Below are 55784 nucleotides of genomic sequence, written 5' to 3' on the forward strand. Positions count from 1 at the left end.
CGAGTTCGGCAAGGTCGACGGCACCGCGTACGGCATCCCGTTCGTCTCCTCCGCGCGGGCGCTGTTCTACAACAAGGACCTGTTCCAGAAGGCCGGCATCGCCGAGCCGCCGAAGACGTGGGACGAGCTGAAGGCCGACGCCGAGAAGCTGAAGAAGGCGGGCGTCACGCAGCCCTTCGGCCTGCCGCTCGGCCAGGAGGAGGCCCAGGGCGAGTCGTTCCTGTGGATGCTGGGCAACGGCGGCGGCTACAAGGACGCCTCCGGCAAGTGGGCGATCAACTCGCCGCAGAACATCGAGACGTTCACGTACATGAAGGGCCTGGTCGACGCCGGTCTGACCACCCCCAACCCGGGCACCAAGGACCGTAAGACGGTCTGGGAGGACTTCGGCGCGGGCAAGGTCGGCATGGTCAACGGCGGCCCCATGTCCATCCCGATCTTCGACGCGGCCGGGCTGAAGAACTACGGCGTCGCGCCGATCCCCGGCAAGAGCGGCCCGCTCGACACCACGCTCGGCGTCATGGACTGGATCATGGCGTTCAACAAGAACGGCCACGCCGCCGAGATCAAGAAGTTCTTCGACTTCTTCTACACCGGCAGCGCCGCCCAGAAGATCTCGGACACGTACAAGCTGCTGCCCGTCACCAACGGCGGCATCCAGAAGCTGGCGGGCGACGAGAAGCTCAAGCCGTTCCTCGACGCGCTGCCCAACGCCAGCTTCTACCCCTTCCAGGACCCCAAGTGGGCCGAGGTGAACCCGGCGATCAAGCAGACGATCGGCGGGGCCGTCAAGGACGACCCGGCCAAGGTCCTCGGTGAGCTGCAGAAGACCGCCGAAGCGGCCGGCTGATCCGTCGGGGGCCCGTGCGGCCGGCGCTCTCAGCGGTGCCGGCCGCACCGTCTTGGAAGGTTGCTCATGAGAAGGTTGCGCGCCCTGGAGCCCCTCGCCTGGGTCGGGCCCGCCGTGGTGCTGATCGCGCTGGTCGTGCTCTGGCCCGTGATCGAGATGATCAGGTCGTCGTTCCTCAAGATCAGCCGGTTCGGGGTGGTCCAGGGGGGCAACGGCTTCGCGAACTACGAGAAGCTGTTCGGCGAGAAGGACTTCGCCGACATCATGGTCCGCAGCGTGATCTGGGTGGTCGCGGTCGTCGCGCTCACCGTGCTGATCTCGCTGGCCCTCGCCCAGCTGTTCAACCAGAACTTCCCGCTGCGTAAGGTGGCCCGGTGGGCGCTGATCGCGCCGTGGGCCGCGTCGGTGCTGATGACGGCGATCGTCTTCAAGTGGATGCTCGACCCCGAGGTCGGCGTGATCAACCAGATCCGGCTGAAGCTGGGGCTGATCGACGCGATGGGCGGGGCCTCGGCCGACCAGCTCGGCGACGCCTCCACCGCGATGCCGTGGCTGGTGTTCGTGGCCGTCTTCGTGTCGGTGCCGTTCACCACGTACGCGCTGCTGGCCGGGCTGGCGACGATCCCCGCCGACGTCTATGAGGCGGCCAGGATGGACGGAGCCAGCCGGCTGCGGACGTACTGGTCGATCACGCTGCCGCTGCTGCGGCCCGCGCTCACCGTGGCGGCGCTCATCAACGTCATGAACGTCTTCAACAGCTTCCCGATCATCTGGGCCATGACGCACGGCCAGCCCGGCTACTCCACGGCCACCTCGACGATCCTCATGTTCATCCTCAAGGGCTCGAACATCGGCGAGTCGGCGGCCATGTCCGTCGTCAACTTCGGCATGGTGATCGTCCTGACCGCGATCTTCCTCAAGGTCTCCCGCTGGAACAAGGAGGTGGCGTGATGGCGATCAAGACCCTGCCGTCGCAGGCCACCCGGCCGCGTCACCACGTCAGGCCGGCGCCGCGGCGCGGCATGCCGAAGCTCAAGACCGTGCTCGTGGCGGCCGCCGCGTACGTCGTCGCGTTCGTCTTCCTGTTCCCGTACGTGGTGATGCTGCTCACCTCGCTGCGCTCGCAGGAGTCGCTGCGCGAGGTGTCGTTCTGGCCGAAGGAGTGGGTGTGGTCGAACCTCGCCAACTTCTGGGCCGGTGGCCTGGCCGGCAACCTGTGGGTGACGCTCAAGGTCGCCGGCGGCTCGACCGTGCTGGTGCTCCTGGTGGCGCTGCCCGCCGCTTACTACACGGCCCGGCACAACTTCAGGGGGCGCACGGCCTTCCTGATCCTCGTGCTGATCACCCAGATGTTCCAGCCCACGGCCATGCTGGTCGGCATCTACCGCGAGTTCTTCCAGTTCGGGCTGGTGGACTCGATCTGGTCGCTGATCCTGGTGAACGGCGGGTTCAACCTGGCGTTCGCGGTGTGGATCCTGAACGCGTACTTCGCCTCGATCCCGCGTGAGCTGGAGGAGGCCGCGTTCATCGACGGGAACGGGCGCTTCGGGGCGCTGTTCAGGATCACGCTGCCGCTGGCCATGCCCGGCGTCATCACGGCGCTGATCTTCACGTTCATCGCCGCCTGGAACGAGTTCGTGGTCGCCCTGACCCTGACCACGACGCCGGAGAACCAGCCGCTCACGGTGGCGCTCAACTCGTTCATCGGTCAGTACCAGGTGGACTGGCAGAACCTGTTCGCCGGGTCGGTGATCGCCACCATCCCCGTGATCATCCTGTTCGCGCTGATCGAGCGGAAGGTGGTGGGCGGCCTGACGGCCGGCTCCATCAAGTGAGCGGCTTGGGGACCCGCGCCACGCAGAAGACCGTCTGGCCGAACGGTGGCCTGATGAACCGCTCGATGAAGCGGGTCGTCGGGACCACCGTACGGTCGTAGATCTTGACCAGGCGCGGGTCGGGGTAGCCGACGCCGCCCCGGCGCACGGCGGCCCACCAGGCGATGCCGCCCAGGAAGTTGATCGGCTTGAGCACCTCGACGTCCAGGCCCGCCCTGGCGACCGTCGCGCCGAGCGTCTTGGGCGTGTAGCGCTGGACGTGGCCCACCTTGCGGTCGAAGTCTCCGTAGAGCTGCATGTAGCCGGGCACCCAGATGATGATCCGCCCGCCGGGCAGCGTGACCCGGGCCAGCGAGCGCAGCGCCTCGGCGTCGTCCTCGATGTGCTCCAGGACGTTCATCATGACGACGGTGTCGACCTTGTCCTCGAGCGGGATGTCGGTCGGCAGCCCGAACTGCAGGACGCTGATGTCGTCGCGGCCCGCGAACCGCTTTTCCAGCTGCTCGACGCAGTAGGGGTCGAAGTCGCTCACGACCAGCCTGTCGAGCCGCGGCAGGAACTGCTCGGCGAAGTGGCCGAGGCCAGAGCCGATCTCCAGCATCGAACGGCCGACATGCGGGGCGACCATGTCGAACTCGTACTGCCGATAGTTCTTGGCCTCGTCCCCACCCAGGTGGTTCTCCAGGGCCTCGTCACCGGCCGCCGGTTGCACTACACGGTCATACCCAGAAGACATAGTCCCGTTCCTTCTCGGGGGCTCATGGATTGCCCGAGTCTAGTGCCCCGATCATCGGTGACGTTCACCCGATACGCGAAAGACCCTTCCCCGGGGCACGTCGGATGGGGTGGAATCTGACTCGCCATGAACGACGACGAGGCGATCGGGCGCTCGCTCGCCGGTGACCAAGCCGCCTATGAGGTGCTGGTCGCCCGCTACAGCGCGCTCGCCCACCGTACCGCTTTCATGCTGGGCGCGGGGGACGAGGCCGAGGACGTCGTGCAGGAGGCGTTCGTCAAGGCGTTCCGGCACCTGCCCGGCTTCCGCCGGGACTCGCCGTTCCGCCCGTGGCTGCTGCGGATCGTGGCCAACGAGACCCACAACCTGACCCGGTCGCGCGGCCGCCGCTCCGAGCTGGCTTTACGGCTGAGCGCCACCGCCTCCGCGGCCGCGCCCGACGACCCCGAGGGCGACGCGGTGGCCGGGGACCGGCGCTCGCGCCTGCTGGAGGCGGTACGCCGGCTGCCCGAGCGGGAACGCCAGGCCGTCGTCTGCCGGTACTTCTTACAGCTGACCGAGGCGGAGACGGCGCAGGTGCTCGACTGGCCCGTGGGCACCGTCAAGTCCAGCACGCATCGGGGGCTGGCCCGGCTGAGGGAGGAGGTGGGCAATGAACTCGCGTGAGCCTTTCGACGACCTGGAGGCCGAACTCCTGGCGCTCGGCGACCTCCTCGACGTCCCCTCCGGCCCGCCGCCCTCCGAGGTGGCCGCGGCCGTACGCGCCCGCCTGGAGGACGCTCACGGGGAGGCGCCCGATCCCGTCCCGGCGCACACTACGGCGCGGCGCCGCCGGCGCGCGCGGTGGAAGGTCGTCACGGCCGCCGTCCTCGTCGTCATCGCGATCACGGCCGCGACCCCCCAGGGGCGGGCGGCGGTGGTACGGATCCTGCGCTTCGCCGGGATCGAGCTCCGGATCGGCGACACGCCGCCCAGGGCCGTCACCAGCGTCACGCCCCTGCCGTACGAGCACGCCGTGGACCAGGACGGCCTGAAGGTCGAGGTGAAGTTCCAGGTCAGGACCCTGAAGGCGCTGGGGGCGCCCGAGCGCACCACGGTGTCCGACCGGGGCCGGGTGGTGTCGATGTTCTGGCCGGGCGGCGTCCGGCTCGACCAGTTCGACGGCGACCTGGACCCGGTGCTCTTCAAGAAGCTCGGCCCGCCCTGGCCCGACTACACCAAGGTCGGGACCCATCAGGCCTGGTGGATCCCGGGGGCGCACCCGCTCGGCTACCTCAGCCGCGCGGACGGCACCGAGATCCCCCTGCGCCAGGCGGGCCCCACGCTCATCTGGCAGCAGGACGCGCTGAACTACCGCCTGGAAGGCGTCAGGACCAAGGAAGAGGCCGTCCGCGTCGCCGCGTCACTCGGCTGAGCCCGTCAGCCACTCGTCCACGCCCGCGAGCAGCTCCTTGCGCACCGGCTCGGGGGCCGCGGAGGACCGTACGGACTGGCGGGCCAGCTCGGCCAGCTCCGCGTCGCTGAAGCCGTAGACGTCCCTGGCCAGCTCGTACTGGCTCAGCAGCCGCGCGCCGAACAGCAGCGGGTCGTCGGAGCCCAGGGCGATCGGCACGCCCGCGTCGAACAGCCGCCGCAGCGGCACGTCGGCGGCCCGCTCGGCCACCCCCAGCCCCACGTTGGAGGTGGGGCAGACCTCGCAACAGATCTGCCGGTCGGCCAGCCGCTGCATCAGCCGCTCGTCCTCCGCCGCCCGCACCCCGTGCCCGACCCGGTCCGCCTCCAGGTCGTCCACGCACTGCGCCACACTCCGCGGGCCCAGCAGCTCGCCCCCGTGCGGCACGGACAGCAGCCCGCCCCGCTTGGCGATCCTGAAGGCCCGCTCGAACTCCCTCGCCGCGCCGCGGCGCTCGTCGTTGGACAGCCCGAACCCCACCACGCCCTTGCCGGCGTACTGGGTGGCGAGCCTGGCCAGCGTGTTCGCGTCGAGCGGATGACGGGTCCTGTTGGCCGCCACGACCACCGCGATCCCGATCCCCGCGTGCTCGGCCGCCTGGCGCACCGCGTCCAGCGTCAGCTCCAGCGTCGCCGTCAGCCCGCCGAACCGCTGCGCGTACCCCGAGGGGTCCACCTGGATCTCCAGCCAGCGGGACCCGGCCGCCGCCTCGTCCTCGGCCGTCTCGCGCAGCAGCCGGTAGACGTGCTCGGGACGGGTCAGCACCGACCTGGCGATGTCGTACAGCCGCTGGAACCTGAACCACCCGCGCTCGTCGGTGGCCCGCAGCTTGGGCGGCCAGTCCTCCTCCAGCGCGTCCGGCAGGTGCAGCCCTTGCTCCCTGGCCAGCTCGATAAGCGTCGAATGCCGCATCGATCCGGTGAAATGCAGGTGGAGATGCGCCTTGGGCAGCGTGTTCAGGGGCCTTGCCATTTGCATATCTTGCCACTCAACCCCGCGACCGCTTCGCGCGTTGGGGAGGGCGAAAGGGGACCTTCGCTCATGACAGATGACGATGAGGCGGCCTTCGACGAGTTCCTGGCCGCCCGGAGCACCTCACTGCTGCGCACCGCGATCCTGGTCTGCGGAGCGACCGAGCACGACGCCGAGGACCTGGTGCAGCACGCGCTGGAGAAGGTCTACCGGCACTGGCCGCGGATCAGGCGCGACAATCCGGAGGCCTACGCCCGCAAGGTCGTCGTGAACGCGGCGATCAGCAAGGCGCGGCGGCGCAAGATCGTGCAGGAGATCACCTTCGCCCGGCCGCCGGAGACCGCCGCCGCCGCTCCCGACCTCGACCTGCGCCACGCGCTCATCAGGGAGCTGCGCAGGCTGCCGCCCAAGATGCGGGCCGTGCTCGTCCTGCGCTACTGGGAGGACCAGTCGGAAGGGGACACCGCGGCCCTGCTGGGCTGCTCGGTCGGGACCGTGAAGAGCCAGGCGGCGCGGGGGCTCGCCAGGGTCCGCGAAAACATGACTGTCGCAAAGGAAGTGACCAGATGACGATCGAGGACGACCTCGCGGACGCCATGGCGGCACACGTCGCCGACGTGCAGGCCCCGCCGGACCTGGGCAGGTCCGTACGGCGCCGCAACCGCTCCCGCGTGGTCCGCCTCCGGGTGGCGGGCGCGGCGCTCGTCACGGCGGCCGTGGCGGTGGCCGTGCCCGTGGCCCTCAACTCCGCAGAACCAGCCGGCGGGCAGGCCGCGACCGGTCAGGACCGGGCCGTGGTGCGGAACGACGTGACCGTGCCGGACGTGACCGGCAAGCCCGTCACCGAGGCAGTGCCCCTCCTGCGCGCGGCCGGGCTGCAGGCCGACGTGGCGGCGGCGGAGGTGCGGAACAACCGGGTGATCGCGCAGAAGCCCGCGGCCGGGGAGCAGGTCGCGCCCGGCAGCCAGGTCGAGCTCACCCTGGAGCCGCCGCCTGTCGAGCAGCCGCAGGACCTGGGCGATCTGGGCGACGGGCGGGAGTTCGGCGGCATCCGCCTGGACTACCTGCCGGAAGGGCTCGAATGGGGCAAGTGGTCGGGCAAGGACGGGTTCGGCAAGCACAGCTACACCACGAGCTGGGTCCAGCCCGGCAATGAGCAGGGGTACTACTCCGTACAGGTGATCGTGTTCGAGGGGCAGGCCGCCAAGGACGCCCTCACCCGCTTCCCCAAGGACGGCGCCGAGATCGTCGACGTCGGCGGCAGGAAGGCGCGCCTGGCGACGCTCGGCGAGGGCGGCGAGATCGTCTCGGACAGCTCGCAGGGCACGCTCACGATCGCCTGGAAGCTGCGCGACGGGCTCGTGGTCGAGGTCTGCCTCAGCCCCGACTACGTCAAGGACGTGGACGGCCCGGCCGAGGCCAGGAAGATCGCGGAAGGCATCCGCGCGACCGGCTGAACCCGTGGTACGGATGAGGCCGAACGGGGGATCAACCTTGCATGATCCCTGAGGGGCCTGCCGGCATCGGGCAGGGAGGCCGCGCGGCGCTCACGGCGCTGGCGTTCGCGGCGACATCTCTGATCATCTACGCGCTCTTCTCCTCGGGGTTCGGGCGCCCGCGTCCGGCCCCTGTGGAGGGCCCTGTCATGGTCGGGGCCTCCGTCGCCGGGCCCACCCTCGCGGTGGTCTCCGACGATCTCTGGCTCACCTACCTGCCCGCGGGGCTGGAGCGCAGCGGCGGGGGACCCGTCAGGCCGAAGGGGTCGTGGGCCAGGTTCGGCTCGGCCGAGCGGTTCGTGGAGGCCCAGGTCGAGCCCGCCGCCGACTGGGTGAGCTACACCAGGAAGGCCGCCCTGCTCGACGCCCGCCCCGTCACCGTACGCGGCAGGCCCGCGGTGGTCGGCAGGCATCCGAACGGCGGCCGGATGATCATGTGGATGGAGCGCGCGGGCACGGGGGCGTGGATCAGGGTCAGCGATTCCCTCGGTGGCGAACTGGTGGCAATTGCTGCCTCAGTCAAGGGTCCTGTAGGAGACTAGGAGCCTTTTCCGTGCGTTTCTTGGGGGGTCGATGCGGCGTCTGGCAGCGGTGCTCCTCATGTTCGCGCTGGGCGGGTGCGGCGCGGACGACGTGCCCGTGCCCGAGGCGATCGCCTCCCCGCCGCCGGTGGAGCAGGTCCCGCACAAGGGCGCCTCCCTGTCCTGCGGCCAGACCAGGGTGGGGCTGCCCGCCATGCCCGAGGGGCTGACCAGGGCGGGCTCGTTCGGCCGCCTGGGGTCGCTCACCCGCCCGCTGGAGGTCAAGGGCGTGATCTGGCGGCGCGAGGACGAGCAGATGTACGTCGGCGTCGTGTGCGGGGCGCGCAGCGCCGACGAGTTCGTCACGCTGGTCGCCAGGTCGTCGCTGACGGCGTACAAGGGCATGCCGGCGCTGCGCTGGAACACGCGCACCGGCGTGCGCAACTTCATGTGGCTGGAGCGGCCGGGCACCGCGGTCTACATCGCCGCGACGCCCGGCCTGGCCGACCTGATCAGGGACGTCGCCGCCGGCGTCGCCCTGGACCCCGCGCAGGATTAACGGGCACGTCGCTCTGGACCCGCGCAGGACTAGCGGGCCTCTGACAGCAGCTTGGCCACGCGGCTGACGCCCTCGACCAGGTCGTCGTCGCCCAGCGCGTACGACAGGCGGAAGTAGCCCGGCGTGCCGAACGCCTCGCCCGGCACCACCGCCACCTCGGCCTCCTCCAGGATCAGCTCGGCCAGCTCGCCGGACGACTGCGGCCGCCGGCCGCGCAGCTCCTTGCCGATCAGCTCCTTGACCGACGGGTACGCGTAGAACGCCCCCTTCGGTTCCGGGCAGAACACGCCCGGGATCTCGTTCAGCATCCGGACCATCGTCTGGCGGCGCCGGTCGAACGCCGCGCGCATCTCCGCCACCGCCGACAGGTCGCCGGACACGGCGGCCAGCGCGGCCATCTGGGAGACGTTGGCGACGTTGGAGGTGGCGTGGGACTGCAGGTTGGTGGCCGCCTTGACGACGTCGGAGGGGCCGATCAGCCAGCCCACGCGCCAGCCGGTCATCGCGTAGGTCTTGGCCACGCCGTTGAGGATCACGACCCGGTCGCCCAGCTCGGGCACGGCCGTGGCGATGCTGGTGAACTCGGCGCCGCCGTACACGAGGTGCTCGTAGATCTCGTCGGTGACGACCCACAGGCCGTGCTCGGCCGCCCAGCGGCCGATCGCCTCCGTCTGCTCGCGGGAGTAGACGGCGCCCGTCGGGTTGGACGGCGAGACGAACAGCAGGACCTTCGTCCGCTCGGTGCGCGCGGCCTCCAGCTGCTCGACGCTCGCCAGGTAGCCGGTGGACTCGTCGGTCACGACGTCGACCTGCACGCCGCCGGCCAGCTTGATCGCCTCGGGATAGGTGGTCCAGTAGGGCGCCACGACCAGGACCTCGTCGCCCGGGTCGAGCAGCGTCGCGAACGCCTCGTAGACCGCCTGCTTGCCGCCGTTGGTGACCAGCACCTGCGACGCCTCGACCGCGTAGCCGGAGTCGCGCCGGGTCTTGTCGGCGATGGCCTGCTTGAGCTCGGGCAGGCCGCCGGCCGGCGTGTACTTGTGGAAGCGCGGCTCGCGGGCGGCCTGGACCGCCGCCTCGATGATGTAGCCGGGCGTCGGGAAGTCGGGCTCGCCCGCGCCGAAGCCGATGACGGGCCGCCCGGCCGCCTTCATCGCCTTGGCCTTGGCGTCCACGGCGAGCGTGGCGGACTCGGAAATAGCGGAGATTCTCGCGGAGACACGGGGTCGGGTGGACATGGTTCCATGGTCCCATGTACGTGGTGACCTGGGCGATCGGGATTCGGTTCGACGTACCCGGCAATCACCCGTATGCTTTCGATCGGTCCTTCCGCACAGCATGTCGGCGAGCGGTTCGGTCCAGGCAGTGGGTCGATCAGGGTAGTCTGGTCTAGCGACATAGGGCACTGGCGCAATTGGTAGCGCACCGGTCTCCAAAACCGGCGGTTGGGGGTTCGAGTCCCTCGTGCCCTGCGAGTGCGGTCCGCGCAATAATGGGCGTGTAAGCGCGCCGCAAAACTGCGTTGGATACGACAGATTTCAGGTGAGGACTGTGGCGATCGACACGCGCGGCGAGACCGCAGACAAGCCGAGTGGCGAGAAGAAGACGCGCACTTCGCCTGCCCTTTTCTATCGGCAGGTCGTCAACGAGCTTCGCAAGGTCATCTGGCCGACACGCAAGGATCTCATCACCTACACCACGGTCGTTCTGGTATTCGTTCTGATCATGGTGGCGATCGTGTACGGGCTCGACAGCGCCCTGGGATGGGCAGTCCTCAAGGTCTTCGGCGGCAGCTGATCCGGACGCCGCCGGTGACGACTGACGGAGTCGCCAGTTCGATACGAGCCGAATCGCGAAAAGACGAAAGAGGAAGAGTCACCGTGTCCGAGTCTTCAGTTCCGGCCGGCGAGTCCCGCGAGGAGTGGGACGACGAGCTGGAAGAGGCCACTGAGGAGTCCTCCGAGGAGGAGCTCCAGGAGGAGGCCGAGGTCGCGGAGGGCGACGAGGCAGCCGAGGCTTCCGACGTCGAGGACGAGACGGTTCTTCCCGACGTCGATCCCGTCGAAGAGTTCAAGAGCTCGCTGCGCGGCCTTCCCGGTGAGTGGTACGTCATCCACTCCTACGCCGGTTACGAGAATCGCGTGAAGTCCAACATCGAGAGCCGCAACGTGTCGCTCAACATGGAGGACTACATCTACCAGGTCGAGGTGCCGACGCACACCGTCCAGGAGTTCAAGAGCGGCAAGAAGGTGCCGGTCAAGGAGCGCGTGCTGCCCGGCTACGTGCTGGTGCGCATGGAGCTGACCGACGAGTCCTGGGCCGCCGTGCGTAACACGCCCGGCGTGACCGGCTTCGTCGGCCTGTCCAACAAGCCGAGCCCGCTCAGCCTCGACGAGGTCGCCAAGCTGCTGGCGCCCGAGCCGACCGAGGAGACCAAGAAGGCCGCGGCCAAGACGAGCACCGGCCCCGCGGTCGAGTTCGAGATCGGCGAGTCGGTCACGGTCATGGACGGCCCGTTCGCCACGCTGCCGGCCTCGGTGAGCGAGATCAGCCCCGAGTCGCAGAAGCTCAAGGTGCTCGTCTCGATCTTCGGCCGCGAGACCCCGGTCGAGCTCTCGTTCAACCAGGTCTCGAAGATCTAGGACAATCACATACACTGAGACGTTCGGTCGGCCGCCTGATCATGAGGGCGGCCTCCGACGTGTCAGGGCTGCAATCCGCCGGCCCTGACAGGCATCGCAATCAGGACCCGGAGAAGGACAAATGCCTCCGAAGAAGAAAATCGCCGCTCTGGTGAAGGTCCAGCTCCCCGCTGGACAGGCCACCCCGGCGCCGCCGGTGGGTACCGCGCTCGGTCCCCACGGTGTCAACATCATGGACTTCGTCAAGCAGTACAACGCTGCGACGGAGGCCCAGCGGGGCAACATCATCCCCGTTGAGATCACCATTTTCGAAGACCGCAGCTTCACCTTCATCACGAAGACGCCGCCGGCGCCCGAGCTGATCAAGAAGGCCCTCGGTCTCGACAAGGGCAGCGCGGTCCCGCACCGCGACAAGGTCGGCAAGCTCAGCCGCGAGCAGCTGCGCAGCATCGCCGAGACGAAGATGCCCGACCTCAACGCCAACGACATCGAGGCGGCCGAGAAGATCATCGCCGGCACCGCCCGGTCGATGGGCATCACCGTCGCCGAGTAACACCTTTCCCAGACGTCGTGGGAGGGCCCTCGGGCCCGCGTACCACTAGGAGTTAGCAATGAAGCGCAGCAAGGCGCACAAAGACGCGGCGACCAAGGTCGACCGCGACAAGCTCTACACGCCCGTCGAGGCAGCGAAGCTGGCCAAGGAGACGTCGACCACCAAGTTCGACGCCACCGTCGAGGTCGCGCTGCGGCTGGGCGTCGACCCTCGCAAGGCCGACCAGATCGTGCGCGGCACGGTCAACCTCCCGCACGGCACCGGCAAGACCGCCCGGGTCCTGGTCTTCGCGACCGGTGACCGTGCCGAGGCAGCCCGCGAGGCGGGCGCCGACATCGTCGGCGCCGACGAGCTGATCGACGAGATCTCCAAGGGCAACCGGCTCAACGAGTTCGACGCCGTGGTGGCCACGCCCGACCTGATGGGCAAGGTGGGTCGCCTGGGCCGCGTGCTCGGCCCGCGCGGTCTCATGCCCAACCCCAAGACCGGCACGGTGACGCCCGACGTCGCCAAGGCCGTCACGGAGATCAAGGGCGGCAAGATCGAGTTCCGCACCGACCGCCAGGCCAACCTCCACTTCATCATCGGCAAGACGTCGTTCCCCGAGCGCCAGCTCATCGAGAACTACGCCGCCGCCCTTGACGAGGTGCTGCGTCTCAAGCCGTCGGCGGCCAAGGGGCGTTACCTGAAGAAGGTCACGTTCTCCACGACCATGGGCCCCGGCGTCCCGGTCGACCCGAACGTCACGCGCGGCCTCACGGCTGAGCTCGAGGCATAAGCGTCTCTCTGATCGAGCCTCGCCCGATTCCGGGCGGGGCTCTTTCTTTTTCCTACGGCCGACCGTGCTTTCTCACGGCCGGCAGCCTCCGTCCGGCGGTGGGACCGGGTCTCCTCGCTGTACGGGGGCCGTCTCCGGTCGGCGGTGGAACCGGGTCGCCTCGCCTGTACGGGGACGGGCGCCGGTCGGCGGGGGGATCGGGCGCTCGGGCCTGCGCGTCCTGCTGGAAGGCCGCCGGACCCTCACGGCCGCAACCATCGCCCGAGCGCAACCGTCGAGCGCCGTACGCGCTCCCGGGGCCCAGCACCCGCTCGGGGCCGCCTGCGCGCGAGGCTGAAGGCCGTCACGGCCCTCGCCATCGCGGATCGGCCGCCATTCGCCGCCGGAGCGCAACCGTGCGGGGGGACCGGGCGCTCGGGCCTGCGCGTCCTGCTGGAAGGCCGCCGGACCCTCACGGCCGCAACCATCGCCCGAGCGCAACCGTCGAGCGCCGTACGCGCTCCCGGGGCCCAGCACCCGCTCGGGAGCGCCTGCACGCGAGGCTGAAGGCCATCACAGCCCTCGCCATCGCGGTCATCGGCCGCCATTCGCCGCCGGAGCGCAACCGTGCGGTGGGACCGGGTGCTCGGGCCTGAGCGCTCTGCCGGAAGGCCCACCACGATCCTCACGACTGCAGCCACCGCCCGAGCGCGACGGAGAGTGCCGTGCGCGCCTCGTTACGGCGCCTGGCCCGGCGGCGGGGGATCGTTGTGCGGGATCCGAGGAGTCGCCCGGTTGGGGGCCTGGAGGTGGCGCGCCAGGACGTCGGAGCTGGGGTGAGTTGAGTTGTGCAGGGAATGTGTGAAGGGTGTGGGGGATAACCCTGGGTTTTCCCTTATTTATAGGGGGAAGTCGCTACGGCGATGCCACTTAAACGTAGGGTCAAGACATGCTGAAGCGCACGATAGGACTCACCGCGGCCGGTGCCGCGCTCGTTGTGGCGGCGGTCGCCGGTTGTGGATCGAACGCCCAGCCCATCCAGGTCAACCTGGCCGCCTCTGAGGTGCTCGCGCAGGCCGCGCAGAAGACCGCGGAGGTCAGCAGCTACACGGTCGACGCCGTGGTGAACGTCACGCACCCGCAGGAGGGCTCGGGCAAGGTGCAGGGGCGCATGCTCTACCAGAGCAAGCCCCAGCTCGCCGTGGACCTCACCCTGGACACCGTCGACATGGGCGGGAGGAGCCTGCCGGGCGGCGTGCGCGCCGTGCTGCAGGGCGACACCGTCTACGTCAAGGTGGAGGCGCTCAAGGACCTCATGGGCGCGACCAAGCCCTGGATCAAGGTCCCGCTCAGCGAGATGGGCGACTCCTCGCAGGTGAACGACTACCTGAGCAAGATCCAGCAGTTCGACCTGGGCACCGTGACCAAGCTCGTCACCGCCTCGCAGGACGTCAAGTCGGCCGGCAACGAGAGCGTCAACGGCACGGACACCACGCACTACAGCGGCACCTTCCCGGTGGACGCGGCCGTGCAGTTGCTGCCCGCCGACCAGCAGGAGCAGGCGCGTACGAACCTGGCCGAGCTCAAGGACGTCAAGTTCGACATCTGGGTGGCCTCCGACGGCCTGCCGCGCAAGCTCGCGCTGAACGGCTCCAAGGAAGGCGCCACGCTCGACGCCACCCTGCTCTTCAAGGGCTTCAACGAGCCGGTCACCATCGAGACCCCGCCCGCTGACCAGGTCGGAGAGCTCCCCAAGAGCACGACCAACTGAGAACGATTTGGAAACTCGGCGGCCAGGACGTACTCTGGTCGTTGCCGAAGACCGCCGGTCGTCGTCAGGTGCCTCAATGCCTGGCGACCGAAGGATCCACATCATGTGGACGGCCCGCGCAGGTGTGATGCGAGTTTCCCACATGGTGTGACCCATGTGTGTGAGCCCCGTGTGCGCCCTGCGCCCGGGGCTGTTCTCATTTTCAGGGGCCCTTCGCCGGTGGCACATCTGGAAGGAGGCCCATGGCGAGGGCGGATAAGGCGACAGCGGTTGCCGAGCTCAAGAGTGAGTTCGAAGGCAGCGCCGCCGCCGTTCTGACCGAGTACCGCGGTCTCACCGTCGCGCAGCTCAAGGAGCTGCGTAATTCTCTCGGTGAGAATGCGAAGTTCGCCGTGGCGAAGAACACCCTGACCAAGATCGCGGCCAACCAGGCCGGTGTCTCGGGTCTCGATGACCTGCTCGCCGGTCCGACCGCGATCGCCTTCGTCAACGGCGACGTTGTCGAGGCCGCCAAGGGTCTGCGTGACTTCGCCAAGGCCAATCCCCTTCTGGTGATCAAGGGCGGTGTCCTCGAGGGCAAGACGCTCGACGCCACCGAGATCACCAAGCTCGCCGACCTCGAGTCCCGCGAGGTCCTCCTCGCGAAGCTTGCTGGCGCGCTCAAGGCGAAGCAGAGCGCTGCCGCTGCTGTGTTCGCCGCGCTGCCCACGCAGATGGCTCAGCTGGCCGACGCCCTGCGCGCGAAGCGCGACGAGGCGGGCGAGTAGCACGGGGGTTGCCGCAACACCCGCGGTCCCGTTTCTAGTTTCAGCAAGTCCCGAACGTAAGGAAAAAGCATCATGGCGAAGCTCAGCACCGACGAGCTGCTCGACGCGTTCAAGGAGATGACCCTCCTCGAGCTGTCCGAGTTCGTGAAGCAGTTCGAAGAGGTCTTCGACGTCAAGGCCGCCGCCCCCGTCGCGGTTGCCGCCGCCCCCGCCGCCGCCGGTGGTGGCGAGGCCGCCGCCGTTGAGGAGCAGGACGAGTTCGACGTCATCCTCGAGGCTGCCGGCGACAAGAAGATCCAGGTCATCAAGGAGATCCGCGCCCTCACCTCCCTGGGCCTCAAGGAGGCCAAGGACCTGGTGGACGGCGCTCCCAAGCCCGTCTTCGACGGCAAGGTCAACAAGGAGCAGGCGGAGAAGGCCAAGGCTGCCCTCGAGGGCGCCGGCGCCACCGTGACCGTCAAGTAAGACGGTTTCTGTTCGCTGAAAAGGGGCGGGGACATCCTGGTGCCGGATGTCCGCCGCCCCTTTTTCGTGTCCTGAGCGGCCTCGCTCAGGAGATTCTCATGTCCGTCTCATCGCGCCGCGAAGCGGCTTGCCTAGCGTGCGAGCTGTGGTTACCGAAGCGAAGTCCCGTTGGGCGCTGACCGCCCTGCTCACAGGCACCGCGGTGCTCTACATCTGGGGCCTCGGCGCCTCCGGATGGGCAAATTCGTTCTATTCGGCGGCCGTTCAGGCGGGCAGTCAGAGCTGGACGGCGTTCTTCTTCGGGTCCTCCGACGCCGCGAACGCGATAACCGTCGACAAGACGCCCGCCTCCTTGTGGCCGATGGCGCTCAGCGTGCGGTTGTTCGGGCTCAATTCCTGGGCCATTCTCATTCCTCAGGCGCTCATGGGCGTGGGCACGGTGGCGCTGGTGTACGCGTCCGTGCGCAGGTTGGCCGGCGTCCGGGCCGGGCTGCTGGCCGGGGCCGTGATGGCGGTGACGCCGGTGGCCGTGTTGATGTTCAGGTTCAACAACCCCGACGCGCTGCTGGTGCTGCTGCTGACGGCCGCCGGGTACTGCGTGGTGCGGGCGCAGGAACGCGGGGTCACGCGGTGGCTGGTGCTGGCGGGGGCGGCGATCGGGTTCGCGTTCCTGGCGAAGATGTTGCAGGCGTTCCTGGTGCTGCCGGGGTTCGCACTGGTCTATCTCGTCACGGCACCGGTGCCGTTCTGGCGGCGGGTGTGGCAGCTGTCGCTGGCGGGCGCGGTCATGGTGGTCTCGGCCGGGTGGTGGGTGCTGGCGGTGGCGCTGGTGCCGGCCTCGCAGCGGCCGTACATCGGGGGTTCGCAGACCAACAGCGTGCTGGAGCTGGCGCTCGGCTACAACGGGATCGGGCGGCTCAACGGCGGTGACTACGGCGGGCTGGGCAACCTGAACCAGCAGGCCGGGTGGCTGCGGCTGTTCGACACCGAGGCGGGCGGGCAGATCTCCTGGCTGCTTCCGGCGGCGCTGGCGCTGCTGGCCGCCGTCACCTGGGTCACCTGGCGGGCGCCGCGGACCGATCCGCTCCGGGCCGCCCTCTGGGTCTGGGGGAGCTGGCTGATCGTGACCGGGCTGGTCTTCAGCCTGATGCAGGGCATCTTCCACGCGTACTACACCGTCGCCCTGGCTCCGGCGATCGCGGTGCTCGTGGGCATGGGGGCGGCTGTCCTGTGGGAGCGGCGGGCGTACCGGCTGCTGGCGTTGATCACGGCCGGTACGGCCGTGTGGTCGTACGTGCTGCTGTCGCGCAGCGCGGAGTGGAACTCCTGGCTGGGCGTGGTCGTGCTGGTGGCGGGGCTGGGGGCGGCCCTGGCGATGTTGTTCGCGCGCCGAGCGCTGGTCGTGGTGGCCGTCGCCGTGGTGGCGTGCCTGGCGTCCCTGGCGGGGCCGGCGGCGTACGCGGTGGACACGGCCGCGTCCGCGCACACCGGGGCCATCCCGACGGCGGGGCCCTCCACCGGCGGGTTCGGCCGGGGCTTCGGCGGGCCCGGCGGCGGCGGGTTCGGGGCCGGCGGGCCTGGGGGTGGCGGTCAGCAGTTCCGCCGGACGCCCGGGAACGGCTGGTCGCCCGGCCGTCAGGCGTTCCAGGCGCCGCCCGGTGGCCGGGGGATGGGGCGCGGCGGCATGGGCGGGCTGCTCAACGCGGGCACTCCGGCCGCCGAGCTGACCGCGCTGCTGAAGACCGGCGCCTCCGCGTACACGTGGGCGGCGGCGACGGTGGGCTCCAACAACGCGGCCGGCTACCAGCTCGCCAGCGGGCAGCCGGTGATGGCGGTGGGCGGCTTCAACGGCACCGACCCCGCGCCGACGCTCGAGCAGTTCAAGCGGTACGTCGCCGAGAAGAAGATCCATTACTTCGTCGGCACGGGGATGGGGATGGGCGGTCGCAGCACGGGCGGCAGCGACGACGCGGCCCGGATCGCGGCCTGGGTGCAGGAGACCTTCACCGCCACCACCGTCGGGGGGACGGCGGTCTTCGACCTCACCCGGCCGTGAGGGAGGCGGCGGCGCGGACCTGGGTGACGGCGCCGGTGTCCATGTAGTCCCGGGTGTGGATGATCCGGCCGTTCCTGATCCGGAGCACGAGGAGGCCAGGGACGGTGATCGACTGCCCGCCGACCGTGACGAACGTGTCCTGCTCCAGCAGCACGACCTCCGGGTCGGTCGCCTGGTGGAGCGAGACGCGCCGTACCTCGTCGGGCTTGAACGGCAGCGCGCCCCACATCGCCCGGTATCCGGCGCGGATCTCCTCCCTCCCCTTGAACGGCGCCAGCCCCCCGAACGGGAACTCGTGCAGCGCGTCCTCCGCGTAGAGGTCGGCCAGTTCGTCCGCGGACTTGTGGAGCATGGCCGCGTGGTAGGCGGTGACGATCTCTTCGACGGACATGGGTGATCCCTTCCAATTCACTCAACAGTCGTTGACTCAACGAGCGTAGAGCGAAGGAGCGAGGTCGGTCAACGCATGTAGAGTCGGGGCGTGGTCGAGAAGGGGCTTCCGCGGGCCGAACGGCGGCGCAGGAGCGAGGAGCGGATCCTGGGGTCCGCCAGGGCGCTGTTCGCCGAGGTGGGGTTCGAGCGGGCCACCATCAGGGCCATCGCCAGGCGGGCCGAAGTTGACCCCGCCCTCGTGATGCAGTACTTCGGCAGCAAGCAGGAGCTCTTCCAGCGGGCCGTGCAGGCGGCGCCGGTCGCGCACGGCGAGCTGAGCGCTGACGAGGTGGTCGAGCAGGTGCTCGGCACGCTCGGCCTGAAGCTGGGCGAGCTGCCGCAGAGCTCGCTGGCCATGATGCGCTCCATGCTCACGCACCCCGAGGCGGCCGTCTCGGCGCGCAAGGTGCTGGGCGCGCAGATCGACCGGCTGGCCCAGGTCGTGCCAGGCGAGGACGCGAGGCTGCGAGTGGCACTGATGATGATGATCATGCTCGGCGTGACCGTCGGGCATCAGCTGCTCGACCTCGACGAGCTGCGCGGGGTGCCGCAGGAGGAGATCGCCCGGCTGCTGCGGCCCGGCCTGCAGGCGCTCGCCGGCCCGGAGGGCTCATAACCGCGCCGTAACAAGTTATTGGAACGGGTTCCAATTCGGTCGGCCGCCGTTACGGTTGAGAGGCCCCTGAATACTGCCTGCGATCGGAAGGTGTCCAGTGGGAGTCGAAGTCGTGGTCGACGGGCTGACCAAGTCGTTCGGCCGGCAGGTCATCTGGGAGGACGTCTCGCTCACGCTCCCCGCGGGCGAGATCTCCGTCCTGCTCGGCCCTTCGGGCACCGGCAAGTCGGTCTTCCTCAAGACGCTGGTGGGCCTGCTGCGGCCCGATCGCGGGCACATCTGGATCGACGGCTATGACCTGGCCAACTGCAACGAGAACAAGCTCTACGAGCTGCGCCGGCTGTTCGGCGTGCTCTTCCAGGACGGGGCGCTGTTCGGCTCGCTCAACCTCTACGACAACATCGCCTTCCCGCTGCGCGAGCACACCAAGAAGACCGAGTCGCAGATCCGCCAGATCGTGATGGAGAAGGTGGAGCTGGTCGGCCTGGTCGGCGCGGAGTCCAAGCTGCCCGGGGAGATCTCCGGCGGCATGCGCAAGCGCGCGGGGCTGGCCAGGGCGCTGGTGCTGGATCCGGAGATCATCCTGTTCGACGAGCCCGACTCCGGCCTCGACCCCGTCCGCACCGCGCTGCTCAACCAGACCATCGTCGACCTCAACGCCGAGATCGAGGCGACGTTCCTGATCGTGACGCACGACATCAACACCGCCCGTACGGTCCCCGACAGCATCGGGATGCTGTTCAGGCGCGAATTGGTCATGTTCGGCCCGCGCGAGATGCTGCTGTCGAGCGACGAGCCGGTGGTCCGGCAGTTCCTCAACGCCAGGAGGCACGGGCCCATCGGCATGTCGGAGGAGAAGGACCTGTCCGAGCTGGAGGCCGAGGCCCAGATGGGGCTCGATCCCGGCGTGCTGCCGCCGATCCCGCCGCAGCTCATGCCGACCGGCAACAGGATCCGTCGCTCGCAGCAGCCGCCGGGGGCGTGGCTGGCGGCCAACGGCGTGATCCCGCCGCAGGGCTCGTTCGTGGACGAACGCGGGCGTAACTGGCTGGAGGAGTATCCCCGCCGCGTGAACGCCTACCTGCACGGCGTCCAGTAACTCCCTGGTGCTTCCTGCCGAATAGGGCGGCGCAGGCCCTCAGCGGGCAGCTGAGGGCCGTCTGAGGGCATATCGGGGAGATCCGGGTTCGTTGCCCGATTCGTGCCGCGTCCTCTACCGTCTCGGTTGTTTCGGGGGCTCCAGCGCGGAGCCGGGGGTTATGATCCGGCGACCGGCTGGGGAAGGGGTGAGCGACGTGGCAGGACTTGCCGCCCGGCCCGCCCGCATCCTGATCGCCGCGCTCAGCGGAGTGCTCGCGGTGCTGGTCGGCACGGGCGTGTGGATCGCCGCGCAGGCGCGCGAGGAGCAGGGCAGGGCAGGCGACAAGCAGTCGGCGCTCCTGGCGGCGGGGACCCACGCGAAGAACCTGATCTCGCTCGACTACAAGTCCGTCGACGCCGACATCAGGCGCATCCTCGACACCTCGACCGGGCCGGCCAGGGCGGAGTACGAGGCCAACGCGGCCAAGCTCAAGTCCACCACGGTCAGGAACAAGGTCGTCCAGCACGGCGTGCTGCGCGCGACGGGGCTGGCCTCCATGGCCGGCACCACGGCCAAGGTGCTGGTCGTGGCCGACGTGGAGATCCGCTGGGAGGGCTCCAAGAGCCCGCCGCAGGAGCGGTACTACCGGTGGTCGATGGAGCTGGCCAAGGTCGGCGGCGCCTGGCTGGTGTCCAAGGCGGTGCAGGTCTCGTGAGGCGGTGGGAAGCCAGGTGAGGACGGTCACGATCGTGCTGCTGGGGATCCTCGTGGTGGTGGCCGCAGTGCTGGTGCCCACGATGTGGTTCAACCTGCGCGACCTGCGGGCGGCCGACGCGGCCGGGGCGCAGGCCATGGCGGCGGCCAAGGAGGTGGCGCCCGACCTGCTCTCCTACGACTACCGGACGGTGGAGGAGGATCTGGCCCGGGCGGGGACGCACACGACCGGGCAGTTGACCGAGCACTACAAGCAGCTGACCACGTCCCTGGTGTCCAGGGCCAAGGCGCAGAAGATCGTGCAGACCGTGGCCGTGGCGGGGGCGGGAGTCGAGCGCGCGGAGCCTGATCGCGTCGAGGTTCTGCTGTTCGTGAACACGGGTATGGTCAAGAACGTTCCGGGTCAGGCCGCGCCGCAGCAACAGTTCACCCAGAACCGCGCCAGGTTCGTCATGGTCCGGCAAGGATCTCGCTGGCTGGTGGCGGACCTTTCGACCCTGCTGGGTACCGCCTGACCCTCGGGCGCGCCGCTTCGTTCAATTGTTACCAAAAATCAGGTTTAGCGAAGCCATTGGAGCGGGTAACTCAGTCACAGCTACACCGGTTGCCGGCATGGGTTCGGCCCCCGGTGTGACAGAGCGTTAACCGCCCCCGTTCGCGGGTATCGTCTTGGGGCCTGGCGGTAGGCGCCCGGTCACACAGGGGAGAAAACCCAGCGTCCGGGCCCCTAGTCGGCTAAAAGTCGGGCTTGTGGGCTTGACGTTTCCGCCTGAACGGGCGATGCTGCGACCAACGTGGAGCATGCAGCGAGAGCGAAGTGGACAGGCGTGTGCCGTTCGGCTACACTGCCCCTTTGCGCTGCCCTTTGACGACCCGCTCCGCTTGCTCACGTTGCGAGGTTGTCTGGCGTGCGTGTAGTCAGTCCGCCGCGAGCCCTCGGAAGGACATCTGTTGGCAGCCTCGCGCAACGCCTCCGCCGTACCCGCTGGTCCCCGTCGCGTGTCATTCGCGCGCATCCAGGAGCCCCTCGAAGTTCCTGACCTTCTTGCTCTGCAGACCGAGTCGTTCGACTGGCTGCTCGGAAACGAGAAGTGGAAGGCCCGGGTAGAGGCGGCTCGCCAGGCCGGGCGCAAGGACGTCCCGACTCAGTCGGGCCTCGAAGAGATCTTCGAAGAGATCAGTCCGATCGAGGACTTCTCGGGGACCATGTCCTTGTCGTTCCGCGACCACCGATTCGAGCCGCCGAAGTACTCAGTAGATGAGTGCAAAGACAAGGACATGACCTTCTCCGCCCCGATGTTCGTGACGGCGGAGTTCATCAATAACACCACCGGTGAGATCAAGAGCCAGACGGTGTTCATGGGCGATTTCCCGCTCATGACGCCGAAGGGCACGTTCATCATCAACGGCACCGAGCGTGTCGTGGTCTCGCAGCTGGTCCGTTCGCCCGGTGTCTACTTCGAACGCAATGTCGACAAGACGTCCGACAAGGACCTGTTCGGCTGCAAGGTCATCCCGTCGCGGGGTGCCTGGCTGGAGTTCGAGATCGACAAGCGCGACAGCGTCGGTGTGCGCATCGACCGCAAGCGCAAGCAGGCCGTCACGGTGCTGCTCAAGGCGCTGGGCTGGACCAGCGAGCAGATCCTCGAGAAGTTCGGCCAGTACGAGTCGATGCGGGCCACCCTGGAGAAGGACCACACGGCCGGCCAGGATGACGCGCTGCTGGACATCTACCGCAAGCTGCGGCCGGGTGAGCCGCCGACCAAGGAGTCGGCGCAGACCCTGCTGGAGAACCTCTATTTCAATCCCAAGCGGTACGACCTGGCCAAGGTCGGTCGTTACAAGATCAACAAGAAGCTCGGGGTCGACTCGGAGATCTCGCAGGGCACCCTGACCGAGGACGACATCGTCGCCACGATCGAGTACATCGTCCGCCTGCACGCGGGCGAGGAGTCGATGCCGGGCGCCAACGACCGCGAGGTCATCGTCGAGGTCGACGACATCGACCACTTCGGCAACCGTCGTCTGCGCAGTGTCGGCGAGCTCATCCAGAACCAGGTCCGCCTGGGCCTGGCCCGTATGGAGCGCGTCGTGCGCGAGCGCATGACCACGCAGGACGTCGAGGCGATCACGCCGCAGACCCTGATCAACATCCGCCCGGTCGTGGCGTCGATCAAGGAGTTCTTCGGCACCTCGCAGCTGTCGCAGTTCATGGACCAGACCAACCCGCTGGCCGGCCTGACGCACAAGCGGCGGCTGTCCGCGCTGGGTCCCGGTGGTCTGTCCCGTGAGCGGGCCGGCTTCGAGGTCCGTGACGTGCACCCGTCCCACTACGGCCGGATGTGCCCGATCGAGACCCCTGAAGGCCCGAACATCGGCCTCATCGGCTCGCTGGCCTCCTACGGCCGGATCAACGCCTTCGGCTTCGTCGAGACGCCTTACCGCAAGGTCGTCGACGGCAGGGTGACCGAGCAGATCGACTACCTCACCGCCGACGAGGAGGACCGCTACGTCAAGGCGCAGGCCAACACGGCGCTCAACCCCGACGGGTCGTTCGCCGAGTCCCGCGTCCTGGTCCGCACCAAGGGCGGTGAGACCGAGCTCGCCCGTGCCGAGGAGGTCGACTACATCGACGTGTCGCCGCGCCAGATGGTGTCGGTGGCCACCGCGATGATCCCCTTCCTCGAGCACGACGACGCCAACCGCGCGCTCATGGGCTCCAACATGCAGAGGCAGTCCGTGCCGCTGCTGAAGAGCGAGGCGCCGCTGGTCGGCACCGGCATGGAATACCGTGCCGCGACCGACGCCGGCGACGTCATCAGCGCCGACAAGGCCGGTGTGGTCGAGGAGGTCTCCGCCGACTACATCACCGTCATGAACGACGACGGCACCCGCACCACCTACCGTGTCGCCAAGTTCAAGCGCTCCAACCAGGGCACCTCGTTCAACCAGAAGCCCATCGTCGCCGAGGGCGACCGGGTCGAGGTCAACCAGGTCATCGCCGACGGCCCCTGCACCGACAAGGGCGAGATGGCGCTGGGCAAGAACCTCCTGGTGGCGTTCATGCCGTGGGAGGGCCACAACTACGAAGACGCGATCATCCTGTCCCAGCGACTGGTGCAGGACGACGTGCTGTCCTCGATCCACATCGAGGAGCACGAGGTCGACGCCCGCGACACCAAGCTGGGCCCCGAGGAGATCACCCGGGACATCCCGAACGTCTCCGAGGAGGTCCTGGCCGACCTCGACGAGCGCGGCATCATCCGCATCGGCGCCGAGGTCGTTCCCGGTGACATCCTCGTCGGCAAGGTCACGCCCAAGGGTGAGACCGAGCTGACGCCGGAGGAGCGGCTGCTGCGCGCGATCTTCGGTGAGAAGGCCCGCGAAGTGCGTGACACCTCGCTGAAGGTGCCGCACGGCGAGCAGGGCAAGGTCATCGGCGTGCGCGTGTTCTCCCGCGAGGAGGGCGACGAGCTGCCGCCGGGCGTCAACGAGCTGGTCCGCGTCTACGTGGCCCAGAAGCGCAAGATCACCGACGGCGACAAGCTGGCCGGCCGGCACGGCAACAAGGGCGTCATCTCCAAGATCCTGCCCGTCGAGGACATGCCGTTCCTGGAGGACGGCACGCCGGTCGACATCATCCTCAACCCGCTGGGCGTGCCCGGCCGGATGAACGTCGGCCAGGTGCTGGAGACCCACCTGGGGTGGATCGCCGCCCGCGGCTGGGACATCTCCGGCATCCAGGAGGCCTGGGCCGAGCGGCTGCGTGACAAGGGCTTCGAGAAGGTGGCCCCGCGCACCAACATGGCCACGCCGGTCTTCGACGGCGCCCACGAGGAGGAGATCGTCGGTCTCCTCGACAACACCATCGCCAACCGCGACGGTGACCGGATGGTGCAGGCGACGGGCAAGGCCCGGCTGTTCGACGGTCGTTCCGGTGAGCCGTTCCCGTATCCGATCTCGGTCGGCTACATCTACATTCTCAAGCTGCTGCACCTGGTCGACGACAAGATTCACGCGCGTTCGACGGGTCCGTACTCGATGATCACCCAGCAGCCGCTGGGTGGTAAGGCGCAGTTCGGTGGCCAGCGCTTCGGTGAGATGGAGGTGTGGGCGCTCGAGGCGTACGGCGCCGCCTACGCCCTGCAGGAGCTGCTGACCATCAAGTCCGACGACGTTCTCGGCCGGGTGAAGGTCTACGAGGCCATCGTCAAGGGCGAGAACATTCCCGAGCCGGGCATTCCGGAGTCCTTCAAGGTCCTCATCAAGGAAATGCAGTCGCTGTGCCTCAACGTCGAGGTGCTCTCCAGCGACGGCATGTCCATCGAGATGCGCGACACCGACGAGGACGTCTTCCGCGCGGCGGAAGAGCTCGGCATCGATCTGTCCCGGCGTGAGCCGAGCAGCGTGGAAGAAGTCTGAGGGGGAGATCGCACAAAATGCTGGACGTCAACTTCTTCGACGAGCTCAGGATCGGCCTCGCGACGGCCGACGACATCCGTCAGTGGTCGCACGGCGAGGTCAAGAAGCCCGAGACCATCAACTACCGCACCCTCAAGCCGGAAAAGGACGGGCTCTTCTGCGAGAAGATCTTCGGTCCGACCCGCGACTGGGAGTGCTACTGCGGCAAGTACAAGCGCGTCCGCTTCAAGGGCATCATCTGTGAGCGCTGTGGCGTCGAGGTGACTCGCGCCAAGGTGCGTCGTGAGCGGATGGGCCACATCGAGCTGGCCGCGCCGGTCACGCACATCTGGTACTTCAAGGGCGTCCCGTCGCGCCTCGGCTACCTGCTCGACCTGGCCCCGAAGGACCTGGAGAAGGTCATCTACTTCGCGGCCTACATGATCACGCATGTCGACACCGAGATGCGTGAGCGTGACCTGCCCTCGCTGGAGGCGAAGATCTCCGTCGAGCGGCAGCACATCGAGCAGCGCCGTGACGCCGACGTCGAGACCCGGCAGAAGAAGCTCGAGGCCGACCTGGCCGAGCTCGAGGCCGCCGGTGCCAAGGGTGACCAGCGCCGCAAGGTCCGCGAGGGCGCCGAGCGCGAGATGCGCCAGCTCCGCGACCGGGCCCAGCGCGAGCTGGACCGGCTCGAGGAGGTCTGGAGCCGCTTCAAGAACCTCAAGGTCCAGGACCTCGAGGGCGACGAGCTGCTCTACCGCGAGATGCGTGACCGCTTCGGCCGCTACTTCAAGGGCGGCATGGGCGCGCAGGCGATCCAGGACCGCCTGATCAGCTTCGACCTCGACGCCGAGGCCGAAAACCTGCGCGAGACCATCCGCAGCGGCAAGGGCCAGAAGAAGGCCCGCGCCCTCAAGCGGCTCAAGGTCGTGTCGGCGTTCCTCAACACCACCAACTCGCCGCGCGGCATGGTGCTCGACTGCATCCCGGTCATCCCGCCGGACCTGCGCCCGATGGTGCAGCTCGACGGTGGCCGGTTCGCGACCTCCGACCTCAACGACCTCTACCGCCGGGTCATCAACCGTAACAACCGCCTCAAGCGGCTTCTCGACCTCGGCGCGCCCGAGATCATCGTGAACAACGAGAAGCGGATGCTGCAGGAGGCCGTCGACGCGCTGTTCGACAACGGCCGTCGCGGTCGCCCGGTCACCGGTCCCGGCAACAGGCCGCTGAAGTCCCTGAGCGACATGCTCAAGGGTAAGCAGGGTCGTTTCCGTCAGAACCTGCTGGGCAAGCGAGTCGACTACTCCGGCCGTTCGGTCATCGTCGTCGGCCCGCAGCTCAAGCTGCACCAGTGCGGTCTGCCCAAGCAGATGGCGCTGGAGCTGTTCAAGCCGTTCGTGATGAAGCGGCTGGTCGACCTCAACCACGCCCAGAACATCAAGTCGGCCAAGCGCATGGTCGAGCGCGCCCGCCCCGTGGTGTGGGACGTGCTCGAGGAGGTCATCACCGAGCACCCGGTGCTGCTCAACCGCGCTCCGACGCTCCACCGCCTGGGCATCCAGGCGTTCGAGCCGCAGCTGGTCGAGGGCAAGGCCATCCAGATCCACCCGCTCGTCTGCACCGCGTTCAACGCGGACTTCGACGGCGACCAGATGGCCGTGCACCTGCCGCTGTCGGCTGAGGCCCAGGCCGAGGCACGCATCCTGATGCTCTCGACCAACAACATCCTCAAGCCGGCCGACGGCAAGCCCGTGACGATGCCCACCCAGGACATGGTCATCGGCCTCTACTGGCTGACCACCCACAAGGAAGGCGCGCTGGGCGAGGGCCGCGTGTTCGGCTCGATCGCCGAGGCGCAGATGGCCTTCGACCGCCGCGAGCTGGAGATTCAGGCGAAGATCCAGATCCGGCTGAAGGACATCCTGCCGCCGCGCGACTGGGTCGCGCCCGAGGGCTGGGAGCAGGGTGACCCGATCCGGCTGGAGACCACGTTCGGCCGGTGCCTGTTCAACCTGACGCTGCCCGACAGCTACCCGTTCGTCGACTTCCAGGTCGGCAAGAAGCAGCTGTCCACGATCGTGAACGAGCTGGCGGAGACCTACCCGAAGATCGAGGTCGCCGCTTCGCTCGACGCGCTCAAGGACGCCGGCTTCCGCTGGGCGACGCGCTCCGGTGTCACGATCTCGATCGAGGACGTCGTCGCGCCGCCGAACAAGACCGACATCATGGAAAACTACGAGCGCCGGGCCGACAAGGTCCAGCGGGAGTACGAGCGCGGTCTGATCACCGACGAGGAGCGCCGTCAGGAGCTCATCGAGATCTGGACGCACGCGACGGCCGACGTCGAGACCGACATGGTCAACGCCTTCCCGGCGACCAACCCGGTCTGGATGATGGTCAACTCCGGCGCCCGTGGTAACAAGATGCAGGTCCGGCAGATCGCCGGCATCCGCGGCCTGGTGTCCAACACCAAGGGTGAGACGATCCCGCGGCCGATCAAGGCCTCGTTCCGCGAGGGCCTGTCGGTGCTGGAGTACTTCATCTCCACCCACGGTCAGCGGAAGGGTCTGGCCGACACCGCCCTGCGTACCGCCGACTCGGGTTACCTGACCCGTCGTCTGGTGGACGTGGCGCAGGACGTCATCGTGCGCGAGATCGACTGCGGCACCGACCGCGCCGTCCCGCTGCACGTCGGCGAGCGCGACGCGTCGGGCAACCTGGTCAAGGCCGAGAACGCCGAGTCCAACGTGCACGGCCGCATCCTGGCCGAGGACGTCGAGGTCGACGGCAAGGTCATCGCGGCGGCGGGTGTCGACATCAACGACACTCACGTCACCGCGCTGGTCCAGGCCGGCATCGAGACCGTCCGCACCCGCAGCGCGCTCGTCTGCGAGGCCAAGATCGGTGTCTGCGCGACCTGCTACGGCCGCTCGCTGGCCACCGGCAAGCTCGTGGACGTCGGCGAGGCGGTCGGCATCATCGCCGCCCAGTCGATCGGCGAGCCGGGCACGCAGCTGACCATGCGTACGTTCCACACCGGTGGTGTGGCCGGCGCCGACATCACCCACGGTCTGCCCCGTGTCACGGAGCTGTTCGAGGCGCGCATCCCCAAGGGTGTCGCCCCGATCTCCGAGGCCGAGGGCCGGGTCCGCATCGACGAGACCGACAAGACCCGGAAGATCGTGATCACCCCCGACGACGGCTCGGAGGAGATCGCGTACCCGGTGTCGATGCGCTCGCGCCTGCTCGTGCAGGACGGCCAGCGCGTGACGGTCGGGCAGCAGCTCGTCGCCGGTGCGGTCAACCCCAACGAGGTGCTGCGCATCCTCGGCCCGCGGGCCGTGCAGCTGCACCTGGTGGCGGAGGTCCAGCAGGTCTACCGGTCGCAGGGTGTGTCCATCCACGACAAGCACATCGAGATCATCGTGCGGCAGATGCTCAAGCGCGTGAACGTGCTCGAGTCCGGTGACACCGACCTGCTGCCCGGCGAGCTCGTGGAGCGGCCGCGCTTCGAGCTGATGAACCGCGAGACGGTGGCGGAGGGCGGCTCGCCGGCCGCCGGCCGTCCGGTCCTCATGGGCATCACCAAGGCGTCGCTGGCCACCGAGTCGTGGCTGTCGGCGGCCTCCTTCCAGGAGACGACCAGGGTGCTGACGGACGCGGCGATCCACGCCAAGTCCGACTCGCTCCTGGGCCTGAAGGAGAACGTCATCATCGGTAAGCTCATCCCGGCCGGCACGGGCATGCCGCAGTACCGGAACATCCGGGTGGAGCCGACCGAGGAGGCCAAGGCGGCCATGTACACCGTGGGTGGTTACGACGGCTCGGCCGCCGACTACACCTTCGGGACTGGCAGTGGTGAGGCGGTTCCGCTGGAGGAGTACGACTTCGGTCAGTACAACCGGTGATGTTCTTCTAGTCGCTGGGTGACGCGCCCGGGCTCCCGATGTGGGGGCCCGGGCGCGCTGCTTTTTAAGATCATTTTGTACGGCGGGGGTGGTCGCTCACGATCATCTGGTACGGCGGGGTGCTCGCTCAGGATCATCTGGTACGGCGGGGGTGCTCGCTCAGGATCATCTGGTACGGCGGGGCACGGTGGGCGCCACTCGCCGTACGGGGCTGATGGCCCTCCAGGAGACGGCCTCTGACCCTTCACCGGCTGACCGCCGTAACGGCGCCCGCTTGACCAGCTCCGTGGCTCCCACCCACTCGTCGCACGCCGGGCACCGGCCGCATGCTGACGGTATGGTGTGCTCCCGTCACACCTCGGCCGCATAGCGAGCACCTGCTGCACGCTGGGCGCCGCGCCGCCGGACGCCGGACCGCGCACGTCGGGCGCAGGCCGCGCTGGCACCGCTGTGCCGTGCCGCTGTCCGCTGTGCTGCCCCGTCGTGCCGTGGCCCGTGGTGCCGTGGCCCGTGGTGCCGTGGCCCGTGGTGCCGTCGTCCGTCGTGCCGTCGTCCGTCGTGCCGCCGTCCGCTGTACCCCGTCTGGCCGTGGCGTGCTGTGTCGCGGGGGCTTGTAGTGGTCAGGGGCCGGGGTGGGGCCGTGCGGGGACGGTGGTGGTGGTCGTGGGGGCTTTGGGGGTGGGTGAGGGGGTCAGGGGGATCAGCTCGTTGGTGGTGGTGTCTGGGGTGGGGATCCAGTTGAGGGCGATGAAGATCTGGGTGATGTCGTCGCGGTGGAGGCGGATGCCGTTGCGGTCGGCGATGACGCGGCCGTGGTCGTTCATGCGTTCGAGGTACGCCATGACCTCGGGGTGAGAGCAGGCCGTGCGGAGGGGGACGCCGGTGCGTTCCTGGTAGAGGCGGGCGTCCAGGCCCTCGGCGGTCGTCAGCGCCTGGGACAGGAAGTGGAGGGTGAGCTGCGGGGAGTCGGCCGGGGCGTTGATGTCGAAGGCCAGCGGGTTGGCGTTGTAGTGGGCCAGCTTGCCCTTCTCGTAGCTCAGGTAGCGGCGGCCGATCAGGGAGTTGGCGCCCGAGCCGAAGCCGATCCAGTCCATGCGGAGCTGGTAGTACGCCTCGTCCGACTGGCAGCGGGGGTGGCCGAAGTAGGACATGGCGTATTCGGGGAAGCCGGCTGCTTCCAGCAGCTCCCTGGCGATGCCGTACGCCTGGAGCTGGAGGTTGAGGTCGAGCTGGGCGCCCCGGTGGACCTGCTTGCGCAGCACCGTGCCGGGGCTGGCGCGGTAGGGGTAGATCGAGAAGTGGTTGATGGGCAGGGTCAGGGCCGTGCGGACCGAGTCGGCGACCTCCTGGCCGGTCTGCCCGGGGAAGCCGACGATCAGGTCGATGTTGATGTTGGTGAAGCCGGCCTCGTGGGCGTTCTGGACGGTGGTGAGGGCCTGGTCGGCGGCATGGGCGCGGCCGAGGCGGCGCAGGCGCGCGTCGTCGAAGGACTGGACGCCGATGCTGATCCGGTTGAAGCCCAACTCGCGCAGGAGGCGTAGTTTGTCCCGGTCGAGGGATTCCGGGCTGCCCTCGATCGTGGCCTCCCTGACCGTGCTCAGGTCGAACTCGGCGGACAGCGTGCCGTACAGGGACTCGATCTCGTGGGGGCCGAGGATGCTGGCCGTGCCGCCGCCCCAGTAGACGATGTCGGGGTGGTAGTGCTCGCGCAGGGCGGGGGCCTGGACGCGGATCTGGGTCCTGATGGCCTCCAGGTACGCGACGCGGCCCGGGCTCTGCTCGCCCAGCCGCAGGTCGCGTACGGGCACCTGGACCACCCAGTCGCAGAAGTGGCACTTGGAGTTGCAGAAGGGGACGTTCGCGTAGATCAGCAGGGGCTTGGTCATGAGGAACCTCTCACGTGCATCTCCCTGACGCCGAAGATCTGGCTCTCGTAGAAGGAGCGCTTTTCGGGGCGGAGCTCGGTGAAGCGGCTCAGCAGGCGCTCCAGCGCGATGCGGCCCTCCAGACGCCCGAGCTGGGCGCCCAGGCAGAAGTGCACGCCGTGGCCGAACGCGAGCTGGCCGGTGAGCTGCCGGTCCAGGTCGAAGCGTTCGGGGTCGGCGAAGTGGCGTTCGTCGTGGTTGGCGGACAGGAGCCAGGCCATGACGAACCTGTTGGCCGGGATGGTCTCGCCGGCCACCCGCACGTCCCGCGTGGTCACCCTGCCCGCCTGCATGAACGGCGAGCGCAGGCGCATGCTCTCCTCCAGCGCCTGGGGGATGAGCGACATATCGGCTCTTGTCCGGTGGGCGGCCTCGGGGGTGTCCGCCAGGCAGAGCACGGTGTTGCCGATCAGCACGGTGGTGGTGACGTGCCCGGCCAGGAGGAGCAGGCTCGCGGTGTTGACGACCTGCTCCGCGTCGAGCCGCTCGCCGTCGATCTCGGCCTGGACGAGGCGGGTGAGCAGGTCGTCCCTGGGACGGGTACGGCGGTCCGCGCAGTGTTCGCGCAGGTAGTCGTTCATCTCCGCCATGGCCGCCGCCACCCGCCCGGCCAGCGACGGATCGGCGAAGTCGGGCACCTGGAGCGACATGAGCCGGTCCGACCAGGTGCGGAACAGGTCGCGGTCGGACGGCGGCACGCCGAGCAGCTCGGCGACGACGGTGACGGGCAGGGGATAGGCCAGGCTCTCGACCAGGTCGAAGTCGGGGCCGGGCAGGGCGTCGAGGAGCTCGTCGGCGATCGCGGCGATGCGGGGTTCGAGGGCCGCGACGGAGCTCGGGGTGAAGGCGGCGGTGATGAGGCGGCGCTGGTGGCGGTGTTCGGGCGGGTCGATCATCGTGATGCCGCCCTGGCCGAACGGCTGCCGTCCCATCAGCCTGGTCCGGTCGGAGGAGAACCGCTCGTGGTCCGCCAGAACAGCGCGTACGTCGTCGTAGCGGAAGACGTGGTACATCCCATAGGAATCCCGCCAGACCGGGTGCGCATCGCGCATCTCGCGCAGCCAGGCGAACAGGGACGCTCCGCCGTCCGCGACCGAAGGTGGCCCTGCCGTCATCGGGGCGCCCGCTTGACGCGTACCGGCAGGCTCTTGACGCCGAACATGGGGTCCTCGTAGTACGACAGCTCCGCGTCCGGGTCGATCTCGACCTGCTCGAACCGGTCGAACACCAGCTCCAGCGCCACCTTCCCCTCCACCCTCGCCAGCGGCGCGCCCAGGCAGAAGTGGATGCCGTGGCCGAAGGCGTACTGGCGGTTGGGCTGGCGGCCGGGGTCGAGCCGGTACGGGTCGGGGAACTGGCGCTCGTCGTAGTTCGCGGACAGCAGCCAGTTGATGACCATGGAACCGGCCGGGATCGGCGTGCCGTCGATCTCGACGTCGGCCGTGGGGAGCCGGGCGGCCTGGGTGAGCGGCGGGCGCAGCCTGAGCACCTCCTCGAAGGCGGGCGCGATCAGCTCCCGGTCGGCCCGTACGGCGCTCTCGACGCCGGGCGCGTCACGGAAGCACAGGAACGCGTTGCCCAGCGCCATCGTGCTGGTGATCTGCCCGGCGAGCAGCAGCAGGCAGGCGGAGTTGACGATCTCGGCGTCGGTGAGCCGGTCGCCGTCCACCTCGGCCGCGACCAGCCGGCTGACCAGGTCGTCCTGCGGACGGGTGCGGCGCTCGCGCACGTGGGTGAGGACGTATTCCCCCATTTCGCGCATGGCCTGGCCGACCATCCGGCCGATCTCGATGTCCCGCGGGTCCTCGACGTGCAGGGCGACCAGCCGGTCGGCCCAGGTGCGGAACAGCTCGCGGTCGTGGATCGGGATGCCGAGCAGCTCGGCGATCACCATCACGGGCAGCGGGTGGGCGATCTTCTCGACGAGGTCGAACTCGTCCTCGTCGATCTCGTCCAGCAGCGCCGTGGTGAGCTCGGCGATCCGCGGCACCATGTCCGACGACATTTTCGGGGTGAACGCCTGGCTGATGAGTTTGCGGAGCTTTCGGTGCTCCGGCGGGTCGGTGAGCATCAGGCTGCCCGCGCTGAACGGATCGCCGCCGGGCCGGAGCCGGTTGATGTCAGAGGAGAACATCGCATAGTCCGACATCACCCGCTGTACGGACGTATGCCGGAAAACGTGGAAGATGCCGAATACGTCGCGCCAGACCGGTTGCTCGTCCCGCATCGTGCCGAGCCACTTGAGGAGAGCCTGGCCGCCGTCCTTGATACGCGGCCGGGAGTCGATCGGCATCGTCATCGTCGGGTCCGGCGGGACGTGTGTCTCGTTCACAATTGACTCCTCAGACGGAGGCGGCCTGGGGCTGGGGGATGAGTTTCGCCCGATATTTCGCCGCGGCGCCGTCGAAGATCTCGACGGTACGGCGGGCGGGGTCGGTCAGTTCTTCGGCCGGGACCTGGTCAGCAGGTTCGAAAGAGCTCCTGATGAGGCCGGCCAGGCTGTCGGCGTGAGCCGCCAGATCGGGTTTCGCCCCGGCGATCTCGGCGTGCAGGTGAAGTTTGATGAAACCGGAAAGCAGGGCGTCGAGCGCGAAACCGTGGGAGGGATCCCACATTCCGCTCCCGTGGAGCATCCGGAGATAATCGCGAAATGGCGTGAACGTGGTGAATCGATAGCACTGGAAGCCGAGCTGTGGATCGTCGCAGGCCCTTCCGAGGGTTTCCTTGTCATAGGTGTAGAGCGCTCGGAAGAGTGGATACCTGAACACGAGCGTGAACAGTTCGCGGGAGAACTCCGAGAGCCGCGCGACGGCAGGGCGAAGCACCGCTATTCGCGAAATATCCTGGCAGACTCCGATAATTTCCTGGATGACGAGCGTTCTTATGAGATCGTCTTTCGTGTCCCAGCTGAGATAAATGGTGCCCTTGCCGATGTCCGCCCGCCGGGCGATCTCGTCCATCGTGGTCCGCTTGTAGCCGGATCGCAGGAGCAGGCTCCTGGTGACGTCCAGGGTCCGGCGTACGCGATCGTCGCTGGTCCTGGCACCCGTGCTGCGCGTCGAGACGGTGCTCATGGCTGGATGGCTCCTTCCCCGTAAGAGCTGGTGCGCATGAACCGGTATTCCCTACCGGCTAGGGGGATTTTCGGGTGAGATGCGCTCTGGGCCCGTCAGAGCTGGAGATTTCGAAGATATTCGAAATGCTCCGATTTCAACAGTCAGGTGCCCCCTCCCTGGCCGGCTGACCGATTTTCGATTTTAGTCAGCCAGTTTCGGATTCTTGACCGCGTTCCATATGTACACCTAGCGTCGGCGATGTCGCAAGGGTGTTCCTATACCAGGCGATGACCTCCGTGCGATGCACATCAGTGCGTTTGCCTGGAATGTCGATGGGGCGTTTACCCCCGGAAGGAGAGTCCGCATGGACCTCAGCGATCTGCCCATGGACGTCTTCGAACTCGCCGATGACGGTGTTGCGGTCGAGTCCCTTACTGCTGGTCACGGCATGACCGAAGTGGGAGCTTCGTGTAACTGCTTCTGCTACATCTGCTGCTCCTGCTCGAGCGCCTGACGCGGTACGCGGGCGCCGCCGCGGCGGCGCCCGCGCCTGTTGCCTTTTGGCGCCAATAAAGCGAATGGGGCTCATGTAATGGCGGTTATTGAGCGGGAAGAAAGCGACGGCCCGCCGGTCGCTGTCCGCACGTGCGGGGTCGCGGCCGCGGAGCTGGAATCCCTGCGATGGGACGAGTCCTACGCGCTGGTGACCCGGCTGCTCGCCAAGACCGCCCGGGTGGCGGCGGACGGGCGGCGGCTGGCCGTGGCGCTCGGTGACGTCATCGGAGGGCTCGGCACGTCCGGGTCCCGGCCCGTCCTCGTGGGGCTGCGGCGGGCGCTGCACACCGGGCGCCTTCCCGCCGGGCGCGAGTGGGGGCCCGAGGCCGGGGCGGCGCTGCCGTACGGGCTGAGGGGTGAGGTGGAGGAGTGGGTACGGCGTGCGCACGAGTGCGCCGGGCTGCGCGCCCGCCTGCCCGAGGTCGTCGCCCGGGAGTCCCTGGAGAAGGAGGAACGGCTGCGTGCCGCCGCGGCCGACCCCGCCTTCCGCAGGGGGCTGGCGCTGGCCGGCGGCGAGCTGGCGGTCGACCTGGAGACGTGGCTCGCGGACCCTGCGCGGCGCCCCAAGCAGCAGAAGCTGCTCAGGCTGGCCAAATACCTGGTCAGGGCGGCCGTGAAGACCAGCCCGTACAGCACGTTCACGAGCACCGGGCGGGCGGTGTGGGGCGGTGGCGAGCGGCACGTGGAGCGCGTGGTGCCGGTGCTGGAACTCGACGGTATCCAGACGTTCTCGGACGATCGGGTCAGGGTGAATCCTTCGGTCACCGTCGCGGGTGGCATGGCGGAGTTCATCGGGCCGCCTCCCGGGGAGGCGCTGGTGTCCATCGGGGTGACGGAGGCGGTGGCCGCGTGCCTGCGCGTCGCGGAGGGCGGGGAGTGGGTGCCGCGGGGCCGGTTCGCCGAGGCGCTGGGCGCCGAGCCTGCCGCAGTCACGAAATTTCTTGACAAGTTGCTTACGGTTGGGCTCCTGGAGGCCCGCCCGGACGACGCTCCGCCCCCGGACCTGCTGGCCGGGATCCGGCGCACGGAACGCGCCACCGACCCGTCCACCTTCCGCCAGGAACTCGGCCGGCTGATCGCCACCGCCCACGCCTGTCGCGCCGCCTGCGCTGATATGGCCAAGAACGTCGCCCCTGCCGGCCGCGCCATTCGGGGCGATGGCGATGGCGGCGCTGGTGGCGACGGCGGTGTGGGGCGGGCGGTGGTGCACGAGGTCGCGGTCTGCGTCGAGCCCGTGGCCCGGCTTGACCTGGCGCGATGGCGTGACGGTCTCGCCGATCTCGACGTCGTACGCCGCTGGCTGGCCGTTTTCGACGCCAAGCACCCCATGCGCCTCGCGGTCGCCGCCTACCTCACCACCCGGTACGGCCCCGACCCGGCCGTCCCCTTCCTCACCCTCCACCGCCACATCCAGCGCGAACTGGCCGGCACCGGCCCGGCAGGCCGGGAGCTGCGCGCGTTCCTCGGCTCGTCGGCCGCCTGGACCCAGCCGCTGGCCGCCTCCACCCTGCCCCGGATCCGGGAGCTGGAGCGCCTCAGAGCCGAGGCGAGAAGCCTGGCGCTCGACGCGGAGGACCCCGACGGCACCTGCCGCGTCACCCCCGGACAGCTGGCCGCGCAGCTGGAGTCGTGGCCGTCCTGGATCGCGATCCCCGCCTCCTCGGCCTGCTACGTACAGGCGGTGGCCGACGCCCTGGTGCTCAACGTCGTCCACGGCGGGCACGGCCGAGCCCTGCGCAGGCTCGACCACCTCGTCGAACGCGCCGGCGGCCACCCCGAGCCGCCCCGGCTCCAGGACCCGGACGGCGCGGTCTACGCCGAGTTCTCCGGCGACCTGGGCTCCACGCTCAACGCGCGCCCGCCGAGCACCCGATACGAGATCGACTACCCCCACTCGCCCGGCACGCGCCCGCCCGACCTGCGGCTGCCGCTCACGGACCTGCACGTGACGCTCTGCCCGGACAGCGGCCTGCCCGAGCTGCGTTCCAAGCGGCTCGGCCGCCGGGTCGTGCCGTTGCACCTCGGGCTGGCCGCCGAGTTCCGGCTTCCGCCGGCCGCGCGGTTCATCGAACGCGTCTTCGGCCCCGGCTACCTGCTCCATCCCAGCTCGCCGCCGCTGGTGCGGATGGGCCGGGTCCCGTCGGAGGTCACCCGATATCCACGCGTGGAGGCCGGGCGCGTGGTGGTGCAGCGGCGTCGCTGGCTGGCGCCCGCGGCCGCGCTGCCGGTGCGCGCGAAGGGCGAGGGCGACGCGGCGTACCTCACGCGGCTGATCGCCTGGGCGGACGAGTACGGCGTACCGCACCGATCGTTCGTCCGCGCCTGGCCGGAGCAGACGGGCCAGGCGGGGCAAGACAAGGCGCGCAAACCACTCTTCCTTGACCTGGCGAACCTGTTCCTGGTCAAGAACTTCGAGCGGCAGATACGCGGCTGCGCGTTCGCGCTCTTCGAGGAGGCGCTGCCCGACCCGGGGCCGGAGCGGGTGACCGAATACCTGATCGAGGTGGGAGGCCGATGAGCTGGGTGAGCGTGCACGTCTTCTCGCAGGGGCCGCTCGACGACATGATCACGGGCCTGGCCGGGCCGCTCCTCGGCGACGACGGCTTCTTCCTGCGCTACTGGGAGGGCGGCCCGCATCTGCGGATCAGGGTCAGGTCCCACCCGGCGGAGCACGTCGTCGAGCGGGCCGAGGCGTATCTGCGCGAGCACCCGTCGGAGGCGGTGATCGACCCGGAGGAGTACGCCAGGCTCGCCGCGACCCTCGCCGCCCGGGAAGGCGTCCCCGGCTATACGCGGCGCCTCTATCCGAACGACTCCGCCCACCTCATCCCGTACCGGCCGGAACACGACCGCTACGGCACGGGCCGCTCGCTCGACGCCGTGGAGCGGCACTTCCACGACTCCAGCGTGATCGCACTCCAGTTGATCGAGGCGGGGCTCGGGCACGAGCGGCGGAGCGTGGCGTGGCTGACCATGCTGCTGGTCGCCTGGCAGGTAGCGGGGGAGGGCACGGCGTTCGGTCCGCCGGCTGACGCCGGGGTGCAGGTGGCCCCCGAGCGGATGTCGGCGCTGGTCGAGCATGCCAGGGCGGTGACGCAGGCGCCTGCGCCGGATGAGCCCCGGGGCGTGGTGGCCGCCTGGTACGCCTCGATCGCGCGGCTGGCGGAGGAACTGGGGGCGGCGGGGTTCGACGCGGGGCGGACGGGGGCGACGGTCGATCTGGCCGCGCATCTGCTGGCCAACAGGCTGGGGATCCGGGTGCAGGAGGAGGCCCGGCTGCGTCACCTGGCGTCCCGGGCCACGAGGGAGTCGGAGGTGGGGGTCGGATGACCTGGACGCGGCTGCGGGTGGACTATCACGACGGCCCGATGGACGATCTCGTCCTGGACGCGCTCCGACCGGCCTGGCATGAAATACGGGGATATTTCCTGCGCCACTGGGTGCGCGGCCCCCACCTGCGGATCTTCGTGGACGGCGACGCGACGCGGATCGTCCGGGCGGTCGAGCGCCACCTGGCCGCCCACCCGTCCGCCGGCACCACCGACCCGCAGGCGCTGCTCCCCCTGCACGAGCGCCTGGCCGAGCTGGAAGGCGAACCAGGCCCGCTGCTGCCATGGGCGCCCGACAACACCCTCGCCGTCGAACCCGCAGGACTCGACACCGAGCTCGACCGGTTCCTCGCGGACTTCCACGCCGACACCACCGAGGCCGCGTTCGACGCCCTCGACCGGGTCAGAGCCGGCACACCGCTGCCCGGCATCGCCTTCGACCTGGTGGTCGCCACCGCGCACGACCTGTCGGAGGGCGGCCTGCCCGCCGCCAGGACCTCGCTGCGCTCGCACGCCGAAGCGTACCTGTCACGCCTGCCGGGAAGCGTCCGCGCCACGTGGCAGGCGCACTACGAACGCAACAGGGAGCCGCTCACCGCCAGGATCAAGGCGCTGACCGGCGCCGGAGAGCCCGGCGCGTGGCTGCGTATGATCCGGGCCACCCGCGACCGGGGCCGTACCCTCATCGACGAGGGACGGCTGAGCCTCGGCTACGCCACCGACGGCCCTTCCAAACGGCCCCCGCTCGCCGCGGTCTCCCCCTTCCACCGGAACCTGGAGACCGACGAACGCTGGCTCGCCCTGAAGGACACCCCCGCCTTCGCCGCCTACCGCCTGGCCCTGAACTGCGCGTACCTCCACCTCACCAGGCTCGGCCTCGCGCCCGACCAGCGCTTCCTCATCTGCCACCTCGCCGCGAACGCCGCCGACGACCTCTACCGGGCCGCGGCCTCATGACCGGGGAACGGTACGAGCTGCGCGCCGGTGTGCACCTCGCCCGGCTGGACGCGGGGATCCGCCTGTTCGCCTGGCCGCACGCCGAGACCCTCGGCGAACTCACGCGGGACGAGCTCGACCTGCTCCGCGACCTGGCCGCCGGACCCCGCACGGCCGGGGGAGCGCTCGTCGAACGGCTGCGCGCCGGAGGCTGGCTCAAGATCACGATCACCCGGGACGGCGTGCCCCTCTACACGCTCGACCCGCTGCGCCCGCCGCCGCCACGGCCGGCGGTGCCGGCGCGGCCGGTGCTGTCCAGGTTCGCCACGCTGCGGCGCGAGGGGGAGGCGCTGGTCGCTAGCTCCCCGCTGGCCTGGTGCGACCTGTACGTCCACGACCCCGGCCTGGTCGGCGACGTGGTCAGGCCCGGCGGCGAGGTCCTGGCCGACCTGGTGTGGGCCGGGCTGGCCGTGCCCGAGGAGGCCGAGGAACGGGAGCTGCGGTTCCGGCAGTGGGCGCCGCACGAGCTGGAGTTCCACGACCGGAGCCGGGTGGGTCACCGCGGCTACCTGGGCGACGGGTTCGGCGGGACGTTCTGGGCCCGCGGCCGGTTCGACCCGCTGCCGGCCAGGCCCCGGCCCTACCCCGGCCGGGCGATCGAGCTGCCCGCGCCCGACCTGGACGAGCTGCGGCTCAAGGACCCCTCGCTCACGGACGTGCTGGAGGGCCGCAGGTCCGTTCGCGAGCACGACGACGAGCGGCCGATCACCCTCGGCCTGCTCGGCGAGCTGCTGTACCGCACGGCCAGGGTGCGGGAGTGCTGGACGGCCGAGGGCGTCGAGTACGCCCGCAAGCCGTACCCGTCCGGAGGGTCCGTCTACGAGCTGGAGGTCTACCCCGTCGTCAGGAACGTGGCCGGGCTCGAACCCGGCATGTACCACTACGACGGGCACGACCATGTGCTCAGGCCGGTACGCGAGGCCCGCCATCCCGCCGTCCGCCGGCTGCTGACCGTCGCCGGGCACGGCGCCGCCACCGGCCGCCGCCCCCAGGTCCTGCTCGCGGTCTCCAGCCGCGCCGGCCGGCTGCTGTGGAAGTACGAAGGCATGGGGTACGCGCTGACGCTCAAGCACGTGGGCGTGCTCTACCAGACGCTCTACTGCGTGGCCACGGCGATGGGCCTGGCGGCCTGCGGGCTCGGCAGCGGCGACTCGGCCGCGTTCGCCGAGGCGACCGGGCGGGACCCGCTGGAGGAGTGCGCGGTCGGCGAATTCATGATCGGAACCGCGGAGGCACCACGTTGAACGACTTCAGGCCCAGACTCCCCGCCGGCATCCGCTTCGCGCCCACCTCCGGCGGTGTCGCCTTCCTCACCCGCGAAGGCGTCGTGCGGATGAACGGGGCCTCCGTCCACCTGTGGGTGGAGCGGCTGGCCGGGCACCTCGACGGGAGCAGGACCGTGGCCGAGCTGACCGCGGAGCTGCCCGACGAGCGGCGGGCGTTCGTGACGAGCCTGCTGACCACGCTGCGCGAGCGCGGGCTCGTGGAGGACGCGGGGGAGCGCGGCGTGCTGCCCGTGGCGGCCGGCGCCACGTGCTCGCTGCTGGCCGACGCGGACCGGTTCGGCGAGCTGGCGCCCGCCCTGGCCGACGCCATGCGCAGGCTGGGGCTGGAAGTGCTGCGAGAGCCGTCGGGCGGGGCGCTCGTGCACGTCGCGGCGGCCGACGCGGACGGGCTGGCCGCCGCCGGGCGCCTCGACCGGCTGAGCGCCGAGCGCGGGCTGCCCATCGGGCACGTGCTGCTGCGCGAGGGCGAGGCGTGGTGGAGCGAGACCGGCGTCGTCGGGCGCGACGTCCCGCCGTGGGCGGCCGGGTGGCGGCGGCTGGCGGCCATGGAGGCCGTCCCGCCTACCCCCGGGCACGTCTCCGTCTCGCCCGTCGCCGCTGCCGTGGTCGCCGGGCAGGTGGTGGCGGACCTGGGGCGCTACCTGTCCGGAACGCCCCGCGTGTCCGGCGGTCCGCGCCTGCACGTGGTGGATCTGGACGGGTTCGGCACGCGTACGCACTCCTTCCTGCCGCACCTGTCGGCGCTGCCGCCCGGCACCGGGGCGAGCGCGGGGGCGCTCGGCGAGGAGGAGTTCTCGCGGAGGGCGGCCAGGTTGATGGACTCGCGGACGGGGGTGTTCGCCGAGATCGAGGAGGGGGAGTACGGGCAGCTCCCGCTGCACGTGTCGGTGACCACGGTGGCCGATCCGATGGGGACCCTCGGGGGTGCGCGGGCGCGGGTGATCGGCGTGGGGGCGGACTTCGCCGCCGCGCGATACCGGGCGGCGCTGAAGGCACTGACCGTGCACGGACTGCTCGCCCTCGACCCCCGCCGCCTGGTCACGGCCGAAGGGACGCCACTCACAGGGGTGGAGGAGCGGCCGGACGACGGCCTCCTGGACGGCCTTTCGGACGGCCTCCTGGGCGGCCCGCTGGTGAGGGACGTCGCGGCGGGACGGGTCGAGGCGTTCGTGCGCGGCCGTGACCTCGTCGAGGGCGGCGAGGTGCTGCTGCCCGCCCGCGCGGTGTTCCTCGATCCGCACGCCACCGGGGCAGCCGCCGGTTACTCGGCCGAGGAGGCGCTGGTCGCGGCGTTACTGGACCACTGCGCGGCGCTGGCCGGGTTCGACGGGCCGCTGCCGCCCGTGGACGTGGGCGGCGCGCGGGCGGCCGACGGCGAGACCGCGCGGTCGGCGGCGCTGCTGGACGCGATCGGGCTGCCGTACCGGGTGCTGGACGCCACCGGCCCGTCGGGCGTGCCCGTGTACGCGGGGACGCTCGGCGGGCGGCTGGTGGCGCGGGCGGCGGGCGTCACGCCCCTGGCCGCGCTGCGGGCCACGCTCGAAGGGATCCTGGCCGCGTACCAGGGCATTCCGAACCCCGCGCCCCTGCCCGACCTGTGCCCGGCCGTCGCGCAGGAGCCGCCGGTCGTCCTCGACCCGGAGGCGGCCGGGCTCGGCGCCGGTGAGCTCGCCGCCGCCCTGGCCGGGCCCGGGCTGCGGGTCAGCGCCGTTCCGCTGGATCACGACCGGGAGGTACACGCGCTCATGCCGCACGTCGTCCGCGTCGTCACGGAGCCGCTCCATGGCTGAGGTCGTGGGGACGGGCCTGCTGGCCGAGGAGATCACGCTCGCGCTGAAGGACCGCGACGGGCGGGCAGAGGTGACGATCAGCGCCTGCGACGGCTGGGCGCGCGGCCCCCGGCGCGACGGGGCCGCGTGGCTGCCCGTGTGGGTCGAGTACGGGGTCGCCGTCATCGGGCCGCTGGAACGGCCCGGCGAACCCGGCTGCGTGACCTGCTTCGAGACCCGCCAATTCCGGGTCAGGACCGACAGCGCCGATCGGGCCGCCGTCCTGGCCGTCCACGGCCCCGAACTCGCCGAGCGGGCCTCCCCGTACCTCGGCCGCCTGGCCGCCCGCACGATCGCGGCCCTGGCCGCGCACGCCGCCGAGGGCCCCGGGTGCGCCGTCTGGTACGTCGACCTGTGCACGCTCACCGCCGAACGCCACACGTTCCTGCCGGAACCCCACTGCCCCGACTGCGGCGACCTGCCGGACGACGACCGCGCGTCCGCCGCCTTCGAGCCCGGCGCCGCCCCGCGACCTCCCGGCTACCGGGTCAGGGACGTGTCGGCCGAGCACAGTGCGCTGCTCGACACGTACGTGGACGGCGAATGCGGGCTGATCAGGCCCCTCGTCCGGGACACGCTCGGCGGCCTGGTGATCGCCGGGGCGATGCTGCCGCTGCGGTTCGAGGGCGGTGCGGAGCCCGGCGTGGGCCGCACCCGCGGCTACCGGGCCAGCGAGGTCACCGCCGTGCTCGAAGCGCTCGAACGGTGGGGCGGCGTCGAGCCCGGCGGCAAGCGCACCCGCGTGCGGGCCTCCTACGCGGAGGTGGCCGCGGACGCGCTCGACCCGCGAACGCTGGGCGAGCACGACACCTCGTCCTACGAGAGGGAGGGGTTCGCGTTCCGGCCGTTCGCCGAGGACGCCGTCTGCGACTGGGTGTGGGGGTACTCCTTCGCCCGGCGCGCGCCGATCCTCGTGCCGGAGAGCCTGGCCTATTACTACGTACGGGGGCGGGAGCGGCCGTTCCTGTTCGAGATCTCGAACGGGTGCGCGCTCGGCGGCAGCATGGCCGAGGCCCTGCTCTACGGGCTGCTGGAGACGGTCGAGCGGGACGCCTTCCTCATGACCTGGTACGGGCGGCTCCCCGTGCCGCGGATCGACCCCGGTACGGCACGGGATCGCACCATCCCGCTCCAGGCCGCCGCGATCACCGCGGAGACCGGTTACCGGGTCGAGCTGTACGACACGACGATGGAGCACGGCATCCCCAGCGTGTGGGCGATGGGCGTGCGGCAGGACGGCGACCCGGGCAGGCCGCGCATGGTGTGCGCCGCCGGGGCCCACCTGGCGCCGGAGAAGGCCGTGCTCAGCGCGCTGAGCGAGCTGGGGCCGCTGCTGGCCGATCTGATCCGGCGATATCCGGACGAGGTCCACCGAGCCCAGGAGATGGTGACAAATCCTGATCTGGTGGCCACGATGCACGACCACTCCACCCTGTACGGCGCGGACGCGGCCTTCGACCGGCTCTCGTTCCTGACCGGCGGCACGGGCGTGCGACGCCTGCCCGACATGGAGGCGTTCACCGTGTCCGGTGATCTCGACGTCACGCGCGTGGTGGACCGCTTCCTCGCCGAGGGGATGGACGTCGTCGTCATCGACCAGACCACGCCGGAGCACCGGGCCTGCGGTTTCTCCTGCGTCAAGGTGCTGGTGCCCGGCACGCTCCCGATGACCTTCGGCCACCGCAACCGCAGGGTGCGCGGCCTGACCCGCCCGCTGGAGGTGCCGTACCGGCTCGGCCACCGCGCCGCGCCCCTGACCCCCGCCGACCTGAACCCCGACCCGCACCCCTTCCCATGACCGCCGAGCCGTCTGCTACGCCGCCCGAGCCGTCTTCTGTGACCGCTGAGCTGCGTGACCTGGCGATCTTCCGTGCCGACCTGCACGCCCACCCCGAGCTGTCCTGGCAGGAGGCCAGGACGGCCGATCGCCTGGCGGGGCGGCTGGCGGCGGCCGGGTACGAGGTCACGACCGGGGTGGGCGGCCATGGCGTGGTCGGGAGGCTGTGCCGCGGCGACGGGGTCACGGTCATGCTCAGAGCCGAGCTGGACGCGCTCCCCGTCAAGGAGGAGACCGGCCTGTCATACGCCAGCACCGCCACCGCGACGACCCCCGACGGCAGGACGGTGCCGGTCTCCCACGCCTGCGGCCACGACCTCCACCTCGCCTGCCTGGCCGGCGCCGCCCGGCGGCTGGCCGCCTGCGACGACTGGCGGGGCACGGTGCTCGTGGTCGGCCAGCCCGCCGAGGAGACGCTGGAGGGTGCCGCCGCGATGCTCGCCGACGGCCTGTACGAGCGGTTCGGCGTCCCGGACGTGGCGCTGGCCCAGCACGTCTCGCCGTTCCCCGCGGGCCTGATCGCCTACCCGCAGCCGCCCACCGCGGCCGGCGCCGAACTCCGCGTCGTCGTCACGGGGGACGGCGGCCACGCCGGGGACATCGGCTGGGCCGGTCAGGTCGGGCAAGCCGGAGACGTTGGCCGGGACGTGGGGCGCAATCCGGTCGTGGCCGTCGCCGCGCTCGTCCACCGGCTCGATCAGACGGCGTTCGACCAGGCGGTCGTCACCGTGGGGACGTTGCACGCGGGCGAGCGCCCCAACGTGATCCCCACCCTCGCCGAGGCGGGGATCACGGTCAGGGCCGCGACGGTGGAGGCGGTGACCCGGGCCGTCGCCCGCGTCGCCCGGCTGGCGGAGGAGACGGCGGGAGCCGGCGTCATCGTGGTCTCCAGGGTGCCGCCCGGCGTGAACGACCCCACCGCCACCGCCCTGGTCCGCCGGGCCCACGAGGCCGCGCTCGGCACGGTCGTCACCGCCCCCGGCGGCTCGGCCTGCGAGGACTTCCCCCTCTACGGGGTGCCCTCCGTCTACTGGTACGTGGGCGCCGCCCCACCCACCGGCCAGGTCGGACGCCCGCATACCGGGACTTTCCGCCCCGATCCCGTGCCCACGCTGAGGGCAGGGGTCACCGCCATGCAAACGGCCGCCCTGGCAGTCCTCGCGAACGCGTCACAGTCCGCCCCTCCATCCCGATATCATGGACCCGGAGCAGTAGCCGAGCACTGATGAAAACGGTCTCGGCGTCCTGGAGTGGCAAGGCTTGTCCGCTTTGCCGCGCCGCTTTGACGTGTCGCAGAGGCCTGGGTAGTCTTGAGCTTCGTGCCCGTCTCTAGCGGGCTCTCGACCGTGCGCTCATTACGGGCGCGGGACGGCTTCCTGGCTCGTAAACCTCGCGGGACGTCTGCGTGAACAGCGCGACACGCCCGAGCGCGGGGGCACCGGGACAAGGAAAATCAGCAGGTCATGACACCGGCAGTACCTGCGAAATGCATCACAACTGACGAAACACCGGCCAAGGCACGAAACGGAGTGGCAGTGCCCACTATTCAGCAGTTGGTCCGCAAGGGCCGGCAGGACAAGGTCTCGAAGACCAAGACTCCTGCCCTCAAGGGGAGTCCGCAGCGGCGCGGCGTGTGCCAGCGCGTGTACACCACGACCCCGAAGAAGCCCAACTCGGCACTGCGCAAGGTGGCCCGCGTTCGACTCACGAACGGCATCGAGGTCACGGCCTACATCCCGGGTGTGGGTCACAACCTGCAGGAGCACTCCATCGTGCTCGTGCGTGGCGGTCGTGTGAAGGACCTGCCCGGTGTTCGCTACAAGATCATCCGCGGTTCGCTCGACACCCAGGGTGTCCGCAACCGCAAGCAGGCCCGCAGCCGCTACGGCGCGAAGAAGGAGAAGAGCTAACAATGCCTCGCAAGGGTTCTCCTGGCCGTCGTCAGCTCATGGCTGACCCGGTTTACAGCTCGCCCCTGGTGACCGCCCTGATCAACAAGGTGCTTCTCGACGGCAAGCGCTCCATCGCGCAGTCCATCGTGTACGGCGCCCTCGAGGGCTGCAGGGAGAAGACCGGCAACGACCCGGTCGTCACCCTGAAGCGCGCGCTCGACAACGTCAAGCCGACCCTCGAGGTCCGCAGCCGCCGCGTCGGTGGCGCCACGTACCAGGTGCCGGTCGAGGTGCGCGCCGCGCGCAGCACCACCCTGGCCCTGCGCTGGCTGGTGCAGTACTCCCGCGCCCGCCGCGAGAAGACCATGACCGAGCGCCTCATGAACGAGCTCCTCGACGCCAGCAACGGCCTTGGGGCGAGTGTCAAGAAGCGCGAGGACACCCACAAGATGGCCGAGTCCAACAAGGCCTTCGCCCACTACCGCTGGTAACCCCGGCGGGTTCGACGAGACGACGAGGACGCGAGAGAAGTGGCCACCACGACCGCTCTTGACCTGGCCAAGGTCCGAAACATCGGGATCATGGCCCATATCGACGCGGGCAAGACCACCACGACCGAGCGCATCCTGTTCTACACCGGCATCAACTACAAGATCGGTGAAGTCCACGAGGGCGCTGCCACGATGGACTGGATGGAGCAGGAGCAGGAGCGCGGCATCACGATCACGTCTGCCGCGACCACCTGTGAGTGGATCGGTCACACCATCAACATCATCGACACCCCGGGTCACGTCGACTTCACCATCGAGGTGGAGCGCTCGCTCCGCGTCCTCGACGGTGCCGTCGCCGTGTTCGACGGCGTCGCGGGTGTCGAACCGCAGTCGGAGACGGTGTGGCGCCAGGCTGACCGCTACGACGTCCCCCGGATCTGCTTCGTCAACAAGATGGACCGTGTCGGCGCGGAGTTCCACCGCTGCGTCGACATGATGATCAGCCGCCTGGGCGCGACCCCGGCTGTCATCCAGCTTCCGTGGGGCGTTGAGGCCGACTTCAAGGGCGTCATCGACCTCATCAAGATGAAGGGTCTCATCTGGAGCGCCGAGGCGGCCAAGGGCGAGATGTACGACACCGTCGACATCCCGGCCGACCACGCCGAGGCCGCTCGCGAGTGGCGTGACCGGCTCATCGAGACGGTCGCCGAGAACGACGACGAGCTGATGGAGCTCTTCCTCGAGGGCGTCGAGCCCACCGAGGAGCAGCTGGTCGCGGCCATCCGCCGCGCCACGCTGTCCAGCGCCATCAACCCGGTGCTCTGCGGCACCGCGTTCAAGAACAAGGGTGTGCAGCCCCTGCTCGACGCGATCGTCGCCTACCTCCCCGCCCCGACCGACATCCCGGCCTTCAAGGGCCACGCGGTCGGCAACGAGGACAAGGTCGTCGAGCGTCACGCGGACCCGAGCGAGCCGTTCTCCGCTCTGGCGTTCAAGATCGCCAGCGACCCGCACCTGGGCAAGATCACCTACATCCGCATCTACTCGGGCACGCTCGAGGCCGGTTCACAGGTCGTCAACTCTGTGAAGGGCAAGAAGGAGCGGATCGGCAAGATCTACCAGATGCACGCCAACAAGCGCGAGGAGCGCCCGACGGCCATCGCCGGTCAGATCGTCGCCGTCATGGGTCTGAAGGACACCACGACCGGTGACACGCTGTCCGACCCGTCGAACCAGGTCGTGCTCGAGTCGATGACGTTCCCGGCTCCGGTCATCAACGTCGCCATCGAGCCCAAGACCAAGGGCGACCAGGAGAAGCTGTCGACCGCCATCCAGCGGCTGGCCGAGGAGGACCCGTCCTTCCAGGTCCGCCGGGACGAGGAGACCGGTCAGACGGTCATCTGGGGCATGGGCGAGCTCCACCTGGAGATCCTCGTCGACCGTATGCGTCGCGAGTTCAAGGTCGAGGCCAACGTCGGCCGTCCTCAGGTCGCCTACCGCGAGACCATCCGCCGCAAGGTGGAGAAGATCGACTACACCCACAAGAAGCAGACCGGTGGTTCCGGTCAGTTCGCGCGGGTGATCATCGACCTCGAGCCGCTCGGTGAGGGCAACGACGGCTACGAGTTCGAGAACAAGGTCACGGGTGGCCGCGTCCCGAGGGAGTACATCCCGTCGGTCGACGCCGGCGCCCAGGAGGCCGCCGAGTTCGGCGTGCTGGCCGGCTACCCGATGGTGGGCGTGAAGGTGACGCTCCAGGACGGTGCCGCGCACGACGTCGACTCCTCGGAAATGGCCTTCAAGATCGCCGGCTCGATGGCCTTCAAGGAGGCCGCGCGCAAGGCGGACGCCGTTCTTCTCGAGCCGATGATGGCCGTCGAGGTCACCACGCCCGAGGACTACATGGGTGACGTCATCGGTGACCTCAACGGTCGCCGCGGGCAGATCCAGGCGATGGACGAGCGCGCCGGCGCGCGCGTCGTCCAGGCGCTCGTGCCGCTGTCTGAGATGTTCGGCTACGTGGGTGACCTGCGTAGCAAGACGCAGGGGCGCGCGAGCTACAGCATGCAGTTCGACTCCTACGCGGAGGTGCCCCCGGGCATCGCCAAGGAGATCGTCGCGAAGGCCCGGGGCGAATAAGCATCCGGTCCCTGGCTGGGTGGCGAGAGTCACCCAGCCGCCAAGGGGTTCGGGAGCTCCCGGGCCCGAGTGTGTAGACGAAAGTCAGTCAGATTCTCAAGGAGAGAACCAGTGGGCAAGGCCAAGTTCGAGCGGACTAAGCCGCACATGAACATCGGCACCATTGGACACATCGACCACGGCAAGACCACGCTGACCGCGGCGATCACCAAGGTGCTTCACGACCGTTTCCCCGAGCTGAACAAGGCGACCCCGTTCGACAAGATCGACAAGGCGCCCGAGGAGAAGGCTCGCGGCATTACGATCTCGATCGCGCACGTCGAGTACCAGACCGAGAAGCGTCACTACGCTCACGTTGACTGCCCCGGTCACGCCGACTACGTGAAGAACATGATCACCGGTGCTGCCCAGATGGACGGCGCCATCCTCGTGGTCGCCGCCACCGACGGCCCGATGCCGCAGACGAAGGAGCACGTCCTCCTGGCCCGCCAGGTCGGCGTCCCCTACATCGTCGTGGCCCTCAACAAGGCCGACATGGTCGACGACGAGGAGATCCTCGAGCTCGTCGAGCTGGAGGTCCGTGAGCTCCTGTCCGCTCAGGAGTTCCCCGGCGACGACCTGCCCGTCGTCCGCGTCTCCGCTCTCAAGGCTCTCGAGGGCGACCAGAAGTGGGCCGACAGCATCATCGAGCTGATGAACGCCGTCGACGAGAACGTGCCCGAGCCCCCGCGTGAGACGGACAAGCCGTTCCTCATGCCGGTCGAGGACGTCTTCTCGATCACCGGTCGCGGCACGGTCGTCACCGGCCGTATCGAGCGCGGTGTCGTCAAGATCAACGAGCAGGTCGACATCATCGGCATCAAGCCGGAGAAGACCACCACCACCGTCACCAGCATCGAGATGTTCAACAAGATGCTCGACGAGGGTCACGCGGGCGACAACGCCGCCCTGCTGCTCCGTGGTATCAAGCGCGACGACGTCGAGCGCGGCCAGTGCATCATCAAGCCGGGCACGACCACCCCGCACACCGAGTTCAACGGCCAGGTCTACATCCTGTCCAAGGACGAGGGCGGCCGCCACACGCCGTTCTTCAACAACTACCGCCCGCAGTTCTACTTCCGTACGACTGACGTGACCGGTGTCGTGAACCTCCCCGAGGGCACGGAGATGGTCATGCCGGGCGACAACACCGAAATGCGCGTTGAGCTGATCCAGCCCATCGCCATGGAGGAAGGCCTCAAGTTCGCGATCCGTGAGGGTGGCCGCACCGTCGGCGCCGGTCGGGTCACGAAGATCATCAAGTAGCTAGACCGTCGGGGCGGCGGTCGGCCCCGGACTCGGAGCCGACCGCCGAACCATGTCAGGGACCTCATGTAGAGGCCGTGATCCAGCAGTCGCTTCGGCCGGACGGATATGACCGAAGTCACTGCCGGATCACGGAAGAAAAGGCAGATCGACTACGTCTGCCTCGTGGGGTTCCAGCAGGCTCGGACCTGCACCAATACAGCGGCAACAGGCCGCACGATACTTTTTCAGACGACAGCGAAGGACACCGAGGCCACTATGGCGGGACAGAAGATCCGCATCCGGCTTAAGGCCTATGACCACGAGGTCATCGACAGCTCGGCCAAGAAGATCGTCGAGACGGTGACGCGGACTGGCGCGAAGGTCGCGGGCCCGGTGCCGCTGCCGACCGAGAAGAACGTGTACTGCGTCATCCGCTCGCCGCACAAGTACAAGGACAGCCGCGAGCACTTCGAGATGCGCACGCACAAGCGGCTGATTGACATCATCGACCCGACCCCCAAGACGGTTGACTCGCTCATGCGGCTCGACCTCCCCGCGGGTGTCGACATTTCGATCAAGCTCTGAGGGAACGCACTGACATGGCTAAGACGATCAAGGGCGTCCTGGGCAAGAAGCTCGGCATGACCCAGGTCTTCGACGCGGACAACCGGCTCGTGCCGGTGACCGTGGTGGAGGCCGGTCCGTGCGTGGTGACCCGGGTCCGCACCGCTGACAAGGACGGCTACTCCGCCATCCAGCTCGGCTTCGGGCAGGTCGACCCCCGGAAGGTCAACAAGCCGCTCGGCGACTACCTGCGTAAGCACGACATCACCCCGCGCCGTTACTTCGCGGAGATCCGCACCGACGACGCGAGCGACTACACCCTGGGCCAGGAGCTGCTGGCCGACACCTTCGAGGCCGGCCAGTTCGTCGACGTGACGGGCAAGAGCAAGGGCAAGGGCTTCGCCGGTGTCATGAAGCGGCACGGCTTCGGTGGTCTGGGCGCGTCGCACGGTACGCAGCGCAAGCACCGCTCGCCGGGTTCCATCGGTGGCTGCGCCACCCCGGGCCGCGTTTTCAAGGGTCTGCGCATGGCTGGTCGGATGGGTAACGTCCGCACCACCGTGCAGAGCCTCAAGGTTCACTCCGTGGACGCCGAGAAGGGCATCATCCTGATCAAGGGTGCGATCCCCGGCGCCAACGGAAGCCTGGTCCTCGTTCGCACCTCTGCCAAGAAGGGGGCTGCCAAGTGAGCACCACTATTGACGTCCTCGACGCCAGCGGCGCGAAGGCCGGCACCGTCGACCTGCCCGAGGACATCTTCGGCGCCAAGGTCAACGTGCCGCTGATCCACCAGGTGGTCGTGGCCCAGCTCGCCGCTCGCCGGCAGGGCACCCACAAGGCCAAGACCCGCGGTGAGGTCTCCGGCGGCGGCAAGAAGCCGTACCGCCAGAAGGGCACCGGCCGCGCCCGCCAGGGCTCGACCCGTGCGCCGCAGTTCACCGGCGGTGGCACCGTCCACGGCCCCGTGCCGCGCGACTACTCGCAGCGCACGCCCAAGAAGATGAAGGCCGCCGCCCTGCGTGGCGCCCTCTCCGACCGGGCCGGCGGCGGCCGCGTCCACGTGGTCAGCTCGCTGGTCTCGGGCGAGACGCCCAAGACCAAGGCAGCCCTCGAGGCGCTGCGCAAGATCACCCAGGCTCCGCGCGTGCTCGTCGTGGTCGACGAGGCCGACGAGCTGACGTGGCTGAGCCTGCGTAACGCTCCCGAGGTCCACCTGCTGGACGCGGGGCAGCTCAACACGTACGACGTGCTCGTGGCGGACGACGTGGTCTTCACGCAGGAGGCGTACGACCAGGTCGTCGCCCGCCTGAGCGACAGCGGGAAGGAAGAGGCCTGATGGAGAAGATCGCCGACCCGCGCGACGTCATCATCAAGCCGGTCGTCTCTGAGAAGAGCTACGGCCTGATCGATGAGAACAACAAGTACACGTTCCTGGTGAAGAAGACCGCGAACAAGACCCAGGTCAAGATCGCTGTCGAGCAGATCTTCGGGGTCAAGGTCACCAGCGTGAACACGATCAACCGGCAGGGCAAGCGCAAGCGCACCCGTACCGGTTTCGGCAAGCGTCCCGACACCAAGCGCGCGATCGTGAGCCTGGTCGAGGGCGATCGGATCGACATCTTCGGTCAGATCGGCTAGCAGCAGAAATGAGTGCGGGCCGCAGGGCCCGCGCGGGGTCGAGACCGTCGCGCTTCCGCGCGGCGGGCTCACCCATGTAACCGACGAAGGATGAACGAAAAAGATGGGCATCCGTAAGTACAAGCCGACGACCCCGGGTCGCCGCGGGTCGAGTGTCTCGGACTTCTCCGAGATCACCCGCAGCACGCCCGAGAAGTCGCTGCTTGCGCCCCTTCACAGCAAGGGCGGCCGTAACGTACACGGCCGGGTCACCGCCCGCCACCAGGGCGGCGGTCACAAGCGCGCCTACCGGATCATTGACTTCCGTAGGCATGACAAGGACGGCATTCCGGCCAAGGTCGCTCACATTGAGTACGACCCCAACCGCACCGCCAACATCGCTCTGCTCCACTACGCCGACGGCGAGAAGCGCTACATCATCGCGCCGACCGGCATCAAGCAGGGTGACCGTATCGAGAACGGCCCCGCTGCCGACATCAAGCCGGGCAACTGCCTGCCGCTGCGCAACATCCCGACCGGTACCTTCATCCACGCGGTGGAGCTCCGTCCGGGCGGCGGCGCCAAGCTCGGCCGCTCCGCGGGCGCCCAGATCCAGCTGCTCGCCAAGGAAGGCCAGTACGCCACCCTGCGTATGCCGTCCGGCGAAATGCGCATGGTCGACGTGCGCTGCCGGGCGACGGTGGGCCAGGTCGGCAACGCCGAGCAGGCCAACATCAACTGGGGCAAGGCCGGCCGTATGCGGTGGAAGGGCAAGCGCCCCACCGTCCGCGGTGTCGCGATGAACCCCGTCGACCACCCGCACGGTGGTGGTGAGGGCAAGACCTCCGGTGGTCGCCACCCGGTGAACCCGAAGGGCAAGCCCGAGGGCCGCACGCGCCAGGCCAACAAGTCCAGCGACCGGCTGATCATCCGTCGGCGGAGCAAGAGGAAGAAGCGGTAGGAGCAGCCGAAATGCCACGTAGCCTTAAGAAGGGTCCCTTCGTGGACGATCACCTTCAGAAGAAGGTAGACGTCCAGAACGAGAAGGGCACCAAGAACGTCATCAAGACGTGGTCGCGGCGCTCCATGATCGTTCCCGACATGCTCGGGCACACGATCGCCGTGCACGACGGCCGCAAGCACGTCCCGGTCTTCGTCACCGAGTCGATGATCGGCCACAAGCTTGGAGAGTTCGCCCCCACGCGGACCTTCCGCAGCCACGTCAAGGAAGACCGCCGCAGCCGGCGGTAAGCGTCCCGGAAGTAGGAGAAAGCGATGGAAGCCAGGGCTCAGGCGCGGTTCGTCCGTGTCACGCCCCAGAAGGCCCGCCGCGTGGTGGACCTCATTCGCGGGCTGCCCGCTTCGGAGGCGCAGGCCGTGCTGCAGTTCGCTCCCCAGTCGGCGAGCGAGCCGATCTACAAGGTGCTCAGCAGCGCTATGGCGAACGCGGAGCACAACTTCGACCTCGACCCGCAGACGCTCGTCGTCAGCCGGGCCTGGGTCGACGAGGGCCCGACGCTGAAGCGGTTCCGCCCGCGTGCCCAGGGTCGTGCCTATCGGATCAACAAGCGGACGAGCCACATCACCGTGATCGTGGAGTCCCGCGAGCCGAAGGGAAGGACCCGATAGTGGGCCAGAAGGTTAACCCGCACGGGTTCCGCCTCGGCATCACGACCGACTTCAAGAGCCGGTGGTACGCCGACAAGCTGTACAAGTCGTACGTCGCCGAGGACGTGGCGATCCGCCGCATGCTGCAGAAGGGCATGGAGCGGGCCGGCATCTCCAAGGTCGAGATCGAGCGCACGACGGACCGCGTCCAGGTGGACATCCACACCGCGCGTCCCGGCATCGTGATCGGCCGCCGCGGCGCCGAGGCGGACCGTATCCGTGGCGACCTGGAGAAGCTGACCAAGAAGCAGGTCCAGCTCAACATCCTCGAGGTCAAGAACCCGGAGATCGACGCGCAGCTCGTCGCGCAGGGCGTCGCCGAGCAGCTGTCCAGCCGTGTCTCGTTCCGCCGCGCCATGCGCAAGGCGATGCAGTCGGCCATGAAGTCCGGCGCCAAGGGCATCCGTGTCCAGTGCTCCGGTCGTCTGGGCGGCGCCGAGATGTCGCGGTCGGAGTTCTACCGTGAGGGCCGCGTGCCGCTGCACACCCTCCGCGCGGACATCGACTACGGCTTCTACGAGGCCCGTACGACCTTCGGCCGCATCGGCGTGAAGGTCTGGATCTACAAGGGCGAGGCTCCGACCAGCCGCGCCGAGCGCGAGGCGGCCGCCGCCGGCGCTCGTGCCGGCCAGCGTCGCGAGCGCGACGACCGTCGTGGTGGCGGCGGCGACCGTCCGCGTCGTGGTGGCGGCGACCGCCCCCGTCGTGGCGGCGGCCGTGGCGACCGCGCCCCCCGCACCGAGGCGGCCTCGCAGGCTGCCCCCGAGACCGGCCCGGCTGCGCAGCCGGGTGCTGAAGGGAGCTGACCATGCTGATCCCGCGCAGGGTCAAGCACCGCAAGCAGCACCGGCCTGACCGCAGCGGAGCCGCCAAGGGCGGCACCAGGGTCACGTTCGGCGAGTTCGGCATCCAGGCGGTTGAGCACTCCTACGTGACCAACCGTCAGATCGAGTCGGCTCGTATCGCCATGACCCGTCACATCCGCCGTGGCGGCAAGGTGTGGATCAACATCTACCCCGACCGTCCGCTCACCAAGAAGCCTGCCGAGACCCGCATGGGTTCCGGTAAGGGTTCGCCCGAGTGGTGGATCGCCAACGTCAAGCCCGGACGCGTGATGTTCGAGCTGTCCGGCGTGGCGGAGCCGATCGCCCGCGAAGCGCTTCAGCGTGCGATCCACAAGCTCCCGATGAAGTGCAAGATCGTTAAGCGTGAAGTGGGTGAGGCGTGATGGCTAAGGGCCTGACCGCCGGCGAGCTGCGGCTCGAGGACGAGGACACCCTCGTCCAGAAGCTGAAGGAGGCCAAGGAGGAGCTGTTCAACCTCCGCTTCCAGGCGGCGACCGGTCAGTTGGAGAGCCACGGGCGGCTGCGCGCCGTCCGCCGCGAGATCGCCCGTATCTACACCGTGATGCGCGAGCGCGAGCTGGGCATCGTCACGGTCGAGAAGGAGACGAGCGATGGCTGAGACCGAGACCACTGAGACGAACGAGCAGCGGAACTTCCGCAAGGTCCGCGAGGGCCTCGTGGTGAGCGACAAGATGGACAAGACCGTCGTCGTCGCCGTCGAGGACCGCGTCAAGCACCGTCTGTACGGCAAGGTCATCCGCCGTACGACCAAGTACAAGGCACACGACGAGGCCAACGCCTGCGGCGTCGGCGACCGCGTGCTGCTCATGGAGACCCGCCCCCTCTCCGCCACCAAGCGGTGGAGGGTCGTGGAGATCCTCGAGAAGGCCAAGTAACTCTCCTTCTCGACATATACCGCGCCTCGTGGGGGCTCTGAGAGCCCCCATGACGGCGTCCAAGGACGCGGGGCCACACGTGGTCTCGCGTCGCCTGCGGTGCGGCGCCTACGGGCGTTGTGGCCGTGGGAACAAGACAACGACGGTTCCGCCAGGCTCAGAAATGAGAACCGGCGCGACTAACAGGAGTTCAACGTGATCCAGCAGGAGTCGCGGCTCAAGGTCGCCGACAACACGGGAGCGAAGGAAATCCTTTGCATCCGTGTGCTCGGTGGCTCGGGCCGACGCTACGCCGGTATCGGCGACATCATCGTCGCCACTGTCAAGGACGCGCTGCCGGGCAGCACGGGCGTCAAGAAGGGCGACGTGGTCAAGGCCGTCATCGTCCGCACGGTCAAGGAGCGCCGCCGGCCCGACGGCTCCTACATCCGCTTCGACGAGAACGCCGCCGTCATCATCAAGGACAGCGGTGACCCTCGTGGCACTCGTATCTTCGGCCCGGTCGGCCGCGAGCTGCGCGACAAGAAGTTCATGCGCATCATCTCGCTCGCCCCGGAGGTGCTGTAATGCCGAAGCTGCATGTGAAGAAGGGTGACCTGGTCCAGGTCATCGCCGGCAAGGACAAGGGTGCCAAGGGTCACGTCATCGCCACGTTCCCGCACGAGGACCGTGTGGTGGTCGAGGGCGTCAACATGATCAAGAAGCACTCCAAGGAGACCCACCAGGGTCCGCGCGGCGCCAAGACCGGCGGCGTGCAGACCATGGAGGGCCCCATCCACGTCTCGAACGTGAAGAAGCTCAAGGACGACAAGCCCGCCGAGAAGAAGGCCGACGAGAAGAAGGCCGACGAGACGGGTGAGGACAGCTGATGACTGCCACGACCACTGAGACCGAGCGCCCGACGCCGCGACTCAAGACGAAGTACCGCGAGGAGATCGCGGCCCAGCTTCGCGAGCAGTTCGGCATCGAGAACGTCATGCA

At 69.2% G+C, this 55784-nt stretch carries 57 protein-coding genes and 1 tRNA gene (2 of these 58 running past the window's edge); 50 read left to right on the forward strand and 8 right to left on the reverse strand.

Annotated elements, in window-relative coordinates:
• The 3 genes from HD596_RS18450 to HD596_RS18460 form a co-directional block, all read left to right on the forward strand.
• On the forward strand, nucleotides 1-850 hold the 3' portion of the coding sequence (locus HD596_RS18450) for an extracellular solute-binding protein (protein ID WP_221520512.1). Its footprint begins 419 nt before the window's first position; only the last 850 of its 1269 coding nucleotides appear in the window; its start codon lies off the left edge, out of view; it ends in the stop codon at nucleotides 848-850.
• A 66-nt stretch (nucleotides 851-916) separates the two neighbouring features.
• Complete coding sequence (locus HD596_RS18455; protein ID WP_246554544.1) at nucleotides 917-1801, forward strand: carbohydrate ABC transporter permease; 885 nt, start codon at nucleotides 917-919, stop codon at nucleotides 1799-1801.
• On the forward strand, nucleotides 1801-2685 hold the full coding sequence (locus HD596_RS18460) for a carbohydrate ABC transporter permease (protein WP_246554547.1): 885 nt from the start codon (nucleotides 1801-1803) through the stop codon (nucleotides 2683-2685). Before HD596_RS18455 ends, HD596_RS18460 begins: the two co-directional genes overlap by 1 nt.
• On the opposite strand, the gene HD596_RS18465 is transcribed toward HD596_RS18460, so the two are convergent.
• On the reverse strand, nucleotides 2678-3421 hold the full coding sequence (locus HD596_RS18465) for a class I SAM-dependent methyltransferase (protein WP_185070555.1): 744 nt from the start codon (nucleotides 3419-3421) through the stop codon (nucleotides 2678-2680). The two genes, HD596_RS18460 and HD596_RS18465, sit on opposite strands and share 8 nt — an antisense overlap.
• A 126-nt stretch (nucleotides 3422-3547) precedes the next feature.
• On the opposite strand from HD596_RS18465, the gene HD596_RS18470 reads away from it, so the two are divergent.
• Complete coding sequence (locus HD596_RS18470) at nucleotides 3548-4087, forward strand: RNA polymerase sigma factor (RefSeq protein ID WP_185070557.1); 540 nt, start codon at nucleotides 3548-3550, stop codon at nucleotides 4085-4087.
• On the forward strand, nucleotides 4074-4835 hold the full coding sequence (locus HD596_RS18475) for a hypothetical protein (protein WP_185070559.1): 762 nt from the start codon (nucleotides 4074-4076) through the stop codon (nucleotides 4833-4835). The genes HD596_RS18470 and HD596_RS18475 overlap by 14 nt, the downstream gene beginning before the upstream one ends.
• On the opposite strand, the gene HD596_RS18480 is transcribed toward HD596_RS18475, so the two are convergent.
• The gene (locus tag HD596_RS18480; RefSeq protein WP_185070560.1) at nucleotides 4824-5846 is read right to left on the reverse strand and encodes an adenosine deaminase; all 1023 of its coding nucleotides are present in this window, start codon (nucleotides 5844-5846) and stop codon (nucleotides 4824-4826) included. The genes HD596_RS18475 and HD596_RS18480 overlap by 12 nt on opposite strands.
• A 69-nt stretch (nucleotides 5847-5915) precedes the next feature.
• Between HD596_RS18480 and HD596_RS18485 the strand changes: the two genes are divergently transcribed.
• Genes HD596_RS18485 through HD596_RS18500 form a run of 4 tightly spaced genes read left to right on the forward strand, consistent with a single transcriptional unit; the run spans nucleotide 5916 to nucleotide 8422 of the window.
• Nucleotides 5916-6416, forward strand: a complete 501-nt coding sequence (locus HD596_RS18485) for a SigE family RNA polymerase sigma factor (protein ID WP_185070562.1) — start codon at nucleotides 5916-5918, stop codon at nucleotides 6414-6416.
• The gene (locus tag HD596_RS18490; protein ID WP_185070565.1) at nucleotides 6413-7303 is read left to right on the forward strand and encodes a PASTA domain-containing protein; all 891 of its coding nucleotides are present in this window, start codon (nucleotides 6413-6415) and stop codon (nucleotides 7301-7303) included. The genes HD596_RS18485 and HD596_RS18490 overlap by 4 nt, the downstream gene beginning before the upstream one ends.
• Before the next feature lie 41 nt (nucleotides 7304-7344).
• Nucleotides 7345-7884, forward strand: a complete 540-nt coding sequence (locus HD596_RS18495) for a hypothetical protein (protein WP_185070566.1) — start codon at nucleotides 7345-7347, stop codon at nucleotides 7882-7884.
• 31 nt (nucleotides 7885-7915) lie between these two features.
• Nucleotides 7916-8422: a hypothetical protein gene (locus HD596_RS18500; protein WP_185070568.1), complete on the forward strand. Its 507-nt coding sequence runs from the start codon at nucleotides 7916-7918 to the stop codon at nucleotides 8420-8422.
• 29 nt (nucleotides 8423-8451) lie between these two features.
• Here HD596_RS18500 and HD596_RS18505 read toward each other — a convergent pair whose 3' ends face one another.
• Nucleotides 8452-9660, reverse strand: a complete 1209-nt coding sequence (locus HD596_RS18505) for a pyridoxal phosphate-dependent aminotransferase (protein WP_185070570.1) — start codon at nucleotides 9658-9660, stop codon at nucleotides 8452-8454.
• A gap of 161 nt (nucleotides 9661-9821) precedes the next feature.
• Between HD596_RS18505 and HD596_RS18510 the strand changes: the two genes are divergently transcribed.
• The 9 genes from HD596_RS18510 to HD596_RS18550 all read left to right on the forward strand — a co-directional run bounded on the left by HD596_RS18510 (nucleotide 9822) and on the right by HD596_RS18550 (nucleotide 17433).
• Nucleotides 9822-9894, forward strand: a tRNA-Trp gene (locus HD596_RS18510).
• A gap of 79 nt (nucleotides 9895-9973) precedes the next feature.
• Entirely contained in the window at nucleotides 9974-10219 is a 246-nt protein-coding gene (secE, locus tag HD596_RS18515; RefSeq protein WP_185070572.1) for a preprotein translocase subunit SecE, read from the forward strand.
• A gap of 83 nt (nucleotides 10220-10302) precedes the next feature.
• Nucleotides 10303-11064 (forward strand): transcription termination/antitermination protein NusG, encoded by a 762-nt coding sequence (gene nusG / locus HD596_RS18520; protein ID WP_185070574.1) that lies wholly within the window; start codon nucleotides 10303-10305, stop codon nucleotides 11062-11064.
• A gap of 121 nt (nucleotides 11065-11185) precedes the next feature.
• On the forward strand, nucleotides 11186-11617 hold the full coding sequence (gene rplK / locus HD596_RS18525; RefSeq protein ID WP_127939574.1) for a 50S ribosomal protein L11: 432 nt from the start codon (nucleotides 11186-11188) through the stop codon (nucleotides 11615-11617).
• A gap of 58 nt (nucleotides 11618-11675) precedes the next feature.
• The gene (gene rplA, locus HD596_RS18530; protein ID WP_185070576.1) at nucleotides 11676-12395 is read left to right on the forward strand and encodes a 50S ribosomal protein L1; all 720 of its coding nucleotides are present in this window, start codon (nucleotides 11676-11678) and stop codon (nucleotides 12393-12395) included.
• Between the two features lie 928 nt (nucleotides 12396-13323).
• Nucleotides 13324-14145 carry an SCO4651 family lipoprotein gene (locus HD596_RS18535; protein WP_246554568.1) on the forward strand — a complete coding sequence of 274 codons (822 nt, stop codon included), beginning with the start codon at nucleotides 13324-13326 and terminating at the stop codon, nucleotides 14143-14145.
• Nucleotides 14146-14387: 242 nt separating this feature from the next.
• On the forward strand, nucleotides 14388-14912 hold the full coding sequence (gene rplJ, locus HD596_RS18540; RefSeq protein ID WP_185070578.1) for a 50S ribosomal protein L10: 525 nt from the start codon (nucleotides 14388-14390) through the stop codon (nucleotides 14910-14912).
• A gap of 72 nt (nucleotides 14913-14984) precedes the next feature.
• Entirely contained in the window at nucleotides 14985-15377 is a 393-nt protein-coding gene (gene rplL / locus HD596_RS18545; protein WP_185070580.1) for a 50S ribosomal protein L7/L12, read from the forward strand.
• Nucleotides 15378-15522: 145 nt separating this feature from the next.
• The gene (locus HD596_RS18550) at nucleotides 15523-17433 is read left to right on the forward strand and encodes a mannosyltransferase YkcB-related protein (RefSeq protein ID WP_313044504.1); all 1911 of its coding nucleotides are present in this window, start codon (nucleotides 15523-15525) and stop codon (nucleotides 17431-17433) included.
• Here the strand turns inward: HD596_RS18550 and HD596_RS18555 are convergent.
• Entirely contained in the window at nucleotides 17420-17824 is a 405-nt protein-coding gene (locus HD596_RS18555; RefSeq protein ID WP_185070582.1) for a nuclear transport factor 2 family protein, read from the reverse strand. The genes HD596_RS18550 and HD596_RS18555 overlap by 14 nt on opposite strands.
• Nucleotides 17825-17914: 90 nt before the next feature.
• Here HD596_RS18555 and HD596_RS18560 point away from each other — a divergent pair, with 90 nt between their 5' ends.
• The 6 genes from HD596_RS18560 (at nucleotide 17915) to HD596_RS18585 (ending at nucleotide 28591) form a co-directional block, all read left to right on the forward strand.
• A complete protein-coding gene (locus HD596_RS18560) occupies nucleotides 17915-18481 on the forward strand; it encodes a TetR/AcrR family transcriptional regulator (protein WP_185070584.1) in 567 nt (188 codons plus the stop codon).
• Nucleotides 18482-18578: 97 nt separating this feature from the next.
• Nucleotides 18579-19580 carry an ABC transporter ATP-binding protein gene (locus HD596_RS18565; RefSeq protein ID WP_185070586.1) on the forward strand — a complete coding sequence of 334 codons (1002 nt, stop codon included), beginning with the start codon at nucleotides 18579-18581 and terminating at the stop codon, nucleotides 19578-19580.
• 196 nt (nucleotides 19581-19776) lie between these two features.
• Complete coding sequence (locus HD596_RS18570; protein ID WP_313044508.1) at nucleotides 19777-20277, forward strand: Rv1363c family protein; 501 nt, start codon at nucleotides 19777-19779, stop codon at nucleotides 20275-20277.
• A 4-nt stretch (nucleotides 20278-20281) separates the two neighbouring features.
• A complete protein-coding gene (locus tag HD596_RS18575) occupies nucleotides 20282-20791 on the forward strand; it encodes an Rv1363c family protein (protein ID WP_313044510.1) in 510 nt (169 codons plus the stop codon).
• Between the two features lie 436 nt (nucleotides 20792-21227).
• Nucleotides 21228-24698, forward strand: coding sequence for a DNA-directed RNA polymerase subunit beta (gene rpoB, locus HD596_RS18580; RefSeq protein WP_185070590.1), 3471 nt, complete (start codon nucleotides 21228-21230; stop codon nucleotides 24696-24698).
• A 17-nt stretch (nucleotides 24699-24715) separates the two neighbouring features.
• Nucleotides 24716-28591 carry a DNA-directed RNA polymerase subunit beta' gene (locus HD596_RS18585; RefSeq protein WP_185070592.1) on the forward strand — a complete coding sequence of 1292 codons (3876 nt, stop codon included), beginning with the start codon at nucleotides 24716-24718 and terminating at the stop codon, nucleotides 28589-28591.
• A 620-nt stretch (nucleotides 28592-29211) separates the two neighbouring features.
• Here the strand turns inward: HD596_RS18585 and HD596_RS18590 are convergent.
• Genes HD596_RS18590 through HD596_RS18605 form a run of 4 tightly spaced genes read right to left on the reverse strand, consistent with a single transcriptional unit; the run spans nucleotide 29212 to nucleotide 33590 of the window.
• A complete protein-coding gene (locus HD596_RS18590) occupies nucleotides 29212-30477 on the reverse strand; it encodes a coproporphyrinogen-III oxidase family protein (protein WP_185070593.1) in 1266 nt (421 codons plus the stop codon).
• A complete protein-coding gene (locus tag HD596_RS18595) occupies nucleotides 30474-31631 on the reverse strand; it encodes a cytochrome P450 (protein WP_185070595.1) in 1158 nt (385 codons plus the stop codon). The genes HD596_RS18590 and HD596_RS18595 overlap by 4 nt, the downstream gene beginning before the upstream one ends.
• On the reverse strand, nucleotides 31628-32848 hold the full coding sequence (locus tag HD596_RS18600) for a cytochrome P450 (RefSeq protein ID WP_313044516.1): 1221 nt from the start codon (nucleotides 32846-32848) through the stop codon (nucleotides 31628-31630). The genes HD596_RS18595 and HD596_RS18600 overlap by 4 nt, the downstream gene beginning before the upstream one ends.
• A 10-nt stretch (nucleotides 32849-32858) precedes the next feature.
• The gene (locus HD596_RS18605) at nucleotides 32859-33590 is read right to left on the reverse strand and encodes a TetR/AcrR family transcriptional regulator (protein ID WP_185070597.1); all 732 of its coding nucleotides are present in this window, start codon (nucleotides 33588-33590) and stop codon (nucleotides 32859-32861) included.
• 346 nt (nucleotides 33591-33936) lie between these two features.
• Between HD596_RS18605 and HD596_RS18610 the strand changes: the two genes are divergently transcribed.
• The 26 genes from HD596_RS18610 to rplE form a co-directional block, all read left to right on the forward strand.
• A complete protein-coding gene (locus tag HD596_RS18610) occupies nucleotides 33937-34086 on the forward strand; it encodes a thiomuracin/GE37468 family thiazolyl RiPP peptide (RefSeq protein WP_185070599.1) in 150 nt (49 codons plus the stop codon).
• Nucleotides 34087-34164: 78 nt separating this feature from the next.
• A complete protein-coding gene (locus tag HD596_RS18615) occupies nucleotides 34165-36645 on the forward strand; it encodes a lantibiotic dehydratase (RefSeq protein WP_185070601.1) in 2481 nt (826 codons plus the stop codon).
• On the forward strand, nucleotides 36642-37457 hold the full coding sequence (locus HD596_RS18620; protein WP_185070603.1) for a lantibiotic dehydratase C-terminal domain-containing protein: 816 nt from the start codon (nucleotides 36642-36644) through the stop codon (nucleotides 37455-37457). Before HD596_RS18615 ends, HD596_RS18620 begins: the two co-directional genes overlap by 4 nt.
• Nucleotides 37454-38413 (forward strand): lantibiotic dehydratase C-terminal domain-containing protein, encoded by a 960-nt coding sequence (locus HD596_RS18625; protein ID WP_185070605.1) that lies wholly within the window; start codon nucleotides 37454-37456, stop codon nucleotides 38411-38413. Before HD596_RS18620 ends, HD596_RS18625 begins: the two co-directional genes overlap by 4 nt.
• The gene (locus tag HD596_RS18630) at nucleotides 38410-39696 is read left to right on the forward strand and encodes a SagB family peptide dehydrogenase (protein WP_185070607.1); all 1287 of its coding nucleotides are present in this window, start codon (nucleotides 38410-38412) and stop codon (nucleotides 39694-39696) included. The genes HD596_RS18625 and HD596_RS18630 overlap by 4 nt, the downstream gene beginning before the upstream one ends.
• A complete protein-coding gene (locus tag HD596_RS18635; RefSeq protein ID WP_185070608.1) occupies nucleotides 39693-41528 on the forward strand; it encodes a YcaO-like family protein in 1836 nt (611 codons plus the stop codon). The genes HD596_RS18630 and HD596_RS18635 overlap by 4 nt, the downstream gene beginning before the upstream one ends.
• Nucleotides 41521-43365, forward strand: a complete 1845-nt coding sequence (locus HD596_RS18640) for a TOMM precursor leader peptide-binding protein (RefSeq protein ID WP_185070610.1) — start codon at nucleotides 41521-41523, stop codon at nucleotides 43363-43365. Before HD596_RS18635 ends, HD596_RS18640 begins: the two co-directional genes overlap by 8 nt.
• A gap of 38 nt (nucleotides 43366-43403) precedes the next feature.
• Nucleotides 43404-44630: an amidohydrolase gene (locus HD596_RS18645; protein WP_313044522.1), complete on the forward strand. Its 1227-nt coding sequence runs from the start codon at nucleotides 43404-43406 to the stop codon at nucleotides 44628-44630.
• 309 nt (nucleotides 44631-44939) lie between these two features.
• Nucleotides 44940-45314, forward strand: coding sequence for a 30S ribosomal protein S12 (rpsL, locus tag HD596_RS18650; RefSeq protein ID WP_020542315.1), 375 nt, complete (start codon nucleotides 44940-44942; stop codon nucleotides 45312-45314).
• Between the two features lie 2 nt (nucleotides 45315-45316).
• The gene (gene rpsG / locus HD596_RS18655) at nucleotides 45317-45787 is read left to right on the forward strand and encodes a 30S ribosomal protein S7 (protein ID WP_020542314.1); all 471 of its coding nucleotides are present in this window, start codon (nucleotides 45317-45319) and stop codon (nucleotides 45785-45787) included.
• A 90-nt stretch (nucleotides 45788-45877) separates the two neighbouring features.
• Nucleotides 45878-47926 (forward strand): elongation factor G, encoded by a 2049-nt coding sequence (gene fusA / locus HD596_RS18660; RefSeq protein ID WP_221520516.1) that lies wholly within the window; start codon nucleotides 45878-45880, stop codon nucleotides 47924-47926.
• 111 nt (nucleotides 47927-48037) lie between these two features.
• On the forward strand, nucleotides 48038-49231 hold the full coding sequence (gene tuf, locus HD596_RS18665) for an elongation factor Tu (RefSeq protein ID WP_185070617.1): 1194 nt from the start codon (nucleotides 48038-48040) through the stop codon (nucleotides 49229-49231).
• Nucleotides 49232-49489: 258 nt separating this feature from the next.
• Nucleotides 49490-49798, forward strand: coding sequence for a 30S ribosomal protein S10 (rpsJ, locus tag HD596_RS18670; RefSeq protein ID WP_012887830.1), 309 nt, complete (start codon nucleotides 49490-49492; stop codon nucleotides 49796-49798).
• 14 nt (nucleotides 49799-49812) lie between these two features.
• Nucleotides 49813-50466: a 50S ribosomal protein L3 gene (gene rplC, locus HD596_RS18675; RefSeq protein ID WP_185070619.1), complete on the forward strand. Its 654-nt coding sequence runs from the start codon at nucleotides 49813-49815 to the stop codon at nucleotides 50464-50466.
• Nucleotides 50463-51113 (forward strand): 50S ribosomal protein L4, encoded by a 651-nt coding sequence (gene rplD / locus HD596_RS18680; RefSeq protein ID WP_185070620.1) that lies wholly within the window; start codon nucleotides 50463-50465, stop codon nucleotides 51111-51113. The genes rplC and rplD overlap by 4 nt, the downstream gene beginning before the upstream one ends.
• Complete coding sequence (gene rplW, locus HD596_RS18685) at nucleotides 51113-51415, forward strand: 50S ribosomal protein L23 (protein ID WP_221519391.1); 303 nt, start codon at nucleotides 51113-51115, stop codon at nucleotides 51413-51415. Before rplD ends, rplW begins: the two co-directional genes overlap by 1 nt.
• A 103-nt stretch (nucleotides 51416-51518) precedes the next feature.
• On the forward strand, nucleotides 51519-52355 hold the full coding sequence (gene rplB, locus HD596_RS18690; RefSeq protein ID WP_185070621.1) for a 50S ribosomal protein L2: 837 nt from the start codon (nucleotides 51519-51521) through the stop codon (nucleotides 52353-52355).
• A gap of 11 nt (nucleotides 52356-52366) precedes the next feature.
• On the forward strand, nucleotides 52367-52645 hold the full coding sequence (gene rpsS, locus HD596_RS18695) for a 30S ribosomal protein S19 (protein ID WP_012887835.1): 279 nt from the start codon (nucleotides 52367-52369) through the stop codon (nucleotides 52643-52645).
• 24 nt (nucleotides 52646-52669) lie between these two features.
• Nucleotides 52670-53023, forward strand: coding sequence for a 50S ribosomal protein L22 (rplV, locus tag HD596_RS18700; RefSeq protein ID WP_020542306.1), 354 nt, complete (start codon nucleotides 52670-52672; stop codon nucleotides 53021-53023).
• Nucleotides 53023-53868 (forward strand): 30S ribosomal protein S3, encoded by an 846-nt coding sequence (gene rpsC / locus HD596_RS18705; RefSeq protein ID WP_185070622.1) that lies wholly within the window; start codon nucleotides 53023-53025, stop codon nucleotides 53866-53868. Before rplV ends, rpsC begins: the two co-directional genes overlap by 1 nt.
• 2 nt (nucleotides 53869-53870) lie before the next feature.
• The gene (gene rplP / locus HD596_RS18710) at nucleotides 53871-54290 is read left to right on the forward strand and encodes a 50S ribosomal protein L16 (RefSeq protein WP_185070624.1); all 420 of its coding nucleotides are present in this window, start codon (nucleotides 53871-53873) and stop codon (nucleotides 54288-54290) included.
• Nucleotides 54290-54526, forward strand: coding sequence for a 50S ribosomal protein L29 (gene rpmC, locus HD596_RS18715; RefSeq protein WP_106253417.1), 237 nt, complete (start codon nucleotides 54290-54292; stop codon nucleotides 54524-54526). The genes rplP and rpmC overlap by 1 nt, the downstream gene beginning before the upstream one ends.
• Complete coding sequence (gene rpsQ, locus HD596_RS18720) at nucleotides 54519-54803, forward strand: 30S ribosomal protein S17 (RefSeq protein ID WP_185070626.1); 285 nt, start codon at nucleotides 54519-54521, stop codon at nucleotides 54801-54803. The genes rpmC and rpsQ overlap by 8 nt, the downstream gene beginning before the upstream one ends.
• 195 nt (nucleotides 54804-54998) lie before the next feature.
• Nucleotides 54999-55370: a 50S ribosomal protein L14 gene (gene rplN, locus HD596_RS18725; protein WP_106253399.1), complete on the forward strand. Its 372-nt coding sequence runs from the start codon at nucleotides 54999-55001 to the stop codon at nucleotides 55368-55370.
• The gene (rplX, locus tag HD596_RS18730) at nucleotides 55370-55672 is read left to right on the forward strand and encodes a 50S ribosomal protein L24 (protein ID WP_185070628.1); all 303 of its coding nucleotides are present in this window, start codon (nucleotides 55370-55372) and stop codon (nucleotides 55670-55672) included. Before rplN ends, rplX begins: the two co-directional genes overlap by 1 nt.
• A protein-coding gene (gene rplE, locus HD596_RS18735) for a 50S ribosomal protein L5 (RefSeq protein WP_043623458.1) crosses the window boundary here: on the forward strand, nucleotides 55672-55784 show its 5' portion. The gene runs 463 nt beyond the window's last position; 113 of the gene's 576 nt are visible here — the first part of the coding sequence; the start codon lies at nucleotides 55672-55674; its stop codon lies off the right edge, out of view. The genes rplX and rplE overlap by 1 nt, the downstream gene beginning before the upstream one ends.

It is taken from the genome of Nonomuraea jabiensis, assembly GCF_014204795.1.
Lineage (GTDB): Bacteria > Actinomycetota > Actinomycetes > Streptosporangiales > Streptosporangiaceae > Nonomuraea > Nonomuraea jabiensis.

Coding starts and splice junctions, on each gene's coding strand:
- HD596_RS18455 (WP_246554544.1), top strand. CDS start 917: ATGAGAAGGTTGCGCGCCCTGGAGCCCCTCGCCTGGGTCGGGCCCGCC.
- HD596_RS18460 (WP_246554547.1), top strand. CDS start 1,801: ATGGCGATCAAGACCCTGCCGTCGCAGGCCACCCGGCCGCGTCACCAC.
- HD596_RS18465 (WP_185070555.1), bottom strand. CDS start 3,421: ATGTCTTCTGGGTATGACCGTGTAGTGCAACCGGCGGCCGGTGACGAG.
- HD596_RS18470 (WP_185070557.1), top strand. CDS start 3,548: ATGAACGACGACGAGGCGATCGGGCGCTCGCTCGCCGGTGACCAAGCC.
- HD596_RS18475 (WP_185070559.1), top strand. CDS start 4,074: ATGAACTCGCGTGAGCCTTTCGACGACCTGGAGGCCGAACTCCTGGCG.
- HD596_RS18480 (WP_185070560.1), bottom strand. CDS start 5,846: ATGGCAAGGCCCCTGAACACGCTGCCCAAGGCGCATCTCCACCTGCAT.
- HD596_RS18485 (WP_185070562.1), top strand. CDS start 5,916: ATGACAGATGACGATGAGGCGGCCTTCGACGAGTTCCTGGCCGCCCGG.
- HD596_RS18490 (WP_185070565.1), top strand. CDS start 6,413: ATGACGATCGAGGACGACCTCGCGGACGCCATGGCGGCACACGTCGCC.
- HD596_RS18495 (WP_185070566.1), top strand. CDS start 7,345: ATGATCCCTGAGGGGCCTGCCGGCATCGGGCAGGGAGGCCGCGCGGCG.
- HD596_RS18500 (WP_185070568.1), top strand. CDS start 7,916: ATGCGGCGTCTGGCAGCGGTGCTCCTCATGTTCGCGCTGGGCGGGTGC.
- HD596_RS18505 (WP_185070570.1), bottom strand. CDS start 9,660: ATGTCCACCCGACCCCGTGTCTCCGCGAGAATCTCCGCTATTTCCGAG.
- rplK (WP_127939574.1), top strand. CDS start 11,186: ATGCCTCCGAAGAAGAAAATCGCCGCTCTGGTGAAGGTCCAGCTCCCC.
- rplA (WP_185070576.1), top strand. CDS start 11,676: ATGAAGCGCAGCAAGGCGCACAAAGACGCGGCGACCAAGGTCGACCGC.
- HD596_RS18535 (WP_246554568.1), top strand. CDS start 13,324: ATGCTGAAGCGCACGATAGGACTCACCGCGGCCGGTGCCGCGCTCGTT.
- rplJ (WP_185070578.1), top strand. CDS start 14,388: ATGGCGAGGGCGGATAAGGCGACAGCGGTTGCCGAGCTCAAGAGTGAG.
- rplL (WP_185070580.1), top strand. CDS start 14,985: ATGGCGAAGCTCAGCACCGACGAGCTGCTCGACGCGTTCAAGGAGATG.
- HD596_RS18555 (WP_185070582.1), bottom strand. CDS start 17,824: ATGTCCGTCGAAGAGATCGTCACCGCCTACCACGCGGCCATGCTCCAC.
- HD596_RS18585 (WP_185070592.1), top strand. CDS start 24,716: ATGCTGGACGTCAACTTCTTCGACGAGCTCAGGATCGGCCTCGCGACG.
- HD596_RS18590 (WP_185070593.1), bottom strand. CDS start 30,477: ATGACCAAGCCCCTGCTGATCTACGCGAACGTCCCCTTCTGCAACTCC.
- HD596_RS18595 (WP_185070595.1), bottom strand. CDS start 31,631: ATGACGGCAGGGCCACCTTCGGTCGCGGACGGCGGAGCGTCCCTGTTC.
- HD596_RS18605 (WP_185070597.1), bottom strand. CDS start 33,590: ATGAGCACCGTCTCGACGCGCAGCACGGGTGCCAGGACCAGCGACGAT.
- HD596_RS18610 (WP_185070599.1), top strand. CDS start 33,937: ATGGACCTCAGCGATCTGCCCATGGACGTCTTCGAACTCGCCGATGAC.
- HD596_RS18615 (WP_185070601.1), top strand. CDS start 34,165: ATGGCGGTTATTGAGCGGGAAGAAAGCGACGGCCCGCCGGTCGCTGTC.
- HD596_RS18620 (WP_185070603.1), top strand. CDS start 36,642: ATGAGCTGGGTGAGCGTGCACGTCTTCTCGCAGGGGCCGCTCGACGAC.
- HD596_RS18625 (WP_185070605.1), top strand. CDS start 37,454: ATGACCTGGACGCGGCTGCGGGTGGACTATCACGACGGCCCGATGGAC.
- HD596_RS18630 (WP_185070607.1), top strand. CDS start 38,410: ATGACCGGGGAACGGTACGAGCTGCGCGCCGGTGTGCACCTCGCCCGG.
- HD596_RS18640 (WP_185070610.1), top strand. CDS start 41,521: ATGGCTGAGGTCGTGGGGACGGGCCTGCTGGCCGAGGAGATCACGCTC.
- rpsG (WP_020542314.1), top strand. CDS start 45,317: ATGCCTCGCAAGGGTTCTCCTGGCCGTCGTCAGCTCATGGCTGACCCG.
- fusA (WP_221520516.1), top strand. CDS start 45,878: ATGGCCCATATCGACGCGGGCAAGACCACCACGACCGAGCGCATCCTG.
- rpsJ (WP_012887830.1), top strand. CDS start 49,490: ATGGCGGGACAGAAGATCCGCATCCGGCTTAAGGCCTATGACCACGAG.
- rplC (WP_185070619.1), top strand. CDS start 49,813: ATGGCTAAGACGATCAAGGGCGTCCTGGGCAAGAAGCTCGGCATGACC.
- rplW (WP_221519391.1), top strand. CDS start 51,113: ATGGAGAAGATCGCCGACCCGCGCGACGTCATCATCAAGCCGGTCGTC.
- rplB (WP_185070621.1), top strand. CDS start 51,519: ATGGGCATCCGTAAGTACAAGCCGACGACCCCGGGTCGCCGCGGGTCG.
- rpsS (WP_012887835.1), top strand. CDS start 52,367: ATGCCACGTAGCCTTAAGAAGGGTCCCTTCGTGGACGATCACCTTCAG.
- rplV (WP_020542306.1), top strand. CDS start 52,670: ATGGAAGCCAGGGCTCAGGCGCGGTTCGTCCGTGTCACGCCCCAGAAG.
- rplP (WP_185070624.1), top strand. CDS start 53,871: ATGCTGATCCCGCGCAGGGTCAAGCACCGCAAGCAGCACCGGCCTGAC.
- rpmC (WP_106253417.1), top strand. CDS start 54,290: ATGGCTAAGGGCCTGACCGCCGGCGAGCTGCGGCTCGAGGACGAGGAC.
- rpsQ (WP_185070626.1), top strand. CDS start 54,519: ATGGCTGAGACCGAGACCACTGAGACGAACGAGCAGCGGAACTTCCGC.
- rplX (WP_185070628.1), top strand. CDS start 55,370: ATGCCGAAGCTGCATGTGAAGAAGGGTGACCTGGTCCAGGTCATCGCC.